Below are 56,329 nucleotides of genomic sequence, written 5' to 3' on the forward strand. Positions count from 1 at the left end.
ACGGCTGACGGCTGACGGCTGACGGCTGACGGCTGACGGCTGACGGCTGACGGCTGACGGCTGACGGCTGACGGCTGACGGCTGACGGCTGACGGGTATCAGACGCCGAGTGACAGATGACGGCTGACAGTCGGCGGGCGGGCAGATTTCAGCTGACGGCCGTCAGCTGGCAGAGAACAGAGAACAGAGAACAGACGACAGATAGCCGATATCAGATGACGGATGACGGATGGCAAACGGACGTATCTGTCAGGTCGGGCGCACCAGCTCCCACGTCGTCACCCCGTAATCCAATGTCATTCCGTGCCGCTCGTACAAGGCCAGTGCCCCGTTGCTGTTGTCCGTGTCGACGCCCAGGCCGATCCGGTCGCGGCCCAGTGCCGCGTAGTGACCGAAGGCGTGGCGCAGGAGGTGGCTGGCCAGGCCGCGGCCGCGGGCCGGGCGCAGGACACCCAGGTTGCCGATCCAGGCCATCGACGCGCGGTCGTTGTTCGTGCGGACGGCGGCCACGTCGCCCAGACCGTCGACGTTGACGATCCAGATCAGGGACCAGTCGACGGTTTCGGCGTCGATGTCGTCGAGCCACTGGGCGTACGTGCGGGGCTGGAAGTCGAAGTGGTCGGCGAAGGACTCCTGGAGGAGGGCGTGGGCGAGGCGGCGGTCCGGTTCGGTGTGGCAGGGGCGGAGGGTGACGCCCGGGGGTGGGGTCGGGAGCGGGTCGGCGGCCGGGGAGAGGGGGCGCTCCATGACGTTGTAGCGGCGTACGGGACGCCAGCCCCGGGCGCGGAGGGCGGCGGGGTCGGTGGTCGGGTTGAGGGTGAGGTGGAGGTGGATGACGGCGCGGTGGGCGCCGTTGGCGCGGGCGCGTTCGGTGGCGCGCGTCTCCATGAGGTCGAAGAGGTGGTGGGCCTCGGGGGTACGGCCGGGGAGGCCGTAGTGGTCCATGTCGACGCGTTCGCCGCCGGAGTCGTCCCAGACCATGCCGTAGCCGATGAGCCGCTCCCCCGCGTACTGGAGCCAGGTGTCGTGTGCGAGGTCGATCTCGGGGTGCTTGAGGTCGGCGCGGACCTGGGCGAGGTCGGTGTCGGGGCGGCCGATCTCGATCTCGTCGATCTCGTTGAGCAGGGCGCACACCCGAGGTGCGTCGTCGAGCGTGGCGGGGCGCACCGTGGTGCCGGGCGGGGCCGGTGCGTGGGCCGGCGCGGGTGCGTGGGCTGGTGTGGGCGCGGGTGCGGGCGTGGCCATGCGTTCCACTGTCCGGGTCCGGGTGCCGCGTGCGCAACGCGGTTTCCGCGCGCACGAGTACTCCGCTCACGGGTACTCCGGGTCGCGGTCCTGTGGGGCGGGGCGGTGCCCGCGTAATCGGGCGCCGGCGAAGCCGAGCGCGCAGGTGCCGGCCACTCCGATCGCGTACGGCCAGACCTTCGTCCAGTGGGCGGCCAGGACGAGGACGAGGACGGCGGCGGCTCCGCCCGCGCCGGCCCGTACCCAGCGGCGTGTCCGGCTCGGGGCGGTGCCCGGCTTTCGTCGTCTTCCCGCGGCGCAGTCCATCACGATCCCCCGATGCGTCGATGTGTCCGTCGTGGTGCGGACTTCCATGGAAGCAGGCGGGGCTGACAATCGGGTGACGATTGGCAACGGATGGTAGTGGGTTGCGGTCGACAGGTCCGGGCACCGCGGGCGGTCAGGCGGGGCGGACCCAGTGCGGGTCGCGGCCGAGGAAGCCCAGGAGCTGGGCGGCGCGGCCTTCGGCGGGGTCGACGGTGCGGGCGGGGGCGAAGACCCGGTAGGCGTCGCGGAGGGTGTCGGCGAGGCGTTCGGCGGCGACCCAGAGGCCTTCGGCGAGTTCTTCGCCGAGCGGGTGGTCCTGGCCGGTGGCGACGGCGATGTCCCAGGCGTGGACGCCTGCGTCGAGGGCGGCGGCGGAGGCCGCGACGCCGGCGGGGAGGGGGCCGAGCGGGGTGCTGACGTCGGCCGTGCCGGCGGGGAGGCCGGCGTAGGCGGCGTGGACGCGGGTGAGTACGTGGCCGAGGCGTGCGGCGTGGTCGGTGGTGAGGGTGTCGGCGGGCCGGAAGGCGTCGGTTTCCGGGGCGTCCTCGCCGGTGAGGGCGTACCCGTATGCCTGCTGGTCGAGGCGGGCGTGGTTGAGGACCTGCCGGACGGTCCACTGGTCGCAGGGGGTGGCGTTGTCCCAGGCGTCGGCGGGTACGGCGGCGGCGGCTTCGCGCAGGTAGGCGTGGGCTATTTCGAGCGTCTTGAGTCCGGCGTCCTGGGTGGCGTACGCGTTCACGGGTGTTCCCCAACTCTCTTTTTTTCCGGGCCTGTTCCCGGTTCCGGCCTTGTTCCCGGTTCCTGATGAGCACGTTACGCGGAGTTGCGGACAGTTGCGGTCCTCGATGCGGTCAGGGGGCGGGCGGGGCCAGGGCGGCGGTGACGGCGGCCTCGGCGTGTAGGCGGGCGGTCGGGAAGAGGGGGACGGGGCTGTCCTCGGGGCGGACCAGGAGTTCGATCTCCGTACAGCCGAGGACGATGCCTTCGGCGCCGTCGGCGACGAGTTGGCGGATGATCTCGCGGTAGGCGGCGCGGGAGTCCTCGCGTACGACGCCGAGGCAGAGTTCGTCGTAGATGACCTGGTGGACGAGGGCGCGGCCGGCGGCGTCGGGGACGCGGACGTCGAGGCCCCCGGAGGCGAGGCGGTCCCGGTAGAAGTCCTGCTCCATGGTGAAGGCGGTGCCGAGGAGCCCGACGCGGCGCAGGCCGGCGGCGCGCACGGCGTCGGCGGTGGTGTCGGCCAGGTGCAGGAGGGGCAGCGGGGTGGCGGCTTCGACCTGGTCGGCGACCTTGTGCATGGTGTTGGTGCAGAGCAGGAGGAGGTCGCAGCCGGCGGCGTGGAGGGCGCGGGCGGCGTCGGCGAGGATCCGGCCCGCTTCGTCCCAGCGGCCCTGGGCCTGGAGTCGTTCGATGTCGGCGAAGTCGACGGAGTAGACGACGCAGCGTGCGGAGTGCAGGCCGCCGAGGCGGCCGCGGGTGAACTCGTTGACGTGCCGGTAGTACTCGGCGGTGGATTCCCAGCTCATTCCGCCGATGAGGCCGATGGTGCGGGTGCCCGTACCCGCGCCTGGGCCGATGCCCGTACCCGTACCCGTGTGCGTGTTCATGCCGTGCTCTCCCGCCGTCCCGCTCTCCGGTTCACCTTTCGAACCATAAGCCATGGGCGATGACGGCCGGCAATCCATAAGTCGCGCTTTGATGTGGCATTCATTCCGCCGAGGCGAGGGTGCTGGCGCCCGCTCCGATCTTGGTCCATTCCGTCCCCCGGCCGGTCCAGCGGGTGACGGTGCGGTGGTCGGTGGAGATGCGGTAGACGGCTCGGCCGTCCACGATGAGTTCGGCGCCGGCCGGCCCGATGGCGGTCCAGGAGCCGGGGGTCCCGTCGTACTTGAAGATCTGGCCGCCGTCGCCGACGGCGAACAGCCCGGCGCCGCCCGCATGGATCCGCTCGGCACCCGCGCCGATGCGTATCCACTCCTCGCCCCGGCCGGTCCACTGCCAGATGCCGGTGCGGTCGGCGTCGAGCGCGTAGGCGTACTGGTCCCCCACGGCCAGGTCGGCCACGGGCGGCCCGATCGTCTCCCAACGACCCGGCTCCCCGAGGTACTTGAGGATGCGTCCGTCGTCGCCGCTCCTGACGAAGAGGCCCGCGCCGCCCGCGCGGATACCGCTGGCGGCGCCGCCGATGCGCTCCCAGCTGTCGCCCCGGCCGCCCCAGCGCAGGACCTCGTTCCCGTCGGCGGAGATGGCGTAGAGGCCGTCGCCCGCGATCGCGTATTGGTGGCCGGGGGCTCCGATGGACGTCCAGAAGTGCGCGGTGCCCTCGTACTTGAAGATCCGGTCGTCGTCGGGCTTGGTGACGAAGAGGCCCGCGCCGCCCGCGTAGACGGCGGCGGCCTCGGGGCCGATGGGCGTCCAGTCGGTGCCCGCGCCGGACCACTGCATGAGCCGGGCGCCGTCGGCGGAGACGGCGTACACCGCCGGGTTCTTGGCCACGTCGCCGGCCATGGACGGGCCCCGCGGCTGCGGGGAGACGACGGCCGTCCCTGGCACGCCACGCACACCGGTCTGGGGCTGGGCGGCCCCGACCCCGGGCGCGGGGGCCTTGGCGAGAGGGGTGGGGCTGGGGGCGGCGGCCTCGGCGGCACCGCCCCCTTCGGTGGCGCCGTCGACCGGCAGGTCGGGGGCGAGCGGCGCGGCCCAGGTCGGGTGGTCGGACTCCAGGTGCTCCTCGGGCAGTTGGCGCGAGGCCGCGTTCGCGGCGAGGAGCGCGGTGGCGGCCGCGGCGGCGAGGGCGAAGCGGCGGGTGTGGACGTTGCGGTGGAGGGGGGTAGGCGTGGGAGTGGGGGCGGGATGGGGAGTGGCGTCGGTGGGGGCCGTGGTGTGCGCCGGTTCGGGATGGGCCTCGTCGACGGCGATGTAGGTGTCGGTGTCGGTGTAGGTGTGGTCGTGCCGATGGCGTTGTACGTGAGGGGCCGACCAGTCCGTCGCCGGGGCGCCGGATATCGCGGCGTCGAAGATGGCCGTGTCGAAGTCGGCGTTCCCGGCGGGAGCCGCGGACCCGAAGGCCGTGGCGCCGTGCGCTTGCGCGTACGGGGAACACGGCTCGGGCTGCCGGGCCGGGCGGACGAGATGGGTGACGTCGACGCGGAGGGCGGCTACGCGTTCGTGGAGCTGGGCGGCGAGCGAGGCCCAGGGGATTTCGCGGGCGGTCGACGACAGCAGCAGGGGCCGGCCGTCGGGGTCGAGGGTGCCCTGGCCGACTCCGGCGAACTCCCGTGCGTCCATGATGAGTTGTCGAGCATGTTGCTTGACCGTGCGGAGGGCGTGGAGCCGGTCGTGGGCGGCGGCGAGGCGGTGGGCCTCCCCGCCCGTCCCCGTAGGTGCGCCCGCGCCCGTGCCCGGCGGGTTGCGGGATTCCAGGCGGGTGATGAGGGCGAGCAGGATCTCGGCGAGGCGGTCGGTCTCGGCGAGTTCGCGTTCGGCCCGCAGGCGGGCGGTGCGGGCGGCGGCCTCCGCGTCCGCGCCGGAGGGGCAGGCGCGGCGGCGGGCGGCGGCCCGCAGTTCGCGTTCGGCCTCCAGCGCGGCCTCGTACAGCTCGGCCGCGCGGGCCAGGGTGAGCGACCGGTCGTGCGGGTCGGGCACGCGGTCCTCGATGACCGCGCGGAGCCGCCCCAGCGGCGCTACGCGCGCGCCGGACCGATACTCCTCCCATGCCCCGCGACTGCTCCCGTAGCGTCCCGCCAGTTCGCGGGCGGACATGCCTGCGGTCAGTTCCCTCAGAAGGGCGGCGAGGAAGTCGGCCTGCGCGGTCACCGCTCCCCCGAAGTCCCGCCGAGGGCTCCCCGTTCTGCCCATCGTCGATCCCCCAGTAGCAACACCGGCCTCGCCGTCGGCGGAGCCGGAGGACTACTCGGAATCCTGCTACGCACCACCAGAAGCCCGCCCCCCGCAAGCGACACAAGTGACCGATTCTTTCGCATAGTTGGCGAGACCCGAGGGTACCAGAGCGTCCCCGGGCGGTTACTGAGGGTTCGGCGGCGGAAGTTGGCCGGGTTTCCGTTGGTTTCGGGGGTTCGGGGTGCGGGGTTCGGGGCTGGAGGGCGGGGCCTGGAGGGGGCAGCGGTTTCGTCTCCGCGAAAGGCTGCCCCCCTGCGGGCTCAGCGGGCGTGCAGGATCCTCAGGGCTTCGGCGAGGGCCGTGTCGCGGGTGTCCTCGCGGACCTCGGTGACGAAGTCACCGGTACGCCGGTGGGGCGGGATGCCCCGGCCGTCGAACGTCTCACCCGTCCGGGTCAGGAACTCCTCGTTCGGCAGGCCGAATTCCCAGCCGCCCGGCAGGGAGCGTTCCATCACGTCGGAGTAGACGCCCTGGGTGGCGCGGCCGATGCGCGTGGTGGGGGCGGGGCGTTCCATGAGGGCCTGGGTGAACGTCTCGCCCGCGCTGTAGGTCTCGCCGCCGGTGAGTACGGCGAGGGGGCCCGCGTAGTGGCCGGGCTCGCGCGGGGAGCCGGGGGCGGGCTTGACGTACAGCGGCTGCGGGCGGGTGAAGCGGGTCGGGTCGTCGGGGTCGTTGCGCGCCCGCTTGGCGTACGCGAAGTACGGCCGGTCGGTGAGGTGTCCCGCGAGGCGCAGGGCGAGGTCGTCGGAGCCGCCGCCGTTGATGCGCAGGTCCAGGACGAGGCCGCGCAGGCCGGGGGTGAGGACTTCGGCGAGGGCGCGGTCGAGTGCGGCGCTGTCGAGGGCGTACGTACGGCCGTCGGGGCTGTAGCCGCCGAACCCGGAGATCCTCAGGTAGCCGATGGAGCCCGGGAGTTCGGCGAACTGGATGCGGCCGTTGGCGTACTGGCGCAGCGTCCTGCCACCGAGCCCGGTCCGCTCGATGTGGCGCTGGGCCTCGGCGTCGAGGTCGGGGCCGGGGATCACGGTGCCGGGGCGGGGCTCGGCGAAGGTGCCGGTGTCCCCGGCGTCGAGGCGGACGTGTGCGTCGTGCAGCGGGGCGAGCATCTCGCGGAACACGGCGAAGAGTTCGGCGTCGGTGGTGTCCGGGTGGATGCGGGGGCGGTAGCGGTCGCGTTGGGCGTGCCAGTCGATGCCCTTGGCGGCGAAGAAGGGGTAGTTCTCCTCGAAGGTCTGCCAGAACACGTCGAAGTCGGCGAGGGGTTCGGTGGGCGGGGTGGTCGGTGGAGTGGTGGGTGGGGTGGTCGGTGGGGTGGTCGGTGGGGTGGTGCGGCAGAGGTCGGGGAGGGCGGCGGTGCGGTGGAGCGTGCGGTCGCCGGCGGAGCCGTCGAGGTGGAGGGTGGCGGTGGGGGGTGTGTTGGTGGGGGTGGGGGTGCGTGTGGGGCGGATGCGGTAGGTCGTGCCCTTGTTCTCGTACGTGTACGTGTACGCGCCGGGGCGTCCGGCGGTGCCGGAGAAGGTGGCCGTGTCGCCGGGCAGGCAACTGATGGCGGTGGTCTGGTACTCGCGGAGGCTGCCGTGGTCGATGGCGATGACGGTTCCGTAGCCGTCGGTGCGCCAGATGCCGTCGGCGCCGTTCGCCGGGGAGTCCTTGGAGGGGGTGGAGCCCTTGGAGGGGGTGGAGGGGGCTGAGGTCGCGGTGGCCGGGGTCGCGGTGAAGGCGGCCGTGCCTGCGGCGAGGGTGAGGAGGAGCGTGAGGGCGGTGGGTGTGTGGCGCACGGGGTCCTCGTCGTCGGTGGTGGGGTCGGGTGGAGTGGGGTCGGGGCGGGTCGTCGTCGTGTGCCTCATACGATCGTCCGCCGCTGCGGCGGGGGACATCCCGCTGGCTGGCGGGGTGTGGCGGGGGCAAGCCCCCGGGGCGGGGTGGGGGTGGGCCTGGGGTGGGGTGGGGGTGAGTGTGCGGGTGGGGTGGTTGTGCGGGCTTTGGGGAGGCCCCTCCCCGCCCCTTCCCGAAAGCCTCCGGCGGTTGGGGCGACAGGTTTCCGGGGCTCCGCCCCGGGTCCCGAGCGGGGCTGCCGGCCCGGAGGCAGCACGACCACGGCGGGCACCCGCCCGCACCTCCTCGGGGCTCCGCCCCGGACCCCGCTCCTCAAACGCCGGAGGGGCTGGAGTGACGCGAGCGCGCCGGGCCTGACCCCCAGGGGCCCGTCGTCCTCGCCCCTGGCGGGTGCGATCCTTGGGGGGTCAGCGTCGTGTTGTCACGCCCGGCCTCCGGCCGAGTTTCCCGTGCGTTCCGGAGGCACCTCCCCTTGAGCACCCTCAGCGCCGAAGTGGTGTCCGCGGTCCTGCTGGTCGCGGTCCTCGCCTTCGCCGTCGTACGTCCCCGCGGCCTTCCCGAGGCCCTCGCCGCCGTGCCCGCCGCCGGGGTCGTCGTCCTGCTCGGGGCGCTCCCGCCCCAGCAGGCCCGCCAGCAGGTCCAGGAGCTGCTGCCGGTCGTGGGGTTCCTCGCCACCGTCCTCGTACTGGCGCAGTTGTGCGCGCGCGACGGGCTGTTCGCCGCTGCCGGGGACGCCGTGGCGCGCTGGTGCCGGGGCAGTGCGACGCGGCTGCTCGGCGGGGTCTTCGCGGTGGCCTCCGCCGTCACCGCCGTACTGAGCCTCGACGCGACCGTCGTGCTGCTGACCCCCGTGGTCTTCGCGACGGCCGCCCGCGCGGGTGCCTCCGCCCGGCCCCACGTGTACGCCACCGCGCACCTGGCGAACTCGGCCTCCCTGCTGCTGCCGGTGTCCAACCTGACCAATCTGCTCGCCTTCACCGCGAGCGGGCTGTCGTTCACCCGGTTCGCCGGGCTGATGGCGCTGCCCTGGCTCGCCGCGATCGCCGTGGAGTACGCCGTCTTCCGCCGGTTCTTCCGTACGGACCTGAAGGCGACGCCGACCCCGCCCGAGCCGGTCGCGCCCACGCCCGTGCCCGTGTTCACGCTGGTGGTGCTCGCGCTGACGCTGGCAGGGTTCGCCGTCGCCTCGTTCGCGGGCGCCAGCCCGGCGTGGGCGGCGCTGGCGGGGGCGGTGCTGCTCGCCGTACGGGCGCTGGCCGGGCGGCGGACGACGGTGCGGGAGGTGGTGCGCTCGGCCGACCTGCCGTTCTGCGTGTTCGTCCTCGCCCTGGGCGTGGTCGTGAAGGCGGTCGTCGACAACGGTCTGGGGGACGCGCTCGCCCGGGTGGTGCCCGACGGGTCGTCGCTGCCCGCGCTGCTCGCCGTCGCCGCGGTGGCCGCGCTGCTCTCCAACGTGATCAACAACCTGCCCGCGGTGCTCGCGCTGCTGCCGATCGCCGCCCCGGCCGGCCCCGGGCCGGTGCTCGCGGTGCTGATCGGCGTCAACGTCGGCCCCAACCTGACGTACGCCGGGTCGCTGGCCACGCTGCTGTGGCGGCGGATCCTGAACTCCCACGGCACCGCGCCCGAGCTGGGCCGCTTCACCCGTCTCGGGCTGCTGACCGTCCCGGTGACGCTGGGCGTGGCCACCGTGTCGCTGTGGCTGGTGCTGCGGGTCGTCGGGACGGGGTGAGCAGCACCCGCCAGGACCCTCGGGGTGAGCCGTCGCGCCGATCCGGCCGACACTACGCGGTGTGATCTTCCCTCAGCCCTCCGTATCCCCGATGCTGGTGCCGATCTTCACGGATTCCGTGGTTTCGCACCGGACAGCGGTCCGGGGGCCACGCACGGCGGACGGAGCGCACCCCACCATGGCGGACAAGGCCGGACTGGACCGACGCGGCTTCCTGACCCATGTGGTCGCGGCCCCCACCCTCACCGTCGCCGTGTCGCTGCTGCCTGCCGGGGAGGCCGTGGCCGCTCCGGGTGCGCAGGAGCGGGCGTCCGGCGCCGCCGGGGGGCTACTGCCCGGGCTGGCGCCCGATCTCGGTGACGTGCTGATCCTCGCGGGGCTCCCGACGTCCCTGCTGCTGACCCTGGAGGTCGGCGAGGACGGCACCGTCGTGTTCGGGCTGCCGCGCACCGAGGTCGGGCAGGGGCTGACCACGTCGGTGGGCATGCTGGTCGCCGAGGAGCTGGACCTGCCGCTGGAGCGGGTGCGGGTGCGGCTGGACGACGCGCGGCCCGAGCTGCTGTTCAACCAGCTCACGGGCAGTTCCAACTCGATCCGTTCGCTGTACGGGCCGGTGCGGGCGGTCGCCGCGGCGGCCCGGTCGCGGCTGGCCGGGGCGGCGGCCCGGCAGTGGGGCGTGCCGGTGGGGCGGCTGGTGACGCGGGACGGTGCGGTCGTGGCGCCGGACGGGCGGTCCGCCGCGTACGGGACGCTGGCCCGGGCGGCGGCGTCCGCGCGCACCGAGGCGGTGGCGGGTACGCCCAAGGCGGTGGCGGAGCAGCGTCTGGTGGGGACGCCGACCTCCCGGGTGGACGCGCGGGCGATGGTGACCGGGCGGCAGCGCTACACCCTGGACCTCGACGTGCCGGGGGCGAAGCCGTGCATGGTGCGGCGTCCGCCGGCGGTGAACGGCACGGTGGAGCTGGTGCAGAACCTGGACGAGGTGCGGGCGATGCCCGGGGTGCTGGCGGTGGCGGTGATCCCCACTGGTGTGGCGGTGGTCGCGGAGACGTTCGGGCAGGCGCTGGCGGGCAAGGAGGCGCTGCGGGTGGTGTGGGGTCCCGGTGGGCTCGACGACGTGTCGGACGGGGACGTGCGCTCGCTGCTGCGGGGGGCGGTGCCGCCGTTCGTGCTGGGGCTGCCGGGGCGTGAGGTGGACGCGGAGTTCGAGTTCGCGCCGGTGAGCCACGCGCCGCTGGAGACGAACTCGGCGGTGGCGGACGTGCGGGCGGACCGGGCGACGGTGTGGACGTCGACGCAGGCGCCGATCGCGGCCCGGTCGGCGGTGGCGCTTGCGGTGGGGCTGCCGTCGTCGCGGGTGGAGCTGAAGGTGGTGCAGGGCGGGGGTTCGTTCGGGCGGCGGCTGTTCTTCGACGCGGCGGTGGAGGCGGCGCGGGTGTCGAAGGCGGCGGGCCGGCCCGTACGGCTGATGTGGTCGCGGATCGACGACATGCGGCACGGGCGGATGCGGCCGCCCACGTTCCACCGGTTGCGGGCGACGCTGCTGGCGGGGGCGGTGGCGCGGTTCGAGCACCGGATGGGGTGCGTGGAGACGGACTTCCGGCACGGTCTGGGTGAGGCGCTGACCGCGGGGGCGACGCACCTGCCGCCGTTGAACGGGGCGTTCGGGCAGACGTTGTTCCACCTGTCGGTCGCGTCGCCGTACGGCTTCCCGGCGGTGCAGTCGCTGAGCGAGCTGCCGCTGCGGCTGCACACGGGGTCCTGGCGCGGGGTGTACTCGGGTCCGGCGCGGGCCGCCGAGGAGGTGTTCGTGGACGAGGTCGCGGGGCGCCTGGGCCGTGACCCGGTGGAGTTCCGGCGGGCGCACCTGCGCGAGGCGCACCAGCGGGCGGTGCTCGACAAGGCGGCTTCGCTGGGGAGTTGGGGGCGGTCGATGCCACGGGGTACGGCGCAGGGCATCGCGTTCCACGAGGAGTACCGCTCGTGCACGGCGTGCCTGGTGGAGCTGGACGCCCGGGATCCGCAGGCGCCGCGCGTGACGCGGGCGGTGGTGGTGGCGGACGTCGGCAGGGCGGTGAACCCGCGCGGGGTGGAGGCGCAGTTGCTGGGCGGTCTGACGGACGGGATCGCGACGGTGCTGCGGGCCGGGCTGCACTTCGACAACGGGCTTCCGCTGGAGGGCAGTTACTCGCAGTTCCACTACGCGCGGCAGAAGGACTCGCCGACGGACGTGCGGGTGCACGTGATGCCGGACCGGGGTGAGCCGGGCGGGGTCGGGGAGCTGGGGGTGCCCGCGGCGTCGGCGGCGGTCGCGAACGCGTTCGCGCGGGCGACGGGTCGGGTGCCGCGTTCGTTCCCGGTGAACTTCGAGGTGGACTTCACGCCGTTCCCCCGCTGACCGCACCGCCCTCGCCCGTCTTGCCCTTCCCCTTTCCGCTCGCGCTTCGAGGAGTACGTCTTGCCCCAGCACACCTTCACCGTGAACGGCCGGTCCGTGTCGGTCGAGGCCCCCGACGACCTGCCCCTGTTGTGGGTGCTGCGCGACCTGCTCGGGATCACCGGGCCGAAGTACGGCTGCGGCATCGACGTCTGCAAGGCGTGCACCAGCCATCTGGACGGGGAGGCGGTGAACCCGTGCGTGGTGCCGGTGAAGGAGGTCGAGGGGCGTGAGGTGACGACGATCGAGGGGCTGGCGGACGGGGAGCGGCTGCACCCGGTGCAGGAGGCGTGGCTGGAGCAGGACGTGGCGCAGTGCGGGTACTGCCAGCCGGGGCAGATCATGGCGGCGGTGGCGCTGCTGAAGCGGACGAGCGAGCCGACGGACGCGGACATCGACGCGATCGCGAACGTGTGCCGGTGCGGTACGTACTTCCGCATCCGGGAGGCGATCAAGTCGGCCGCGGCGCGCATGCGGGTCTGAGGCCCGAGTCCGTGCGGGTCCGGGCCCCCTAGGAGCGGGCGTGTCCGATTTCGACCATTCCCGCTCCCCTTCCGACCTCGTGCGCGGGGGCCGGGATCCCCAGGATGGAAGGCGTACGGAGCAATCGGCTCCGTTTCCTTCCTCGCTCTCTGGGGGCGAAAATGAACGCACGGCCCCTGTCCGCGCCGGACGCAAGCGGCGTCGGCTCCACCACCGGCCCCGCGCCCGGCCCCGCGCCCGGCCCCGCGCCCGGCCCCGCCGGCGCGGGGCACGCGCACGGCGGGTTCCTCGGCGGGCGCGGCGAGCCGGTCTTCGCGGCGCTGGCGGCGGTGACCTTCCTGACCGGTCTGGGCCTGGACCTGTTCACGACGGGTCTGGGCGGGCTCTCGCTGGGCCTGTTCGTCGCCACGTACTTCTTCGGCGGCTTCTTCACCCTGCGCGAGGCGGTGGCCACGGTGCGGGCGCGCCGCTTCGAGGTGGACTTCCTGATGCTGGTCGCCGCCGCGGGCGCGGCGGCGGTCGGCCGCTGGGAGGAGGGCGCGGTCCTGCTGTTCCTGTTCAGCGTGGGCCACGCGCTGGAGTCGTACGCGATGGGCCGGGCGCGGCGCTCGATCGAGGCGCTGGCCTCGCTGACGCCGCGCACGGCGGTGCTCGCCGACGGGCGTGAGGTGGCGGTGGAGGACCTGGGCGTCGGGGACACGGTGCTGGTGCGGCCGCACACCCGGATCCCGGCGGACGGTTTCGTGCGGGCGGGCACCAGTGCGGTGGACCAGGCGCCGGTGACGGGCGAGAGCGTGCCGGTGGACAAGCGGCCGGCCGACGACCCGGTGGCGGCGCTGCGCGCCCCGGAGTCGGTGGGCGGGGACAGCCGGGTCTTCGCGGGGACGGTCAACGGGGCGGGCGCGCTGGAGGTGACCGTGACGAGCCTGGCGGCGGACAACACGCTGGCCCGGGTGGTGGAGCTGGTGCGCTCGGCGCAGGAGCGCCAGTCGCCGACGCAGGTGTTCACCGACCGCTTCCAGCGGGTGTTCGTGCCGGTGGTGCTGGGGGTGGTGGTGCTGCTGCTCGGGGCGGGCCTGGTGGTGGACGAGCCGTTCTCGGCGACGTTCTACCGGGCGATGGCGGTGCTGGTGGCGGCGAGTCCGTGCGCGCTGGCGATCGCGACCCCGGCGGCGGTGCTCTCGGCGATCGCCCGGGCGGCCCGCAGTGGGGTGCTGGTCAAGGGCGGGGGGCCGCTGGAGGCGCTGGGGCGGCTGAGCGCGTTCGCGTTCGACAAGACGGGGACGCTCACCGAGGGGCGGCCGCGGCTGACGGACGTGGTGGCGGCCGAGGGCGTCGGGGAGCGTGAACTCCTGGTGACGGCGGTGGCGGTGGAGCGGCTGAGCGACCACCCGCTGGCGGTGGCGGTGGCGCGGGACGCGGCGGCCCGGCTCGACGGGGGCGACGCGGTGCCGGAGGCGGGCGGGTTGACGGCCCTGGTGGGCCGGGGCGTGCGGGCCGAGGTGGCGGGCGAGCCGGTGTGGGTGGGCAGTGCGGCACTGTTCGACGAGGTGCCGGGGGCCGCCGCGGACGCCGGGTTGCTGCGTACGGTACGGGAGTTGGAGGAGCGGGGCCGTACGGTGATGGTCGTGCGGCGCGGGGAGAGGTACCTGGGCGCGCTGGCGGTGATGGACACGCCGCGCCCGGACGCGGCGGTGGTGGTGGCCCGGCTGCGGGAGCTGGGGGTGCGCCGGACGGTGCTGATCTCCGGTGACAACCAGGCGGTGGCGGGCGCGGTGGGCCGGCAGGTCGGGGTGGACGACGCGCGCGGCGGGCTGCTGCCGGAGGACAAGGTGCGGGCGGTGGCGGAGCTCGACCGGACGGCCGGGCGGGTGGCGATGGTGGGTGACGGCGTGAACGACGCGCCCGCCATGGCGCACGCCACGGTGGGGATCGCGATGGGCGCGGCGGGTTCGGCGGTGGCGCTGGAGACGGCGGACGTGGCGCTGATGGCGGACCGGCTCGACCGGCTGCCGCTGGCGACCGGGCTGAGCCGGAGGGCGTCGCGGGTGATCAGGCAGAACCTGTGGTTCAGCCTCTCCGTGGTGGCCGTGCTGGTCCCGGCGACGGTGCTGGGCCTGGGCATCGGTCCGGCGGTGCTGGTCCACGAGGGCTCGACGCTGGTGGTGGTCGCCAACGCCCTGCGGCTGCTGGGCTACCGCGAGCCGCGCGCGGCCGGGTGAGGGCCGACCCCGTGGCGTACCGTGTCCGCCGCCCTCGCGGGGGTGGCGGACGCGGTGGCGCGTGCGGTCAGGTGGCGGCGCGGGCCCGGCGGTGGGCGGCGACGCGTTCGCGGGTGGCGCAGCGGCGCGAGCAGTAGCGGCGCTCCAGGCCGCGGCTCTGGGCGAGGAAGACGTTGCGGCAGGAGGGCGAGGCGCAGGTGCCGCCGGGCGGGCGCTGCTGGTCCCAGACCAGGACGGTGAGGGCCAGGCAGGAGGAGGCGAGGAAGCGTTCGCCCCAGGGCGCGTCGTCGTGCCGGTCCAGGCGCGGGTGCCAGGGGGTGCCGCCGCCGTGCGAGGTGAGGCGCAGGTGGTGGGCGCTGTCGCGCAGCAGGGTGTTGAGGAGGGCGGCGGCGGTGTCGGCGTCGGGCGCGGCGAGGACGGCGCGCAGCGGGACGGCGGCGGCCCGCAGTTGGGTGATGTCGTCGGGGGTGAGGTCGAGCGGGCCGGGTTCGCCGTGGGCGCGCAGGACGTCGGCGACGGCGGCCGGGTCGGGCCGCTCGGGTGCCAGGGCGTTGACGAGGTCGGCGGTGCGGCGGGCGGTGGCCTGGACGGAGTGGCGGGGGTTCCAGTCGGCGCCGGGGCGGGTGATGTCGGCGGTGCCGGGCGGCCGGGGCGCGGCGGTGAGCCGGGCCGCGGAGGGGCGGGGGACGGGCGGTGGGGGCACGAGGGGTCGGGACACGGGGGCAATGTAATGGATATCGCGGCTTTTCCTGTTACCTCCATGGGTCCTTTCGGGTGAACACGCGTGACGAGGGGTCAGGGGCCGGGAGCGGTCGTGGAGTTGAGGACGGTGGCCAGTTGGGCGCGGGAGCGGACGTCGAGCTTCTGGTAGATCCGGGTGAGCCGGGCCTCGACCGTCTTGACGCTCAGGTACAGGCGGGCCGCGGCCTCCTGGTTGCTGGCGCCCTCGCCGACGAGCCGGGCGAGGCGCAACTCGCCTTCGGTGAGGACCGGTTGGCCGCCGGTGGCGGTCGCCGGTTCGGGGCGGGCGGCGCTCAGGCCGCGGGTCAGGGCGAGCCACGGGGCCGCGCCCGCGCGTTCGAAGAGCGCGGCGGCCTGCCGCAGGGCGCGTTCGGCGGAGGAGCGCCTGCGGCGGCGGCGTTCGACGCGCGAGAGGGCGATCAGGCAGCGGCCGCGTTCCAGGACGAGCCCGTGGTCGGCGAAGCCGTCGGCGGTGTCGGCGAGCAGGACGGCCGCCTCGTCGGCCTTGCCGCCCGCGGCCAGGCACAGCGCGTAGACGCGGTCGTGGGACAGCAGCACGGTGGTGCGGCCGAGGCGGTCGGCGACCGGGCCGACGTCGGCGAGGACGGCCTCGGCCTCCTCGCGGGCGTCGCTCGCCAGGAGCGCCTCGGCCAGTTCCTCGTGCCAGCGCAGCATGGAGGGGTCGACGGCGCTCTGCGCGTTCTCGCCCTCCTGGACGCGGCGCAGGGTGTCCAGGGCCCCGGCGACGTCGCCGGTGACGAGCTGGACGCGGCCCAGGGCGTAGCGGGCGCGGGAGAGGAAGATGCGGTCGCCCTCCTCCTCGGAGGCCTGGACGCTGCGGCGGGCGTAGTCGGCGGCGCGGGCGAAGGTGCCGCCGGCGGTCTCGGCGAGGGCGAGCGCGTACCAGGCGGGGCCCGGGGAGAGCCCGGCCTCCAGGGTGAGGGCGAGGGAGCGGGCGGCGTGGGCACGGGCGGTGGCGCAGTGGCCGCGGCGGGCCTCGACCTCGGCGAGGGTGCGGTGGAGTTCGATGACGTCCTCGGCGGAGCCGCGCCGCTCGACCAGGGGCAGCAGGGCGTGGATGCGGGCGCGGGCGTCGGACAGCCGGTCGTCGAGCAGGGCGTGACGGATCGTCAGGATGCGGGCGGTGTTGCGGGCTCCGGGTGGGCCTTCGGCCTCTTCGAGGGCGAGGGCGCGCTCCAGGGCGCGTTCGGCGCCGGGTGAGCCGAGGGCCCGGTCGACGCGGGCCTGGAGGGTGAGGGCGCCGATGGTGGTGCGGCGGTCGCCGACGGAGTCGGCGAGGGCGGCCGATTCGACGGCGGCGGCGCGCGAGCGGACCGGGTCGCCGTCGGCGAGTACGTACTTGACGGCCAGGCGCAGCAGGACCCCGGCGCGCAGGGCGGGGTGGCCGTCGGAGTCCTCCATGGCGTGCACGTAGTGCTCGTCGAGGTCGGTGAGGCCCTGTCCGGCGGTGTCGAGGACGGCGAGGCGGGCGCGGACCCGGTCGGCGGGCGCGGCGTCGCGGGCCAGCAGGTCGGCGGCGGCGCGCTGGGCGAGGTCGGCGCGGGCGGCGCGGGCGGCCTCCTCGGCGGCCTCCACGAGGCGCTCCTGGCGGCGGGCCTGCTCCGTGACCGGGGTGGACTCGGCGGCGAGCAGGGCGAGTTCGGCGGCAAGGGTGTAATCGCCGCGACGCCGGGCGGTGCGGGCGGCGCCGTCGACCTCGGCGGCGAGGTCCTCGTCGGGGGCGTCGGCGGCGAGGGCGCGGTGGCGCACGGCGGCGACGGGGTCGTCGGCGACCCGGGCGAGCGCGGCGTGCCCGGCGGCGCGCCGGGCCCAGGGCGTGTCGTGGACGAGGGTGGTCGGCAGGAGGCCGGCGGTGAAGGCGACGGTGCCGTCCTCGGTGACGGAGATCAGCCCGGAGCGTTCGGCGGCGGCGAGTTCGGCCTCGGCGTCGGGACGTCCGGCGCGGCGGATCAGCGCGGCGGTGGGGCGGGGTGCGAGGGCGGCGAGCAGCAGGGAGGCGCGTACGGCGGGGGTGGCGGGGGCGAGCATGTGCCGGGCCAGGTCGCGGGCGCGGCCGGAGAGCGGCAGGGCTTCGGCGTGGTGGACGGGCGCGGCGGTGTCGGCGAGGCTGCGGCCGACGGCGAGGGCGAGGCGGGGGTTGCCGCCGCTGGTGCGGTGGATGCGTCCGGCGAGGCGGGCGGGCAGCCGGTGGCGTACCAGGAGGTCGGCGATCTCGTCGGCGTGCAGCGGCGGTACGAGCAGCACGTCGGCCTCGGAGGGCACCCAGAGGGGGAATCCGGCGGCGGCCGGTTCGGGGGCGGTCGCCGCAGGGGCAACGGGTACGGAGGCGGTCGTTTCGGAGGCGGTCGCCTCGGACATGGCCGCTTCGGACATAGCCGCTTCGGAGGTGGTCGCTTCGAGGGGAACGGGTCCGGAGGGTACGGGTTCGGGGGCGCCGACGGCCAGGGCGCGCAGGGTGGGCGGGGCGAGCTGGAGGGCGAAGCGCAGCAGTTCGGCGCTGTCGTCGTCGAGGCGGCGGGCGTCGTCGACGACGAGCAGGGTGGGTGCGGTGTCGGCGAGGGCGCGCAGGGCGCGGGCGAGGCCCAGGCGCAGGGCGACCGGGTCGGCGGCGCCGGGGGCGGCGGCCTCGCGGCTGAGGACGGCGACGGCGGCCCGCTGGGGTGCGGGGAGCGCGTCGAGGGCGCCGGGGGGCAGGGAGGCGACCAGGGCGGCGGCCGCGACGCCGGGCAGGTCGCGGTCGGCGGGCTGCGGGGCCAGGTGGAGGACGGTCTCGCCGCGGGCGGCGGCGCGGTCGGCGACGGCCCGGGCCACTTCGGTCTTGCCGATGCCCGCGGGGCCGGTGAGCAGGGCGCGGCCGCGGGCGTGCAGGACGTGTTCGACGCGGCCGACGAGTTCGGCGCGGCCGACGGGCGCCCCGGTGGCCGCGGGCGCGCCGGTGGCGTGTGCCGCGGTGCGGTTCGGGCTCGGTCTCACGCACCACTCCCCCTCCGTGCCGGTGCGGCGCTCCGGCCGGTCGGTGCCGGGGCCGCGTCCGGCCTCCCCCGGAGCGGGGCGGGCCCGTCCGGCGCGGGTCCCCTGCCCGCGTGAGCTGAGCATACGAACTCGGCCACGCACGTCCAGGCCCCGCGTCCGCGATGTGGGACGGCGGACGCGGCGGGGCGGGCCCTCGGCGGTCGGCCGCGGGCCCGCCCGTGTGCAGGTGGGGGGTGTGGGAGGGGGTGGGTCAGAAGGTCAGGCCCCAGGAGTCGAGGTACCCGGTGTCGCCGGTGGCGACGTCCTGCACCCGCAGCTTCCAGTCACCGTTCGCGGCCTTCGCGGAGGCGTCGACGGTGTAGGTGGCCTGGACGTTGTCCGCGGAGTCGGAGCCGCTGGAGTTCTTCAGGCGGTAGGCGGTGCCGTCGGGGGCGAGCAGGTCGACGACGAGGTCGCCGCGCCAGGTGTGCTTGATGTCGACGCTGACGGCGAGCGCGGCGGGCGCGTTGCCGGTCAGGCCGGTGACGGCGAGGGTGGAGGTGACGGTCGCGTTGTCGGCGATGGTGACGTCCGTGGTGCTGGTGAAGGTCCTGCCGCCGCCGGTGGAGCCGGTCACGGCCGCGACGGTCTTGGCGGCGTCGGCGATGCCGGTGCCGCAGCCGCCGGTGCAGGTGCCGGGCAGCGGACGGGCGTTGGCCTTGATCGCGGACTCGATCTGGGCGGGGGTCAGGGCGGGCTTCGCGGACTTCAGGAGCGCGGCGAGGCCGGCGATGTGCGGGGCGGCCATCGAGGTGCCCTGGTAGGGCTTGTAGGTCTCGGCGGCCTGGGTGGTGGTGCCGGAGTTCAGCGTGGAGAGGATGCCGTTCTCGGGGGTGGTGACGGTGCCGGGGGTGTCGGTGGCGCGGCGGGTCTCGCCGCCGGGGGCCGAGACGTCCACGGTGGCGCCGTAGTTGGAGTAGAAGGCGCGGTTGCCCTCGCGGCTGGTGGCGGCGACCGTGATGACGCCGGGGCAGTTGGCGGGGGTGGACGCGGCGGCGTCGGCGTTGCTGTTGCCGGCCGCGACGACGACGGTGGTGCCGCGCGCGACGGCCGCGTCGATGGCGTTGCGGTAGACGCTGGGGCAGGTCGCGCTGGAGCCGCCCAGGCTCATGTTGATGACCTTGGCCGGGGTGGGGTTGGCCGGGGCGCCGGGCACGCTGCCGCCGGAGGCCCAGGTGATGGCGTCGGCGATGTCGGAGGAGGTGCCGCCGCACTTGCCGAGGACGCGCACGGGCTGGATCTTCGCGCCGTAGGCGATGCCCGCGACGCCCTTGGCGTTGCCGGTGACGCCGGCGATGGTGCCGGCGACGTGGGTGCCGTGCCAGGAGGAGGTGGAGGCCTTGGAACCGGTGCCGCACTCGCCGTCGGTGGCGCTCCAGTCGCCCTCGTCCCTGGAGTCGGCGTCGCGGCCGCCGCCGTCGCGGGCGTCGGCGGCGGAGGAGATGAAGTCGTAGCCGGACACCACGTTGGCGGCCAGGTCGCTGTGGGCGGCGTAGCCGGTGTCGATGACGGCGACGGTGACGCCGCTGCCGTTCGCCTTGTCCCAGGCACCGGGCACGTTCATGCCGCCGGTGGGCTCGAACAGGTCCCACTGCTTGGCGTACTCGGTGTCGTCGGGCGCCACGGCGGTCGGGTAGGCGCGTACGTCGGGCTCGACGGAGGCGACGGCCGGGTCCGCGCGGAAGGCGGCCATGACGTCGGCGACGTCCCGCGTGCTCGTGGCGCCGCCGAGGTCGACGAGCGCGGCGCCGCCCGCGAGGCGGCGCTCGAAGGAGAGTCCCTCGCCGGTGCGCGCGGCCTTCTCGGCGGCGTCGCTCCGGGCGGCCGTGTTCGAAGTGGCTTCGGCAGTACGGGACTTGTAGGTCACGATGACCTTGTCGACCGGCGCGGCGGGCTGCGCGTGCGGCAGCACCTGGGAGGCCGGGGCGGTCGGGCTCGGCGCGGGCGCCGGGGCGGCGAACGCGGCCGAGGAGGCGGCCGCGACGCCGATGAGGGTGGCGCTCGCGGCGACGACGGATATGAGTCTCCGTCCGGAACCGTTCAAGGTGTTCCCTTTCAGGGCACGGCTCGTCCGCAACACGGAGCCGCTGGGTGCGGTGGGGGGTGGCGCGGGCGGCGGGGGGCGCGGAGCCGCGGTGCACCGTGGGGGTGGCACTCCCCGGCTCCGCGGGCCCGGCAGAAGCCGGGGGCCACCCGCGCGACAGCCCGTGCGGGGGCCGCCACCGGCGGCTGGGGTCCTCGTCCCGCCGATCGCGAGGCGTCGGGGAACGGGCACCGCCGGTGCGGCAGACAGTAGGGAAACGGCGGTTGAAGCCGATACGGGGGAAACCCTTGTCGTTGCCCCGGGCGCCCCGGTGAGGGGCGGTGGACCGGCGGGGACAGGGGTGGCGGCGGGGCCCGGGGACAGGTGCCGGCAGGTGTTAGGGCGGGGGCCCGGCGCGGTAACGATGCCGGGGTGATCCCGCACCCTGTTCTCCGTAACGCCCTGTCCGTGGCGGCCCTGTCCGTGTGCGCGGCGCTGTCGGCGTGCGCGGCCCCCGGACCCGTACCGCCGTCCGACGCGCGTCCGGCGGTGCTCCCCTCCGCGTCCGGTCCGCCGTCCGCCCGGGTGGACTGCCGTACGGTGCGCTGCGTGGCGCTGACCTTCGACGCGGGCCCGGGACCGTACACGGCGCGGCTGCTGGACGTGCTCAAGGAGAAGGACGTGCGGGCGACGTTCTTCCTGCTGGGCAGCAGGCACGTGACGGACCGTCCGGAGCTGGTGCGCCGGGAGGCCGCCGAGGGGCACGAACTGGGCAACCACACCTGGTCGCACCCGCGCCTGACGGAGCTGCCGGACCCGGAGGTCGAGCGGCAGCTGGTCCGGGTCCAGGAGCGGGTACGGGAGTTGACGGGCCGGACGCCGACGCTGATGCGGCCGCCCCAGGGCCGTACCGGCAAGCGCGTCGCCGAGGTGTGCCGGCGGCTCGGCCTGGCCCAGGTCCTGTGGTCGGTGACGGCCAAGGACTACAAGGAGCGCGATCCCGAGGTGATCACGCGGCGGGTCCTGGCGGGCGCCCGGCGCGACGGGATCATCCTGCTGCACGACATCTACCCGGGCACGGTCCCCGCGGTGCCCGCGATCGTGGACGGGCTGCGCGCCCGGGGCCTGGAACCGGTCACGGTCTCCGAGCTGTTCGCCCCCGGGGTGCCCGAGCCGGGCCGCGTCTACCGCACGGCTCCACCGAGGGTCGAGCCGGGCTCCAGCGCTTCTCCAGTCGCCGAGGAGTGATTGTCACACCCAGGGCCTAGACTGACGCCCATGTATCCGACACCCATCGACGCCCGCCCCGAGGCGGACCGGCTCAACGAGCTGATCCGTGCCCTGGTGGCGCAGCAGGCGGCGTGGTCGGACAAGGACCGGGCGCTGTACGAGTGGCTGCGGGAGAGGTGGGTGCAGGCGGCCTAGGGCGTGTTGCGAAAGTAGCGCCGTCCGCCCGCCCCCCGGTTCTTCCCCGCACGGTCCCCGGCTGTTCCTCCGCCGGTCCTCGACCGCTCCTCCCGTTCAGGCCGCGACCGCGACCGCGACCTTCTCGCCCTCCCGGGCCTCGCCCATCAGCGGCCGCAGCCTGCGGGCCATCAGGACCAGGACGACGCCCACGGCGATCGTAAAGGCGCCCTGCCAGAGGAAGTTGAGGCTCTGGCCGATCACCGCGTCCAGGCGCGGCAGCTGCCCGCCGATGCCGTCGCCGGTGGCGGCGGCCAGGAACCAGACGCCCATCATCTGGTTGGTGAACGCGCGCGGGGCCAGCTTGGTGGTGACCGAGAGGCCGACCGGGCTCAGGCACAGCTCGCCCATGACCTGGATGACGTACACGCCGACCAGCCACATCAGCGAGACGCGCACGCCGCCCGACGCGAGGGAGGCCGCGCCCGACATCACCACGAAGGAGGCGCCGACCAGGAGCAGGCCCAGGGCGAACTTCAGCGGGGTGCTGAGGCGGCTGCCCCTGCGCACCCAGAAGGCGGCGAACAGCGGGGCGAGGGCGATCACGAACAGCGAGGGGATCGACTGGGTCCAGCTGGCGGGGATGTGCCAGCCCAGGACGCTGAGGTCGGTGTGCTTGGCGGCGAACTCGTTGAGCTCGTTGCCCATCTGGTCGTACACCATCCAGAAGAGGGTGGCGGCGACGAACAGCCAGACGTAGGCGCGCAGCCGGGTCTTCTCGGTCGCGGTGATCTTCGGGCTGCGGTACATGGAGAGCAGTACGCCCGCCGGGACGACGACGGCGATCACGGTGAGCAGGAAGGTGACGTTGTCGACGGTGAAGGCGTGCGCCACGACCAGGGCGATGACCAGGGCGGCGGTGCCGAGCAGGGTGTACGCCGACGAGCGGCGCAGCCTGGTGCGCTCGGCGGGGGTGAGCGCGACCAGGGGCTCCTCGCGCAGGGCCGCCGTCAGGCGCCGGCCGCCGATGACGTACTGGGCGAGGCCGAGGGCCATGCCGACGGCGGCGCAGCCGAAGCCGAGGTGCCAGTTGACCTCTTCGCCGAGGTAGCCGACGACGATCGGGGCGATGACGGCGCCGAGGTTGATGCCCATGTAGAAGAGCGAGTAGCCGGCGTCGCGGCGCTGGTCGTCCTCGGGGGCGTAGAGGCGGCCGACGAGCGCGGAGATGTTGGGCTTGAGCAGGCCGGTGCCGACGACGATGAGGATCAGGCCGGGCCAGACGAAGGCGGCGCTGGGGACGGCCATCGCGAGGTGGCCGAGCATGATGACGACCCCGCCCCACAGGACGGCGCGGCGGGCGCCGAGCACGCGGTCGGCGACCCAGCCGCCGGGCAGGGCGAGCAGCGAGATCATCGCCATGTAGACGCCCTCGACGGCCTCGGAGGTGCCGGTGGCCAGGCCCATGCCGCCGGTCGCCGGGGAGGCGGCCAGGAAGTGGACGAGGATCGCGACCATGCCGTACAGGCTGAAGCGCTCCCACATCTCGGCCAGGACCAGCGTCGCCAGGCCCCGGGGGTGACGTGCACGCGCCCTGTGGCGGGGCGCCTCGGACTGCATACCTATCGAAGTCTTCACATATTCAGCGTGAAGGGTGATTACGGGCGGAACCGACCGTTCACGGTCAAGAATCGGCAATGAGCGGGCCCGGGACCCGGAGGTCCCGGGCCGGAGTACCCGTACGGGCGGGCGCCGGGCGGGCCGTTGGGCCCGGCGCCCCTCCCGGGCCCCTCAGCGGCGGCGCCGCTCCCCCGGCGCGAACGCCACCGTGGCGCGGGCCCGGGCCAGCGCGATCCCCGCCGACGCGCACACCAGGACCGCCACGAACGCGGTCATCCGCAGCGCCCAGGAGTCGGGGGCGGTGTCGTCGTCGAGCATCCCGTTCACCGTGCCGACGAACGAGAGGCCGGCGACGGGAGTGAGCAGTGCCGCCATCCGGTCCGCCGAGCCCGGAGCCCCCTTCAGCAGCGCGAGCCCCGCGCGCGCCACGCCGTACCCGAAGGCGGCGCCGAGCAGGCAGAAGACGATGCCGATGGCGCCTCCCGCACCGCGCGACTGACCGGGTCCCGCGTCCAGCGTCCACAACAGGGTCGCCACCGCGCCGCCCGCTCCGGCCGCCGCCATCGCACCCCCGAAGAGCGTGCCGAGCAGACCGGCGGCCGTGGCCGCGCCCGGGCGCGGTCCCGGTCGAGTCGGGGGCGGCACGGGGCGGCCGTGGGGCGCGTGCGACTGGGTCACCGGACGGGTCCTCTCGGTACGGAACAAGACGGGGTGTGACGGGGTAGAGCGGAGTGCGCCGGAACACGACAGGGCGCGTCCGGACGGGACGCGTCCGGACGGAACACCTCAGGCCGAGGCGCCAACATCCCTGCCGACGCGCCGAGTTCGCCGGTACTATAGAAAACCTAAGTACGGACTATCAAGAGGGAAGGCCGCCCGACGATGCCGCGCAGCTACGACCAGAACTGCCCCGCCGCGCACGCCCTGGACGTCGTCGGCGGACGCTGGACCCTGCTGGTCGTGCGGGAGTTGCTGCTGGGACCCCGGCGCTACACCGACCTCGTCGCCGGGCTGCCGGGCATCGGACCGAACGTGCTGTCCGAGCGGCTGCGCGAGATGCGCGGGGCGGGCCTGCTCGACCAGCGCAGGCTGCCGCCCCCGGCGGCCTCAGTGGTGTACGAACTCACCGCGCTCGGCGAGGGGTTGCGGCCCCTGCTGGACGAACTGACCCGCTGGGGAATGGCGTTGGACACCGGGCACCGTCCCGGCGAGGCGTTCCGGCTGAACTGGATCCTCAACTGCCTGCGCGCCAGCTTCCGCCCGGGCCTCGCCGACGGGGTGCGGGAGACCTACGAGTTCCGGGTTGACGGGGAGGTCTTCCACCTCGCCGTCGACGACGGCGCCCTGGACCTGCGGCACGGCCCGGCCACCGCCGCCTGCTCGCTGACGACGGACCTCGGCACCTTCCTGGCCGTCGGCGCCCGGCTCGTGGACCTGGACACCGCCGTCGCCAAGGGCCTGGCCCGCCTCACGGGCGACCGGGAGGCGGCCGGGCGCGCCGTGGCCATCTTGGGCGCGCACCCGGAGGCGACGGGCGGGCGGCACGGCATCGTCGGGGCCGTCGGCGCGAGCTTCCGCCCGGAGGCGGCGCGCGGGGTGCGGGAGACCTACGAGTTCAGGATCGAGGAGCTGGTCTTCCACGCCCGGGTCGAGGACGGCACGGTGGTCATGGGCGAGGGGCCGGCGCCCGACGCGGCGGCGGGCCTGGCCACCGACCTGGCCACGCTCCTGCAGCTCGGCGCGGGCGCGACGACCCTGGAGGCCGTGTTCACCTCCGGCGCCGCGAAGGCGACGGGAGATCCGGAGGCGGGGCTGCGGATGGCGGCGGCGTTCGGAACGGTGCTCGCCGAGGAGGAGGGCCGGGGCGCGTGAGGAGGGCCCGCGCACGGGGAGCGGGCACCGCTTCGAAGCGCCGGCCGGGGCTGGCGCTCGGCTCGCCCCGGCAGGCAGGAAGATCGTAAGCACAGGTCTGGACCAAATCCACCGGTCGTGCGGGACGTTCGGTCCGCGACCGGGTACTTCCACCGGTCCGAATCGGCGTATTAGCGGACAGTCCAGGCGGTTACCGCAAGTCCACTGGTGACGCGTGTCACCCGCATATTCCGGCCACCGGACGCACCAGGCGCACCCGTGACGCCGCCCCAGGAGACCGGGCTCCACCCGCCCCCGTACCGCCTCTGCGCGGGAACCTTCGGCCCGGAAGCCGGAACCCCGGACGCCGAAATCCCGGACGCCGGGACCCCGGGCATCGAACGCGCGGACATCGAAACCCCGGACGCCGGGCGCCAGGGCTCCGCACCCCCGGCAGGCCGTGCGGACGCCACAGGCGCGGGCGCGGACGCACCGGACGGTTCCCCGTCCCGTACGCCACGCGCCCGCGCGTCCTCCCCCGTACCAGCGACGCCCTCCCGTGCGCCGCTGGAGTCCCCACCGCGCGCCGCCTCCCCTCCGGGCGACGGCGGTGGTGTCGTGGCCCGGGACGGCACCGCGGAGGGTGCCGTCGCCGGGAGCGTGCGGCCGGGGTCCACCGGTACGGACCCGCCCCCGGCGGACCGCGCGTAGGCGGCCGCGGTGGCCCCGGCGGGCGGCTGGACCGCCGGACGGCCGTGCTGGGCGGGTACGGCGGTGGAGCCCCGGCCGCGGTCGGGCGCGGGGAGCACGGAGAGCGGGTGGGAACCGCCCGGGATCCCGGGTCCGGCGTGGTAGCCGGCGCCGCCGAGGGCCTGGACGGACAGCGCGAGCGCTCCGGCCAGCCCCATGGCGGTGGTGAACCCGAGCACCGGGGAGGTGTCGTCCCCGCCCTGGTACCGGCGGTGCCGCCCCGGGGTCCTGCCCATGCGCCGCACCTCCGGACCGTGTCCCCCGGGGGCCGGTCGGCTCCCCGTATGGTCACACCGTTACCCGCAGGCTCACGCCCCGTAAGCGCACCGAAGGGTCCGCACACCTACACGGACACGCCCCCGTTCGGGTGAATGCGGGGGCGGGATGCGGACGGAACGGGACATGTGTCCCGTAATCGCCGCGTCACGGATAGCGATCCGGGTTTCCGGATATCGGACACCAGGGGCGGGCGCCCGTCCGACCGTCTCATAATCGAGGGCAATTTCATCTCAGCTCTTGGACAGGCTCCTCATGACCCGGACTCCGACGCCCACGCCCGCAGTGCGTGCGGCGCAGCCCGAAGCCGACGAAGAACAGCGGCAGGCGCCGCTCTCCAACGGCCTCAAGCAGCGCCACCTCTCGATGATCGCCCTCGGCGGGGTCATCGGCGCCGGGCTCTTCGTGGGCTCCGGCGCGGGCATCGCGGCGGCCGGGCCCTCGATCGTGCTGGCCTACGCCGTCTCCGGGCTGCTGGTGATGTGCGTGATGCGGATGCTCGGCGAGATGTCGGCGGCGAACCCCGCCTCCGGCTCGTTCTCCGTGCACGCCGACCGCACGATCGGCCGCTGGGCCGGCTTCACGGCGGGCTGGATGTTCTGGACGCTGCTCGTGGTGGGCGTCGCCGTCGAGGCGATCGGGGCGGCACACATCGTGCAGGGCTGGTTCCCCGGCACCCCGTCCTGGCTGTGGGTGCTGGTCTTCATGGCCGTGTTCTGCGCGACCAACCTGGGCGCGGTCTCCCGGTTCGGCGAGTTCGAGTTCTGGTTCGCCGCGCTGAAGATCACCGCGATCGCGCTCTTCCTGACCGTGTGCACCCTGGCGATCCTCGGCCTGCTGCCCGGCACCGCCTCCCCCGGCACCGCGCACCTCGCGCACGACGGCGGGCTGCTGCCCAACGGCGTGAGCGGCCTGCTGGTCGGCCTGCTGGCCTCGGTCGTCGCCTACGCCGGGCTGGAGACGGTGACCATCGCCGCCGCCGAGTCCGCGGACCCGGTGCGCGGCGTGGCGAAGGCGGTGCGCACCACGATGTGGCGGATCGCCGTCGTGTACGTCGGCTCGATGCTGGTGATCGTCATGCTGATCCCGTGGCACGACCCGGCCGTGGTGGACCAGGGGCCGTACGCCGCCGTCCTGGACCGGCTCGGCGTGCCCGCGGGCGGCGAGATCATGAACGTGGTCATCCTGATCGCCCTGCTGTCCGCGATGAACGCCAACATCTACGGCTCCTCGCGCATGGCGTACTCGCTGGTCACCCGGGGGCAGGGGCCGAAGTTCCTGGGGAAGGTCTCCGGCCGGGTGCCGCGCCGCGCGGTCCTCGCCTCCAGCGCCTTCGGCTTCGTGGCGGTGCTGCTGTCCTACTGGTGGCCGACGACCGTCTTCGCCTGGCTGCTGAACATGGTCGGCGGGGCCACCCTGATCGTGTGGGGCCTGATCGCCGTCTCCCAGCTGGTGCTGCGCCGCAGGCTGGAGCGCGAGGCGCCGGGCAAGCTGGTCGTGCGCATGTGGCTCTTCCCGTACCTGACCTGGGTGGCGCTGGCGGGCGTGGTCGCGGTGCTGTTCCTGATGGCGGTCGAGCCGGACACGCGCCTGCAGCTGTACTTCACGGGCGGGCTCGCGGTGTTCCTCGCGGCGGTGGGGTACGCGCGGCAGCGGAAGGCCGAAGCGCGCTAGCCACGGTGGGCCGGGGGCCGGTTCCGTACGGGTACGGGACCGGCCCCCGGCACGTGCGCGGGACGCCTGGGCCGGAGGCGGGAGTGACTCAGACCGCCACCGTCCGCTCCCCCGCCGCCTCCCCGGCCGCCTGGGCGAACGCCCGGACCGCGCCCGAGTGGTCGGCGGCCCGCCAGACCAGGCCGTACCCGATCGGCTCCGCGGCCTCGAAGGGCACGTACGTCACCCCCGGCCGCGCGAAGTACGTCGCGCTGTGCCCGGCGCACAGCAGCGCCCCCTTGCCCGCGGCCACCAGCATCAGCGCCTCCTGCATGCTGGTCACCGACGGGCCCCGGCCGACCGGGCGGCCCGCGGGCGTGCTCGGCGGCACGTGTTCCTCCAGCCAGTACGCGGGCACCTCGCCGCCGACCCGCAGCAGCGGCAGCTCCGCCAGGTCCTCGGGGGTCACCGAAGCGCGGGAGGCCAGCGGGTGGCCCGAGGCGACCGCGAGGACGCGGCCGTCGGTGACCAGGGGCGGGCCGCCGCCGAGGTCGGCCTCGCGGACCGGCAGTTCGACCAGCTGCACGTCGAACTCGCCGTTGCGCAGCTGCCCGTAGCGGTCGGTGAGGGGCACCTCGCAGATCTCCACGTCCAGTTCGGGGTGCCGGGCGCGCAGGGACTCGGCGGCGGCGAGGACGACCTCGCCCGCCAGCGGGGTGGAGAAGCCGACGTGCAGGGTGCCGGTCACGCCCCGGGCCGCGTCCTGCGCCCGGGCCAGCGCGTCCTGGATGCCCCGGTGGTGGGGGGCCAGGTCGTCGCGCAGGCTCCGGCCCAGTGCGGTGAGGGTGACGCGGCGGCTGGTGCGCAGGAACAGGGGCGCGCCCACCCGCCGTTCGACGCGCTGCACCAGCTGGCTGACCCGGGCGCGGGACAGCCGCATGCGTTCGGCGGTGCGGCCGAAGTGGAGCTCCTCGGCGAGGACGAGGAAGCATTCGAGCTCATCGCGCTCCACGGCGGCCTCCTGCGGGGGCTCCGGGCGCGGTCGCGTTCTGATCGGTAAGCACGACTGAACGAACGTAGCGTTCTTCGGCGTTGTTCCGGTGCGGGCGCGGGACGAGGGTGGTCGTACGCACTTCAACCAACGGTCCCGCGCTCGCGGGGCCCCTTCCCCTTGCCGAGGTATGCCATGAGCACTCGTACGTCCGCGCCCGCCGACGGGGCGCTGCGCCCCCGCGACTGGGGCGTCCTGCTCGTCCTGTGCGGGGCCATCTTCCTGGAGGGCATCGACGTGGCGATGCTCAACGTCGCGCTGCCGTCGATCCGGCAGGACCTGGGCCTGTCCACCGGTCAGCTCCAGTGGGTGATGAGCGCCTACGTCCTGGGCTACGGCGGGTTCATGCTGCTCGGCGGGCGGGCCGCCGACCTGTTCGGGCGGCGGCGGATGTTCCTGCTGTGGCTGACGGTCTTCCTGCTCTTCTCCGGCCTGGGCGGGTTCGCCACCGAGGGGTGGACGCTGATCGCGGCGCGGTTCGTGACCGGAGTCGCGGCCGCCTTCATGACCCCCGCCGGGCTCTCGGTGATCACCACGTCGTTCCCCGAGGGGCCGCGGCGCACCAAGGCGCTGCTGCTGTACTCGGGGACGGCGGCGGCCGGGTTCTCGATCGGCCTGGTCGCGGGCGGGCTGCTGACCGCGCTGGGCTGGCGCTGGGTGTTCTTCGCGCCGGTCGCGCTGTCCGCCGTGATCCTGCTCGCCGCCACGGTCCTGGTGCCCAAGTCGCCGCGCCCCGCGCGGGACGGGCAGGGCGTGGACCTGGCGGGCGCGCTGTCGGTGACCGCCGCGCTGGTGCTGCTGGTGCTGGGCGTGGAGCGGGCCGCGCACGCGCCGCTCGCGCAGACCGTCGGCACGCTGGGGGCGGGGGCGCTGGCGCTGGCCGTGTTCGTGGCCGTGGAGCGCCGGGCGGCGGCGCCGCTGGTGCGCCTGGGCATCCTGCGGTCGGGGGCGCTGGTGCGCGCCAACGTCGCCGGGCTGCTGTTCGCCGCCGGGTTCTTCGGCTTCCAGTTCCTGGTGGTGCTGTACCTGCAGGAGCTGCGCGGCTGGTCCACGCTGGAGACGAGCTTCGCGATGCTCGTGATCGGGGCGGACGCGGTGCTGGCCCCGACGCTCACCCCGCGCCTGGTGGCCCGGTTCGGCAACGCCCGGGTGATCTTCGGCGGTCTGCTGCTCGCCTCGCTGGCGTACGCGCTGTTCCTGCCCGTCGGCGCGGACTGGACGTACGCGGCGATGTTCCCGAGCCTCATCGTGCTGGGCCTGGCGTTCGCCCTGGCCTACGGGCCGCTGACGATCGTGGCCACCGAGGGCGTCGCCGACGAGGAGCAGGGCCTCGCGGGCGGGCTGCTCTACACCTCCTTCCAGTTCGGCGCGGCGCTCGGCCTGTCGGTGGTGACGGCGGTCAACGTGGCGACCACGGCGTCGGGTTCGCCCGCCGACCGGCTGGACGGCTTCCACGCGGCCCTGGCCGTGCCGCTGGCGGCCGCGCTGCTCGCCGCCGTCGTCTCCGCCTTCGGGCTGCGCCGCCGCGCGGGCCGCTCGGTCGCCTCCGGAGAGGCCGCGTCCGACGCGGTGGTGGCCGAGCCCGCCGCCCGCTGACCGCCCGCCGCCCCGCGCGTACGCCACCTCGAGGAGGGATCCCGATGACCCGCAGGACCAAGGAGTTCGCCGACGTCCAGGACGCGTTCCTGACGTACGTGAGCGACATCAAGTACGCCACGATGGTCACCGTCGACCGGCGCGACCGGCCGCGCGCCCGGGTGCTCTTCCCTGTGTGGGAGGTCGTGGACGGCCGGCCGGTGGGCTGGCTCGCCGCCTACAAGACCCCGGTGAAGGCCGCCCACTTGGCGAACAACCCGCACACCACGTTCGCGTACTGGAGCCCCCGCCAGAACGCCGCCTTCGTCGACGCGGTCTCGTCCTGGGCCGAGGACGACGCCTCGCGGCGGCACGCCTGGCGGCTGTACGAGGAGGGCAGTCCACCGGGCCTGGGGTACGACCCGGCGCGCTACTGGCCCGGTGGCGTGGACGACCCCGGCTACCACGTGATCCGGATCGAGCCCTGGCGGGTGCAAGTGGTCAGGGGCTCCGACCTGGGCAGCGTCATCTGGCAGCCGGAGGACTGACCGCCCGGCCCGTCGCCCTCGTGCCCGTCTCCCCCGCCCGGGGGCGCCGGGCGCGGGGGCGGCGGGCGTTCGCGCGCCGTCAGCCCGGGCAGATCACGAAGTCCGGGTAGGAGTAGTGGCCCGGGGGCACCTCGCCCGCGTGCGCCGCGTCGAGTTCCAGGACGGCCGCGCGCAGGTCGTGGAGCTGATCGACCGTCATCTCCAGTACCGGCTCGTCGGGTTGGTAGGTGGTGCGGACCGGGTAGTCGACGCCGGGCCGGTTCGTCATCTCGATGTGGCAGCCCACGACGTGGGTGACGCGATGGTCGCGCGGCGCTGGGCTGCGACAATGGCGGGCGGCCGGCGGAGACCGGCGGCGGCCGGTCCGGAACGGGACGCGACGGGAAGAGGGGGAACTCCGTGCTGGTCACGCTGGTGCTGTGCGTGGTGGTCGTGGTGGCGCTCGGCGGGTGCGCCTGTGTGGTGTGGGCGTCGCGCGGCGGTCCGCGCTGGGCCCGCGCGGTCGGGGCGGTGACCCTGGCGCTGGGCGAGGTGGTGCGCCGCGGTGCGCGGTCGCGCGGCCGGTCGGGCCGGGGGTCGAACGACAGCGGTTCCTCGGACTGACCGGGCGGGTGGGCCTCCGCGGCCGTCCGCCGCTCGGCCCGCCACGGCCCGGGCCGTCGCCCGGGAGCCGGGTTCGGGCCCGGGACGCGGCGCTCCGGCGGTTCAGCGCGCGACGCGGACGGCCGGGGGCGTGCGCCGTCGAGGGGGCGTCGGCTCCGCTCGCTCGGGTCCCCGCCGACGAACGGGCTGCTCCATCGGTGCGGTTCTCGGGCTCCGGGGCCGGGCGGGGTGCGCACCGCACCGGCCCCGGCGGGCACGGCACGCGGACGTGCCGTGCCCATGGGAGCGCCTCCCGGCCGGGGGCGGCCGGGAGACGCCGCCACGGGCGTCGCGCCTACGTCGGTACCGGTGCCGGTGCTACGAGTTCCGGCGGTACCGGTGCCGGTCTCAGACGGGGCAGTTGACGTGGGTGTTGCCGGAGTTGGAGATGCCGTCCTTGGTGGCGGTGCCGCCGGCGTACTCGTAGTAGAGGTACGAGTAGAAGCTGATGTCCATGCCGCCGCCGCAGTTGCTGTTCTCCTCGACCTTGTAGGTCAGGGTGAAGGTGCGGGCCTGGCCCGGCGCTATGGGGGCGGTGTAGCCCGGCGCGCTGCCGTTCGCGGTACAGCTTGCGCCGGTGTCGGTGGTGCAGCCGGTCCAGGTGTACTTGAGGTTGCTCAGGCTGACGGCGTTGCTGGTGCCGTAGCTGGGCTGGAACGACTGCCAGACGAACTGGACCGCCGTGGTCTCGTTGTTGGTGAACTTCACGGCGACGTTGACCGTGTCGCCCGGGACGGCCGTGGCCTTGTCCGGGGTGATCTGGAGGAACGGCGCGTCGGCGGCCGAGGCGGGAGTGGCGAGGCTGAGGGAGGCGAGGGCCAGGGCGGCCGAGGCGGCCAGTCCGGTGACCCGCTTCTTGGTGATGGACATGACGCTGGACAGTAGGGGGTGATCCACGCGGCGTCTCCACCGTCTTCACGGCGTTGGCCGGATGTCGATTCCTCGTGAACGTCACCTTCACGCCACGCCCACGAGCACCGCGAGCGCCTTCACATTCCATTCATGATTGTCCGGCGTCAGGGTCCGGCCACGGGGGTCCCGGCGGAGCGCGGAGGTCCGTTCCGATCAAGTCGGCCGGATCGCGGTGCCCCACCCGCCACAGAAAGCGCGTTCACTCTCCGCTTCCCCTCGGGTGCGCAGGGCGATGCGCTGGGGTGAGGTCGACGTCCGGGCGCCGCGAGCGGATCGAGGCGGTTCGTACGTGTTACGACGCCCCGTCCCGCAGGGTCCAGCCGATGTCCCGCAGGACCCCGCGCACGACCGGCCCGATGGTGCGCGCGTACCGCCCGGGACGCAGTACGGGGCGCATCAGTTCCGGCTCGTCCGCCGACCACCACGCGGACAGGGCCTGGGCGCCGGGCGCCAGGTCCATCCAGGTGTGACTGGCGCTGCTGCCCTCCACGAAGGAGGGCGGCGCGAACATCCGCACCGGCTGCCCGCCGGCCGCGAGCCGCCCCCAGAAGCCGTCCCAGTAGAGGGAGTCGGAGGTGAGCGCCCGGGCGAGCTCGGGCGAGCCGTCGGGGAAGGTGTGCAGCGGCCGGTACGCGCCGTCCGGCAGGCGCACCGCGAGGTGGTCGCCGAACGGGGTGCGGCCCAGCTGGCACCCCGCGTCCGGCGCGCCGCACCGCATCGGCCCGGTCACGTGCAGCCCCGCGAACCCAAGCCCGTGGCCCAGCTCGTGCAGGACGGTGCTGCGGAAGTCACTCTGCCCGGGGCCGGGGTGCCCGTCGGCGCCCAGGTACCAGGCGGCGGCCGGGTTGAACCACGCCTGGACGTCCGGCAGGAGGTCGTCCTGCTGGCGGCCCGTCAGCGCGTTGGCCAGGGCCTCGGGGTACAGCAGGTCGTCGGGGCGCCCGGGGACGGAGTGCCAGGAGCCCGCCTGCGCGCCGCCGAGGACCGGGGTGCCAGGCAGCGGAAGGGCCCGTACGTCCACCGTGACCGGGACCGGGGACACCAGGACGTCGGCCCACTGGCGGGCGGCGGCCTCGAAGGTGCGCTCGGCCTCGGGGACCAGGTCGAAGGCGGGGTCGAAGGCGATGACGAAACTGCTGCCCGCACCGCGCACGACCCTGAGAGAGCGCGGCGCCCGGTCCGCCTGGCCCGTTCCCTGGTCCGCCTGCCGGGAGGTCCGCGGACCGGCCGCGGGGACCTCCGCGCCCGCGGCGACCGCCGGGGCCGTCGCGCCGCACACGACCGCGAGGCAGAGGGGGGCGGCGAGGCGGTGGAGCAGGGACACGGGTACCTCCGGTGGTGCGGGCGGCCGGCCCCCGGACTGGACGCTAGGTCCAGTCCGGGGCGGCCACAACCGGGGGACCCCGCGTGAACGGGTCCCGCGGCGGGGGCGCAGGATGCCGGGATGAACGAGAAGCTGACGGCGACACGCCTCGACACCTACACGCGGGCCGACCAGGCCGGGATCCTGGGCGACGGCCCCGACCCGTTCGGCGTCGACGACGCCGGGCTCACCTGGCGGTCCAAGGACGTCCACTTCGGCGTGCGCCTGGACGGGCGGCTCGTCGCCCACACGGGCCTGCTGCGGATGCCGGTCCGGGTGGACGGGCGCGAGGCGGAGGTGGTGGGCGTCGGCGGCGTCGCGGTAGCCCCGGAGGTACGGGGGCGGGGCCTGGCCCGTCTGGTGGTGGGCGCGGCGCTCGTGCACGCCCGGACGCTCGGCCCGGAGCACGCGCTGCTGTTCTGCCGGGCGCCGCTGACCGGGCTGTACGGGCGCCTGGGCTGGCGGGAGCTGGGCGAGGACGCCGACGTACACGTGGAGCAGCCCGGGGAGCGGGTCGTACGGATGCCGCTGCGCACGATGGTGACGCCGCTGCGCGAGGGCGCGTCGTGGCCGGCGGGACCGGTGCGGCTGCTGTCCCTGCCCATGTGAGCCACCGGGAGCGTGATACGCACTAGTGCGTATCACGTTTGACGCTAGTGCAAGCACGCACCTAGGGTCACGCCAAGATCAGCCCGTCCGACCGAAGGCGAACCCATGGCCGTCACCGTCACCCCCGTACGCCCCGAGGACCACGCCCGGTGGCGCGAGCTCTTCGCCGGGTACGCCGTCTTCTACGAGAACCCGCTCACCGACGCGGAGCTCGACCGCGCGTGGTCCTGGATCAACGACCCGTCGCGCGCGCCGCGCTGCCTGATCGCGCGCACCGAGGACGGGACCCCGGTGGGCCTGGCGCACTACCGCGCGGAGGAGTCGCCGTTCACCGGGGAGCGCGGCTTCCTCGACGACCTGTACGTGGACCCGGAGCACCGCGGCTCCGGCGTGGTCGACGCGCTCTTCGAGGAGCTGCGCCGGATCACGGTGGCCCACGGCTGGTCCTCGATGCGCTGGCGCACCGCGCACGACAACTACCGGGCCCGCGCCGCCTACGACCGGCACGCGAGCCCGATCCCCTTCCTCACGTACGCCCTGCACGACATCACGCCCCGGACCTGAACGCCCGGCTCTCCGCCGGCTCCGCACCGACTCCCCGAGGGAACGACCATGAGCGACGACCCCAGGACCGGCCCGCCCCTGCTCGGCGACGAGCGCGAGACGCTGCGCGCCTTCCTCGACTACCACCGGGCCACCCTGGCGATGAAGTGCGCGGGACTGACGGACGAGCAGCTGAAGGAGCGCTCGATGCCGCCGTCCACGCTGACCCTGCTCGGTCTCGTACGGCACCTGGCCGAGGTCGAACGGGCCTGGTTCCGGCGGGTGTTCGAGGACGGCGACGCGCCCATGGTGTGGTCGGAGGAGGTCGACTTCCAGGCGGCGTACGACGCGAGCGGCTCCTCGCGGGCCGAGGCGTTCGCCGCCTGGGAGGCCGAGGTGGAGGTCTCGCGGCGGATCGAACGCGCCGCGGGCTCACTGGAACTGACGGGTCGTCAGCCGCGCTGGGGCGAGGACGTCTCGCTGCGCATGGTGATGGTGCACGTGTTGCTGGAGTACGGACGGCACAACGGGCACGCGGACTTCCTGCGGGAGGGCGTGGACGGCGCCACGGGGGCCTGACTGGCGCGAAGTTACCACTTGGTATGCCGTGACTTGACAAGCAATCGGCAGTAGAACTCGTTCCCATTCCCCCTAGAGTGAGGAACATCACATGAGTGGTACTGCCAGATGTGATGGGGGATCCGGCGGCGTCTCACGCCGTGGATTCCTCGCAGGAACAGGTTCTATTCTCGGGGCCGCCGTCCTCTCCGGTCCCGCCATCGCGGCCCAGCCGCGCGCGGCGGTACGGGCGACGGCGGCCCCCATCGGCGACGGCGCCCGCGTCCCCGTCCTGGTCATCGGGACCGGCTACGGCGGCTCGGTCGCCGCGCTGCGCATGGCGCAGGCGGGCGTCGACGTGCACATGGTCGAGATGGGCATGGCCTGGGACACCCCCGGCGCGGACGGCAAGATCTTCGCCAACACCACCAAGCCGGACAACCGCTCGTTCTGGCTGCGCACCAAGACCAAACAGCCGCTGAGCAACTTCCTCGGCTTCCCGATCGACAAGGACGTCCCGAAGTACACCGGCATCCTCGACGCCGAGGAGATGGGCGGGATCATCGTCTACCAGGGCCGCGGTGTCGGCGGCGGCTCCCTGGTCAACGGCGGCATGGCGGTCACGCCCAAGCGCGCGAACTTCGGCGCGGTGCTGCCCTCGGTCAACCCGGACGAGATGTACGGCACCTACTACCCGCGCGCCAACGCGGGCCTCGGGGTGGGCCTCGTCAACCCGGACTGGTTCGAGACCGCGCCGTGCTACCAGTACGCACGGGTGGGCCGCAAGCACGCCCAGCGCTCCGGCTTCCCGTTCGTCTTCGTGCCCGACGTCTACGACTGGGCGTACATGGAGCAGGAACAGGCCGGGACGGTGCCCAAGTCGGCGCTGGACGGCGAGATCCTGTACGGCAACAACTACGGCAAGAAGTCCCTGCAGAAGACCTACATCGCGCAGGCCAAGGCCACCGGCCGCGTGTCGATCACCCCGCTGCACCGCGTCACCTCGGTCGCCCCGGCGTCCGGCGGCACCTACTCCGTCACCATCGAGCAGCTGAACACCGACGGCAGCGTCGCCGCCACCAAGGGCGTCACGGCCGACCGGGTGTTCTTCGCGGCGGGCAGCGTCGGCACCAGCAAGCTCCTGGTCAAGCTGAAGGCCACCGGGGTCCTGCCCAACCTCAACGGCGAGATCGGCCAGGGCTGGGGCGACAACGGCAACGTGATGTGCGGCCGCGCCAACCACCTGTGGGACCCCACCGGCAAGGTGCAGGCGTCCATCCCCTGCGGCGGAATCGACAACTGGGACGCCGGCGGTGCCTTCGCCGAGGTCGCGCCGCTGCCGACCGGCATCGAGACGTACGCGTCCTTCTACCTGTCGATCACCAAGAACCCCCACCGCGCCCAGTTCTCCTGGAACGCGGCGGCGAACCGGGTCGACCTGAACTGGCAGACCGCCTGGAAGCAGCCTTCGATCGACATGGCGAAGTCCATCTTCGACAAGATCAACGCGAAGGAGGGCACGATCTACCGCACCGACCTGTTCGGTACGTACAAGATCTGGGGCGACCACCTCACGTACCACCCGCTGGGCGGTGCGATCCTCAACAAGGCGACCGACAACTACGGCCGCCTGTACGGCTATCCGGGCCTGTACGTGATCGACGGCGCGCTGATACCGGGCAACACCAGCGTGAACCCGTTCGTCACCATCACGGCGCTCGCGGAGCGCAACATCGAGAACATCATCGCCCGCGACCTGTGACGGGCGGCGCGTGACGGACGGTGCGGGGCAGGAGGCATCGGGGGCGAGTCTTCTGCCGGGCCCGAAGGGGCCGCACCGCTGAGACCGGCACGGGAGAGGGGCCGTCGGGAGATCCTCCCGGCGGCCCCTCGACCCGTTTCCTCGTGGCTAGGGCTTGGGCAGGACGCAGACCGTGTCCAGGCCCAGGACGTGGTTGAGCCGGCCGAACGCCAGCCACGAGCCGATGTCCATGCTCAGCTCCACGATCTCCCGCTGGCTGAAGTGCGCGCCCATCCGCTCCCAGAAGTCCTCGTCCAGGTTGTGGTGGTCCACCGCGTACCGCTCGGCGTACTCCGCCGCCAGGCGCGTGCGGTCGTCGAAGGCGTCCGTCGTGCGCCAGTCGGTGACCGCCTGCGCGAACTCCGGCTCGACCTTCTCGCCGTCCCGCTCGGTGCGCCAGTCCAGGCAGAACTGGCACCCGTTGATCTGGGCGATCCGCAGCCGCGCGGCCTCGAACTCCCGCAGCCCCAGCTTGGTGTGGGCGTACACGGACAGCGAGAAGTTGGACGCCGCCATCCCGATCTCGGGCACCATGTCGCCCCAGACGTACGGGATCGGGTCCTCCCCCTGGGGGATGTCGATGCGCATGGGTCACTTCCTTCCGAGTCGGCCGACTGCGGGGCGCAGCGGTACGTCGAGTGCGTCGTACAGTCCAGGACCGGCCTCCACGAGCCAGTCGATGGCGCCCACCAGGCGGCCCACGGCGGTGGCGTTGCCGCCCGCCGAGCGGTTCTCGCCCTCGTCGGTCGCTTCCACGGACACCTCGATGCGCGGACGGCCCTCGATGACCACCCGGTGCGCGCCGTCGCCGGTGGGCGGCACCGGCCAGTCCGGGGCGCAGGAGGCGTGGATGCGGGTGACGTGCTCGATGACGATGCGCGGCTCGCCGTCGACGACGCCCTGGACCTCGAAGCGGATCGCGCCCTGGGTGCCCTTCTCGAAGGTGCCCATGGTGCGGGTGGTGACGGTCTCGTCCAGCGGCCGGCGTTCGAGCGTCTCGCGGATCTCGTCGAGTTCGACGCCCAGCGCGCGGGCCATCAGGCGGACCTGCCCGCCCCAGACCATGGTGGGGACGGTCTCGATGAGCATCGGCGCCTGGTAGTCCATCGGCTGGCCCATGCCGATCAAGTACCGTACGGATTCCTCCTGTTCGTACGTGGAGTAGTCGAAGATCTCCTGGCAGCGGATGGCGTCCACGGTGGTGCCGAGGCCGCTCACCAGCAGCGGCAGCACGTCGTTGCCCCAGCCGGGGTCGACGCCGGAGACGAACAGGGCGCCGCCGCCCTCCGCGATGGCCTCGACCATCGGGTCGCGGAACTCGGGCGGCGCGTTGCGCTGGTCGTAGAGGGGGTAGAGGGCGGGCGTGACGACCACGGCGCCCGCGCGCAGGGCGCGCGCGATGTCGGCCAGGGCCTCGTCGGGGCGTACGTCGCCGGAGGCGGCGTACACCACGGCCCGGGGCCCGGCCGCCAGCACCGAGTCGATGTCGTCGGTGGCGGCGACGCCCAACTCGCTTCCCGCGTCGGCGAGTTCACCGGCGTCGCGGCCGACCTTGGCTGGATTGTGGACGATCACGGCGGAGAGTTTCAGAGCCGGGTGGGCGTGGACGGCACGTATGGCCGCACGGCCGACGTTGCCGGTGCCCCAGACAACCGTGGGAATCATGCGCGGAGGGTAACGCCGGGGCGTGACGGTTCCCATAGGCGTGCGGGCCGAATATGAACGAGTGGGCAAACAGTTCGTTCACAATATTTCGTTGACAGTGGAGTGTGTGTGGCAGCACACTCGGGGCATGGACATGGAGCAGACACAGCCGGGGACGCCGGACGCCGACCCGTCGACCGACCCTTCGGCCGGCCCGTCGAAGGCGTCCTTCACGCCGCCCAGCGCCGAGGACGCCCGCGCGCGGCGCGTCTACCCGTCCCTGTTCCGGATCGCCGAGCGGCACGCGGCCACCGAGGAGCAGCGGCGCCGTCAGACGAACCCGGCCCTCCTCGGCCCGCACGAGGCCGTGCGGCTGGTGTCGTTCCTGCTCAGCGGCGCCGCGCTGGTCGAGGACGGCGAGCCCGGGGTGGACCGGGACGACATCACGGCGGCGCTCACCCTGATGCCGCTGGTGCGCGGCGAGCTGGACGAGCTGGAGGCGGGGCTGCTGCGGATGGCCCGGGGGCGCGGCATGACCTGGCCGGACCTGGCGTTCGGCCTGGGCCTCGGCACCCCGCAGGCGGCGCGCCAGCGGTACGAGAGGCTGCTGGCCCGCACCCACGAGGCGGCGCCGGAGGACTGAGGCGGGGCCCCGGGGAGGGCGGGATCGCACCACCCCTCCCCCGTTCAGAGGCCACCGCTCAGAAACGCGCTCCGCCGGGCAGCCCCACCTCGAACCAGACGACCTTGCCGGTGGAGAGCCGGGTGGCACCCCAGCGCCGGGCCAGCCGGTTGACCAGGAACAGCCCCCGGCCGCCCTCGTCGGTCTCCCGCGCCCTGCGCTGGCGCGGCAGCTGCGGGGAGTCGTCACCCACCTCACAGCGCAGCACGTCCGTACGCAACAGCCGCAGCGTCACCGGCCGCTCCGCGTACCGCACCGCGTTGGTCACCACCTCGCTCACCAGCAGCTCCACCGAGTCCGAGAGCTCCTCCAGGTCCCAGCGCGCCAGCGCCCGCCGCGCCAGGCGCCGGGCCCGGCCCGGCGCCGCGTCCTCCGGCTCCAGGAACCAGTACGCCACGTCACTGGGCGCGATCCCGTCGAACCGGGCCGCCAGCAGCGCGATGTCGTCGTCCCGGTCCCCCGGCCCCAGCATGTCCAGCACGTCGTCACACAACGCCTCAAGAGGCGGCGAATGGTCCGGCCCGGTCAGCTGCGCCGTCGCCGCCAGCCGCTCCCGCAGTTGCTCTATGCCCGTCCACACGTCCCGCAGCCGCGACTCCACCAGACCGTCGGTGTACAGCAGCAGCGTCGCCCCGGCCGGCGCGTCCAGCTCCACGGCCTCGAAGTCCACCCCGCCCACCCCGATCGGCGCGCCCGGCGGCACCCGCAGCACCTCCGCACGCCCGCCCAGGTGCAGCAGTATCGGCGGCGGATGCCCCGCGTTGGCGATCGTGATCCGGTGCGACACCGGGTCGTACACCGCGTACAAGCACGTCGCCATGCCGTCGGAGCCCAGGTCGAGGGCGAGCTCCTGGGTGTGTCGCAGGACCTCGGCCGGGTCCAGGCCCACCTTGCTCAACGCACGGATCGCGGTGCGCAGTTGCCCCATGATGGCGGCCGAGGTCATGGAGTGGCCCATCACGTCGCCCACCACCAGCGCCACCCGGCTGCCCGGCAGCGGGATCGCGTCGTACCAGTCCCCGCCCACCCGGGCCGTCTCGGCGGCCGGCAGGTAGCGCGAGGCCAGCCGGATGCCGGTGGGGCGGGGCAGTGAGTCGGGCAGCATGGTGCGCTGGAGCTCGTCGGCGATGTAGACCTCGCGGCCGTACAGCACCGCCTTGTCGATGCCCAGCGCGGTGTGCGTCGCCAACTGGGCGGCCACCAGCAGGTCGTCGGCCTCGAAGCCGGAGGTGTCGGCGCGCCGGAAGAACACGGCCGCACCGATCACCCGGCGCCGCCCCCGCACCGGCGCGAGGATCACCCGGCGCTCGCCCGGCACCGGGAAGTCCTCGCCCAGGAGTTCGGGCAGGGCCGCGGCGGTGGAGGGGGTGTCGGCGAAGACCGGGCGCACCCCGCGCAGCACCTCGGCCAGCGGGCCGCCGTAGCGCACGTCGGCCAGTTCGGCGGCGGGCGTCAGCTCCCCCGGGGCGAGCGCCGGCACCCGGGCCAGGCGGTGGGTGCCGAAGCCCTCGTCGGTGGAGCGGCGCAGCCGCAGCACGAAGCGGTCGGCGGGCCGCTCGTCACCGACGGGGAGCGGGTCGCGCAGGTAGACCAGGATCGCGTCCGAGAAGGTCGGGACGGCCGCCCGGCACAGCCCGAGCACGATCTCGTCCAGGTCGAGGCCCCGGGCGATGCGTCTGGTGGCGGCGCCCACGAACCGCAGCCGGTCGCCCTCGCGCGGCGCGAGGCCCATCGCGTCGGCGGCGGACTGCGGCGGGGTCAGGGTGGGCCCGCCGTCCCCGAGGCCGGCCGCGGGGGCGGCCCCTTCCGGGTCGCTGCCCGGGAACTGCCAGATGGAATCGGCGAGTTCGGTGGGGGGTTCAGCCATTCCCCTCTCCCTCCTCATCGGTCACGGCGCCCGGTGGACGCGGCCGGGCACGCCGCGCCGAGGTACGCCACCCCGGCCGGGCGTAGCCGTCATTGTGCTGCGTCTGACGCCTTCCCGCCGTGGGATCGACAATGCCGGTCCCGCGGCACCCGGCAGCGGGTGGAGGGTCAGACTACGGCCGCGGGGCGGTCCGGGCACGCGTCGGGGCCGAGTCCGTGCGCACCGCGTCGCGACGGAGGGCTTTCGGCCAATCGGGGTTCGCGCGCACGGACTTGCACTGGATCATGCGTTCCAGGGGTGGCCGGGGCCGGGGGCCGGGCTCAGGGCCGCCCGCCACGGGCCGCCAGGAGCTCCGGCGGCAGGACCGGCGGCTCGCCCTGGGTCCAGGAGACGTGCAGGTCGGCGCGGACGAGCCGCCAGCCCGCGTCGGTCCGCACCAGCTCGTTCTCGGTGCGGCCGCCCGAGAGGAAGAGGCCGCCGCCACCGGCCAGGACGTGCGTGCTGAGCTGGTTGCCGCGCAGGGTGGCGCGGTCGCCGTCGATGTCGATCACGTAGTTCGAGCCGAAGTGGACGGTCCGGTCGAACAGCGCGAGGGCCGTGCGCACGTTCGCGAGCACCGCGTCGCGCCCGTGCACGTCCCCGGCCGGTGTGCGGGTGCGCGCGTCGGGAGTGAAGTGGCGCGCGGCCCAGGCCTCGTCGAACTCCCGGTCGTCCAGGGACCGCAGGTAGCCGTCGAAGAGGTCGGTGATCTCGGCGCGGTCGAGGAGGTGGCGGACGTCGTGGACGAGGGAGGCGTCCTGGCGCGTGCTCCGGGGCGCCGTCGCGTTCACGTACGTGGTGTCGTTCGCAGCCGAGTTCATCGTCGTGTTCCTCGTGTCGTTCGTCGTCTTGCTCGTGTCGTTCGTCGTCTTGCTCGTCGTCTTGCTCATGGACCCGAGCCTGGTCCCTCAAGCGGACTTGAGGTCAAGGCCGGGATTCTCCCCGCGCTCCCGTTCCGTGCGGTGGGCGAAGTACGGCAGGAAGAACTGGGCGACCGGGCCCACCGCCACCGCGTACAGCACCGTGCCCACGCCCACGCTGCCGCCCAGCAGCCAGCCCGCGCCGAGCACCGCCAGTTCGATCAGGGTGCGCACCAGCCGCAGCGAGCGGCCGGTCAGTGCGGCGGCGCCGGTCATCAGGCCGTCGCGCGGACCGGGGCCCAGGCGCGCGCCGACGTACACCGCGACGGAGAAGCCGTTCAGCACGATCCCCCCGACGAGCAGGCAGCACCGGGCGGGCAGGGAGAGGTCCGTCGGCAGCAGCCACAGGCCCAGGTCGGAGGCGAAGGCCAGGACGACGACGTTGGCGGCCGTGCCCAGCGTCGGGCGCTGGCGCAGCGGGATCCACAGCAGCAGCACGGCGGCGCCCACCACGGCGGTCGCGGCGCCGAAGCTGAGCGGGGTGCGCAGCATCAGGCCCTCGTTGAGCACGCTCCAGGAGCTGAGCCCGAGGGAGGAGCGGACCAGGAGCGAGAGGCTGAAGCCGTAGAGCGCGAGGCCCGCGAAGAGCTGCGGCAGCCGCCGCAGCGGCCGTTCCCGCAGGGGTACGTAGTGCAGGGGCGGCGCGCTCCGGGCGGGTCGGTGGCCCGGCCGCGCGTGGTCGTGGGTCCGGTCGTGGTCCTGGATGGTCCCGGGCATGCGTGGTCGTCCTCCGTGCTGCCCGTCGGCCTGTGGGTCCGGCCCGTGGACGGGCTCACCCCGGGCGGTCACGGGCCACTCTGTAGAGTGACCGGCCTCGATCACAGGGCCAATCCCGGGAGAATGGCATGGCCGACACCCACCCCTCCCCCACCGGGGACGGCGCCGCCCGCGGCGACCGGACCCTGGGCAGCCGCCGCCTCGCCGCGCTGCTGCCCGACCTGTCGGGCCGCCGCCCCGCCTACCGGCACCTGGCCCAGGCGGTCGGCGAACTGGTCCTGGACGGGCGGATCGCCCTGCACGTCCGGCTGCCCGCCGAGCGCGAGCTCGCCGCCGCCCTGCACACCAGCCGCACCACCGTCACCGCCGCGTACGACCTGCTGCGCGAGGGCGGGTACGCGTACAGCCGCCAGGGCGCCGGGACCTGGACCGCGCTGCCGGAGGGCCGGGCCCCGCACGGGGTGCGGCGGCTCCTCGCCTCCGCCGACACCGCCATCGACCTGGCCCGCGCGGCCCCGGGCCTGCCCGCCGACGTGCTCGCCCGGTCCCTGGAGCGGATCGGGCCGCTGCTCGCCGCGCACGCGGGGACCCCGGGCTACCACCCGTACGGGCTGCCGGAGCTGAGGGCCGCCGTGGCCGAGCGGTTCTCCCGGCGGGGCCTGCCCACCACGGCGGAGCAGGTCCTGGTGACGGCGGGCGCGCAGCACGCCCTGACGCTGACCCTGGGGCTGCTGTGCCGGCCGGGCGACCGGGTGGTCGTGGAGAACCCGTCGTACCCCAACGCGCTGGAGGCGATGCGCCGTTCGGGGCTGCGCACGGTGCCGGTGCCGGTCACGGAGGCGGGCTGGGACGTGGAGGTGGTCGAGGCGGCGCTGCGCCAGTCGGTGCCCCAGCTCGCCTATCTGATCCCGGACTTCCACAACCCGACCGGCGCCCTGATGCCTCCGGAGGTGCGGGGCAGGGTCCTGGCGGCGGCGGCCCGCACCGGGACCTGGCTGGTGGTCGACGAGACCCTCGCCGAACTGGCCCTGGATGTCCCGGCGCCGCGCCCGTTCGCCTCGTACGCGCCGCCCGGCGGGGCCGCGCAGGTCGTCACGGTCGGCTCGATGAGCAAGACGCACTGGGCGGGCCTGCGGATCGGCTGGCTGCGCGCCCCGGCCCGGCTGGTCACCGAGCTGGCCGGGCAGCGGGTCGCCACCGACATGGGCGGCTCGGTGATGGACCAGCTGCTCGCCCTGGACCTGCTCACCGGCGCGGAGCCGGACCCGGTGGCGCGCCTGGCCGGGCTGCGCGAGCGGCGCGCGGTGCTGGCCGACGCGCTCACCTCGTACTTCCCGCACTGGAGCTGGCGGCTGCCGCCCGGCGGACTCTCGCTCTGGGTGGACCTGGGCGAGCCCGTCGGCTCGGCGCTCGCGGAGCGGGCGAGGGAGCACGGGGTGCGGATCGAGAGCGGCGCCCACTTCGCCACCGACCCGGGCGTCTTCGAGCAGCGGCTGCGCATCCCGTACACCACGGGCCCGGAGGAGCTGCGCGAGGCGGTGCAGCGGATGGCGCGGGCGGTGGAGGCGGGGCTCCCCGCGTCACCGGGGGCGCGGGGGCCGCACTGGGTGGCGTGAGGCGGCGGGGCGGGACGTGGGCGCCGGCGGCGCGGGAGGATTGCCGGCGCCCACCCTTACCCGCACCATCCTGGGCCCTCGGCGCCCCGGACCACACCCTTCCGGCACGGGACGGCATATGACCGCTCCCCCGGGCGGCCGTCCGGCGTGGTCCAGGGGATCAGGCGGCGGCGCGGGTGGGCAGCGGGGCGAGCGGGCGCCAGTGCACCGGGACGTTCCGCATGACGAGCACCGAGTCCAGGTGGGCGCTGCCGGGCGGGAAGCGGTCGGGGTCGTCGAAGTAGCTGGAGTACGCGGACAGGACGCGGCCGGGCTCGATGCGCCACTGGTCGGTGTGGAGTTCCATGCCGTCGACGTGGGTGCCCGAGGCGGTGGCCGAGTAGCCCTTGCTCCCCGTGCGGAAGAAGGCGGACGCCTCGTCGAGGCCGGCGAACAGCTCGCTGCCCTCCAGGCGTTCGGCGATCTCGGCGGTGACGTCGACGCGGGTGTCGCCGTCCCGGGTGGCGAAGGCGACCCGCAGCGCGTCGGGCCCCTCGTCCACCGTGAAGTCGGCGTGCCCGTGCTCGCCGGGGAAGACCCGGCCGCCCGCCCAGCGGTTGACGCGCGAGGCGGTGTCGCGGCGCGGGATGTAGACCCCGCTCTCCACGCCGTCCGGGCCGTCCCACTCGACGGCGACGCGGTGGGCGGCGTTCTCGCTGCGCAGTCCGAGGGCGGCGGGGGCCCAGGCGGGGCGGACCGCGCCCAGGCGCAGCAGGCAGATCCCGGCGACGGCGTGCCCGCGCACCAGCTGGGGGCGGAGCGGACCGGGCAGCAGCGGGGCCACGGCGTCGGGGTCGACGCGGTAGTTGACGAGCATGCGCCGCTCCACGACGGAGGCGAGGCGCGGGGGTCTGACGATCACGGGGAGTGGGCCCTCTCGGTCGGTGGTGACCACACCCTAGAGGACCGTCCGCGGCCCCTTTCACCTGCCCTGATCCCGCGCCCGAGCCCCCTGCCAGCTGGCCGGATCCCCCGCCCGGGTGCGCGCGCGATCCGGTACCACGGGCTACCGCGGCCGTACGCCTCCGTAGTCCCCAAGTCTGATGCGCGCGGCCCGGGTTGGCACCGTCGTCGGATCCGCCGGCCGCCGTCCCGCGACTAGCTTCGGAGCATGATCAGACTTCCTGCCGCGGTCGCTTCGGCCGCCACGATCGTGCTCGCCCTGACCCTCGCCGCACCCGCCGCGGTCGCCGCACCCGCGCCGATCGCCACCGCCGCCACCGACGGCCCGCGCTCCCAGGCGCCGCTGCGCATCCCCGCCCCCACCGGCGCCCGCCCGGTGGGCGCCGCCGTCCTGCACCTGGTGGACCGCTCCCGCCAGGACCCGTGGGTGCCGACCGCCGACGGGCGGGAGCTGATGGTGACCCTGCACTACCCGGCGGCGCGCCCCGGCGACGGGCGCCCGCTGCCGTACGCGACCCGGGCCGAGGCGGACCTGCTCGCGTCGGGCATCGACCCGAGCGGGCAGATGCGGGGCGAGGAGCTCAGCCAGGCCGTCACGCACGCCCGGCTCGGCGCGCGGCCCGCGCACGGGCGGTACCCGCTCGTCGTCCTGTCGCCCGGGTTCAGCGTGTCCCGCTGGACGCTCACCGGGCTCGCCGAGGACCTGGCGAGCCGGGGGTACGTGGTGGCGTCGGTGGACCACGCCTACGAGTCGTTCGGGATCTCGGTGCCGGGCGGGCGCACGCTCACCTGCGTCGCCTGCGAGGAGGTGGAGTCGGGCCGGGTGTCGATGGAGGTCGTCGCCCGGACCCGGGCGAAGGACGTCTCGTACCTGCTCGACCAGTTGACGGGCCGTCACCCCGCTTGGAAGGACGCGGGGATGATCGACGCGCGGCGCGTCGGGATGGCGGGCCACTCCATCGGCGGGGCGAGCGCGGCCACCGCGATGGCGGGTGACGCGCGGGTGCGCGCGGGCGTCAACATGGACGGCGCGTTCTGGGGGGCGCTTCCCCAAGGAGGCCTGGGCGGGCGGCCGTTCCTGATGCTCGGCGCCGAGGACACCCATCTGCCCGGCGGCATCGACGCCTCGTGGGGCCGGACCTGGCCGGAGCTCGGCGGCTGGAAGCGCTGGGTGACGGTGGCCGGGGCCGAACACTTCACCTTCACCGACGGGCCGGTGATCAAGGACTACTTCGGCGTGCCCAAGTCGCCGCTGTCCGCGGTCCGTTCGACGCGGATCACCCGCTCGTACGTGGCGGCCTTCTTCGACCGGCACCTGCGCGGCGTCCCGCAGCCGCTGCTGGACGGGCCGACGGCGGCCAACCCCGAGGTCAGCTTCCACGCCCCCTGACACGCCCCCTGACCCGTACCCTGCTGGGCCCGTGAAAGGGCGCGGGCCGAGGGGCCCGGAGAGTGCTCCGGGGCCCCTCGGCCCGCCACGGGTCACCAGATGCGGACGCGGTCCGCCGGGTCAAGCCAGAGGCCGTCGCCCGCCGTGGTGGCGAACGCGTCGTGGAACTCGTCTAGGTTGCGCACGATGTTCGCGCGGAACTCCGGCGGCGAGTGCGGGTCGATCGTCAGGTACTGGCGCTCCTGCTCCTTGCGGCGCTTGGTGCGCCAGCAGTAGGCCCAGTTGAGGAAGACCCGCTGGGAGCCGGTGGTGCCGTCGGCGGCCTCCGCCGCCGGGGCCTCCTCCATGGCGATCTTGTAGGCCTTGTGGCCGATGGTGAGGCCGCCCAGGTCGCCGATGTTCTCGCCGACGGTCAGCGAGCCGTTGACGAACTCGCCGGGCAGCGCCCGCGGCGAGAAGCCGTCGTACTGCTTGACCAGGGCCTTCGACTTGGTCTCGAAGGCGCTCTTGTCGGCCGCCGTCCACCAGTCGTTGAGGTTGCCCGCGCCGTCGTACTGCGCGCCCTGGTCGTCGAAGCCGTGGCCGATCTCGTGGCCGATGACCGAGCCGATGCCGCCGTAGTTCTCCGCCGGGTCCGCGTCCGGCGAGAAGAACGGCTTCTGCAGGATGCCCGCGGGGAAGCAGATCTCGTTGGTGCCGGGGTTGTAGTACGCGTTCACGGTCTGCGGGAGCATGAACCACTCGTCGCGGTCCACCGGACCGCCGATCTTGGCGAGCTGGCGGTCCGACTCGAAGGCCGCCGCCGCGTGCGCGTGGGCGAGCAGGTCGCCGCCGTCCACCCGGAGCGCGGAGTAGTCGCGGAACTCGTCCGGGTAGCCGATCTTCGGACGGAAGGTGGCGAGCTTCTCGTACGCCCGCTCCTTCGTCTCGTCGGTCATCCAGTCCAGGTCCGCGATCGAACGGCGGTACGCCTCCAGGAGGTTGGCGACCAGCTCGTCCATCATCGCCTTGGAGGTCGGCGGGAAGTGGCGCGCCACGTACTCCTTGCCGACCGCCTCGCCCATCGCGCCCTCGACGAACGCCACGCCGCGCTTCCAGCGGGCGCGCAGCTCCGGGGTGCCGTTGAGGGTGCGGCCGTAGAAGTCGAAGTTGTTGCGGACGAACGCGCCCGGCAGGTACGGCGCGCTGGAGCGCAGCACCCGGGAGGCCGCCCAGTCGCGCCACTGCTCGATGGGCACCTCGGTGAGGACCTCGGACAGGTGCGCGAGGTAGGAGGGCTGGCGCACGCAGGTCTCGGCGATGGTCGCGTCCGAGCCGCCGAGCCCGGCCGCGTAGGCCCGCCAGTCGAAGGCGGGTGCCAGCTCGGTCAGCGCGTCCAGCGAGGTCAGGTTGTACGTCTTCTGCACGTCGCGGGTCTCGGCGCGCTCCCAGTGACCGGCGGCGAGGCGGGTCTCCAGGCCGACGACGGTGCGCGCGGCGCCCGCCGCGTCGGCGTGCCCGGCGAGCGTGAACAGTTCGACGAGGTACGCCTCGTACTTCTCGCGGGTCTCGGCGAACTTCTCGTCGCGGTAGTACGACTCGTCGGGGAGCCCGAGCCCGCCCTGGAGGACGTTGAACAGGTAGCGGTCGGAGTTCTTGTCGTCCGAGTCGATGTACGTGCCGAACAGTCCGGAGCCGCCCAGGCGCTCGAAGCGCCCGAGGAACCCGGCCAGCTCGCGCACGTCGGCGAGGCCGGCGACCTCGTCGAGCAGCGGGCGCAGCGGCTCCAGGCCGCGCGCCTCGATGGCGTCCTCGTCCATGAAGGAGGCGTAGAGCGCCGCGATCTTGCGGGCGTCCTCGCCGCCGGCCTCCCCGGCGGCCCCGGCCGCCAGGTCCTGGATGATCGCCTTGACCTGCTCCTCGGCGGTGTCGGCGAGCTGTACGAAGGGGCCCCAGCTGGAGCGGTCCTCGGGGATCTCCTCGGTGTCCAGCCAGACTCCGTTGACGTGGCCGAACAGGTCGTCCTGCGGCCGGATGTCGGGGTTCATGCCCGGGCGGGCGTCGTCCAGAATGCTCATTCCCGCAGCCTATGTGAGGTAAGGGCGGTCCAGCACGGGGTTACGCCCGGGGCGTGAAACCGGCGCTGGACGGCGCCTGCGCGGCCACCGTCAGGTGAGCGGCGGCAACGCCGCGTACACCGCCGCGAGCTCCGGCGGGGTGGCGGTGCCGTCGTCCACGGCCGTGTGCCCGTCGTGGACGAGGACCCGGGTCAGCCCGTCGGCGACGGGCGGTCCGGTGGGGCGGCCGGGCAGCCGGGAGAAGTCCAGGCGGGCGAGGCTCGCGCGGAGCCGGGCGAGGCCGTCGTCGGACATCCGGCCGGGCCGGTGCCTGGTGCGGGGGCTGGAGCGCAGGTAGCGGCCGTCGCCGTAGACCACGACGGAGTCGTTCCGCCCGGCGAAGCCGCCGCGCTCGGTGAGGGTGACCAGGACCTGGCGGCTGTCGCCGGGCCCGGTGGGCGGCGGCGCGGTGGGGCCCGCCGTGGCCGAGGTGCTGGGGGACGTGCTGGGCGGGGCGGTGGGCGCGGCCGTGGACGGGGTGGCCGGGGCGCCGCTCGGGCTCCCCGTCGCGGTGGCGGACGGGCTGTCGGACCCGGTCCGGCCGGACGCGGTGCCGCCGGTGCCGGAGCAGCCCGTGACCGACACCGCCAGCGTAAGGAGCAGGGCCGAAGCCGTCCCGTACGCCTTCCTCCTCATGTGCGCCTCCCATCCTGCGGGGCCGCCGGCCGTCGGCGCCCCATGAACCGTGCTGCGTCGGCGGGTTGGTGCCGGTCGTGGCCCGTGGGGAGCGAGTGACCGTGCCGCCGGGGGTTGGACGGGCGGGGCGGGCGCGGGGTTCCGTCGGGTGCGCGTTCGCCGGGGCAAGGGTGGTCACCGCCTAGGGTGGACCCGTGTTCACCAGTGACGGCCCCACGTTCCGGGAACTGACGGTGCAGGCGCTCTCCTCCGTGGAGCGCGGCTACGACCTGCTCGCCCCGAAGTTCGACCGCACCCCGTTCCGTACCCCCGAGCCGTTCGTCGAGGCGGTCGGGGGCGCGCTGCGCGGGCTCGGCCCGTTCGGGGACGGGCTCGACGTGTGCTGCGGCACGGGGGCGGGCACCGCGATGCTGCGGGAGCTGTGCCGTGACGGCGTGACCGGTGTCGACTTCAGCGAGGGCATGCTCGACGCGGCGCGGCGCTCACTGCCGCGTACCGGCGCGGGCGCGGGTGCTCCCACCGTGCGGTGGGTGCGCGAGGACGTGCGGCGGCTGGGCTTCGACGGGGAGTTCGACCTGGCGGTGAGCTTCGGGGCGTTCGGCCACTTCCTGCCGTCGGAGCGGCCCGCGCTGTTCTCGGGCGTGCACCGGGCGCTGCGGCCGGGCGGGGTGTTCGCGTTCCCCGTCGGGGCGCCGCCCCGGGTGCGGTCGAAGCCGTACTGGGCGCTGCTCGGGTTCGACGCGGTGATGCGGGTGCGCAACGCCGTGTGGCGTCCGCCGTTCGTCATGTACTACCGCACGTTCCCGCTGGGCCCGGTGCGCGAGGACCTGGCGCGGGCCGGGTTCGGGGTGGAGCTGCTGTCGCTGGAGGAGTTCGGGCGGCGCGAGGACGGCAGCCCGCGCTGGCGGCTGGTGGTGGCGCGGCGCGGCTGAACCCCCCTGGTCGAAGCCCCCGGCAGAACCCCCGGCCCGGTCAGCCGATGCTCCACGACCAGGTCTGGTCGGCGGTGACCAGGACCGCGAGGACGACGAGGTCGGCGACGCCCAGGCCGAGCCCGAGCAGGGCGCGGCCGCGGCGTGCGGTGCCCCGGCGCAGGGCGAGCAGCGCGAGGCCGATCGCGACCGGGCCGAGCAGGACGTTCATGACGAGCAGCCCGACCAGGCCGAGCACGAACGCGGCGACGGCCATGCCGTCGGCGTCGCGGGTGGGCCTGCGGACGCCGTCGGGAGCGGCGGTGGTGCGGGGGGTGCGGGTGATGAGCGCGGTGAGTTCCATGGCAGGACTACTCCTCGGGTCCGTGGTCGGACGGGTCAGTGCTGCTGCCGCCTGCGCGCCAGCCGTTCGCGCGCGGCGAAGACGACGAGCCAGGCGCCGATCAGCGCGGTGGCGGCGAGGCTGACGGGGACCGGGACGTGGGCCACGGCTCCGAGGACCATGCCCAGGACGAGCAGGGCGGCGACGATGAAGAGCATCGGGATACCTCCCTCACGAAGGAACGAACTCTGCGGTACGGACTCTTGTGCTGCGGTACGGGCTCTTGTGCTGCGGATCGCCCGGCGGCGAACCCTTCAGGTAACAAGTGTTCACTGACTCATGAGTCTAAACGGTCACAGGGGTGGAACGTTCTGGAGAACGACTGTTTACTGAATGGCATGAGTCACACCGCCGGAATCCGTAGCGCCCAGAAGCGGAAGACGCGCCAATCCCTGCTCGACGCGGCCCTGTTGCTGCTGGAGGAGCAGAGCCTGAGCAGCCTGGGCCTGCGCGAGGTGACCCGTGCCGTCGGCATCGCGCCCACCGCGTTCTACCGGCACTTCCGCGACACCGCCGACCTGGGCGTGGCCCTGGTCGAGGAGGCGTTGGGCAGCCTCCACGGCACGCTGCGCACGACGCTCGCGGCCACCGGGGACAGCGAGCGCCGGATCGCGGGCGCGGTCGACCTGATCGCCGAGCTGGTACGGGACTTCCCGGCGCACGTCCGCTTCATCGCGCGCGAGCGGCACGGCGGGGTGCAGCCCGTCCGCGAGGCGATCGCGGACCAGCTGGAGCGGTTCGCGGAGGAGGTCGCCGACGAGCTGACCGGTCAGAGCGAGGTCGCGGGCTGGACCCGGCAGGACCTGCTGATGCTGGCCGGGCTGCACGTGGACCACATGGTGATGACCGCCTCCGCGTTCCTGGACGCCGCGCGGGACCCGGACGCGCTGGAGCGGGCGGCAGGGACCGCGCGGCGCAGGATGCGCCTGGTGACCCTGGGCAGCCGCCACTGGCTGGACTGACGTCCGGCGGCGGCCGCCCGGCCCGCCCTCACACCGGGGGCACCAGGGCGAAGTACCGCTCGGCCTCCTTCGCGCCGCCCCGCGCGAGCACCCGCTCGACGGGGACCCGGCGCCAGAGGAAGAGCGCGAGATCGGACGCGGAACCGGCGAACTCCACTTCACAGGCGGCCAGTTCCCGGTCGCCCGCCCCCTCCTCCAGTCGTACGCGATCGCCGTCGAAGGACACCGCCCAGGCCCCGTCGCCGTCGGTCCTGCGGAACCCGAACCGCTCCCCCGCCCCCGGTGGCGCCCCGGCCCGCGCGCGCCGGAACGGCGCCATCACGGTGAAGGTGTGCGTGACGACGTCCGCCGCGAACTCCGCGTCCAGGGGCTCTGGTCGGCCCACCACGTCCTGCGCGTCCCAGCGGTGCACGGCGGCCTCCACGGACTGGATGCGCCGCCAGAACCCCACCGTCCGGTCCGGCGCCCACGACCACACCTCCTCGGCCGGGTCCCGGGTGCGCAGCAGCTCCGCGAGGCGGGCCGCCCCGTCGGAGAACCAGTCGATCAGGCCCGCGGGCATCGGCCCGTGGTTCGGGGCGTCGTCCGGGTGCGGCCAGCCCGCCACGTCGTCGGGGAGCCGGAGGAAGGCGGGGGTGGAGGTGTCGGCGGCCCCGGTCAGCCGGTCCTCGACCACGCGGATGACGAAGCGGTGGACCTGGCCGAGGTGGAGCACCAGGTCGTTCACCGTCCAGCCGGGGCAGGACGGCACCAGGGGCACGTCCGGGGCGTTCCCGACCCGGCGTGCGGCGGCCTCGAAGGCCCGGACCTCGCGGACGAACCGGTCGACGTAGTCCATGGGGCCACTGTCGCACGGGACGCGGCGCGGCGGTGGGTCACCCGGCGGGCGGTCCCGGGCGGCTCCCGCACCGCCCCCGTCGTGTCCGCAACCGCCCCCGGGATGCGGGATGATGGCGCCATGCTCCCCGTTCCCCCCTCGGCCACGCCCGGCGCTCCCGTCCCCCCGCCCCCCACGACCGCGCGGGTCGCCGAGCTCCTCGCCGGGGCCGCCGGAGGAGGGCAAGGCGCGCTGTGGCGCCTCTCCCCCGAGGAGCGTCAGCTGGACTCCAACGTCATCAGGCTCGCCGCCGGTTCGGCGATCGACGCGCACGTCGAGCCGCTCCTGGACGTCCTGCTGTACGTGTGCGAGGGCACCGGGAGCCTCGCGCTGGACGACGTGCGCCTGGAGCTGGAGCCGGGCCGGGTCGTCTGGATGCCGGCGGGCGCGCGGCGCGCGGTGCACGCGGGGCCCGGGGGGCTGGTCCACCTGACCGTGCACCGCCGCCGTCCGGCGCTCTCCATCGGGGGCGCGGAGGGCGGTGAGCCGGCGTGCCTGCTCGACCGGGTGTGTCCGGAGTGCGGCCGGCTGTCCGGCGACCGAGACGCCCGCTACTGCGGCCGCTGCGGCACGGCCCTGCGGGACTGAGCCGGCCACCGGGTCCCGGGGGCCGCGCGCCTCACGCCGTCGCCGCCTCCACGTTCGCGACCATCCTGCGCAGCACCTTCAGCGCGGCCGCGTACTCCTCGTCTCCGACGCCCTCGTGGACGACGGCCCGCAGGTCCGTCATGTGGGCGCGCAGCCCGGCCCGGGCGCGCTCGCCCGCGTCGGTGAGGGACAGCCGTCCTTCGCCGTCCTGCGCCAGCCAGCCCCGGTACAGCAGTTGGTCGACGACACGGGCCATGTCGTGCGGACCGTCGGCGAGCGGGGTCAGCTGGGCGACCACGTCCTCGCGCGACGGCGTCCCGGGGTCGCCGTGCAGGCGGTTGAGCACCCAGTACTGCGGCTGGGTCACGTCCCGACGGGCGAGGGAGTCGCGCAGGTGGCGGGTGACGGCCTCGTGGACGAGCCCGCTCCAGTAGCCGATCGGCTGCGTGGCGAGCGCGTCGTCGGCGGCGGCCGGATCGGCGGGCGCCTGGTCGGTGGCGACGGGTGCGTGTTCCATGATCACGACCCTATCGGGGTGCCGGGCGCGGCCCGGCGGCCGTCCGCCCCGTACCCGCGCGGTCGCGTGCCCGATCAGCCGCGTACCCCCTCAGCCGCCCGAGGGGCTCGGCTTCGCCGCGTCCGGGCGGGTGCCCACCGGGTAGGCGTTGCCGCCGCCGTCGCACCGCACGTCCCAGGTTCCCGCCTCCCCGGGCTCCTGGAAGCGCACGAGCACCTCGGTGGGGGACTTGCCGCCGGGGATGCCGGCCGCGTTGGCCGCCGTACAGGCGAGCTGGCTGACCGCGACGTTCTCCAGCTGGGCGATCCTCACGGGCAGCGAGATGTCCACCGCCCCCCGGCTTGGCACCGCGTTGACCTGGCCCTTCATCGGGGGGACCAGCGAGATCAGGCCGCGCTCGCGCTCCTCGCGGTCCGGCCCCTCCAGGAGCAGGTCGATGGCCGCCTGGGGTCCGACCGGGGCGTCGGAGGGGCGCAGGACGCGCCAGAGGCCGTACGGGGAGAAGAAGTACAGGGCAGCGGCGTAGCTGTCGGCGCCCGGCGAGTGGGCCCCGGCGGCGGCCGGTCCGACGCGCAGGGGGCCGGTGGTGGAGACGCCGCAGCCGGTGAGGGCGAGCAGCAGGGCGACGGCGGGGACGTACCGGCGGGGCCGGGGCCCGGGCCGGGCCGTGGATCGGAGGGTGGATCGGTTCACGCCGTCTCCTCGGGGCGTTCCTGGGGCAGTCGTACGGTGAACACCGCGCCGCCGCCGGGTGCGTTGGCGGCCGTCAGGCTCCCGCCGTGCAGCCGGGCGTTCTCCTGGGCGATGGCCAGGCCCAGGCCGCTGCCCTCGGAGCGCTTGCGGGCGGCGTCGGCCTTGTAGAAGCGGTCGAAGACGTGCGGCAGGACGTCGTCGGGGATGCCGGGGCCGCTGTCGCGCACCTCGACGACCAGGTCCTCGCCCTCGGTGCGGGCGGTGACGCGCACCGGGGTGCCGCCGTGGCGCAGGGCGTTGCCGACGAGGTTGGCGAGGACGACGTCGACGCGGCGCGGGTCGACGACGGCCCGCAGTCCCGGGGGGACGTCGGCGTCGACCCGGTCCTGCCAGGCGCGCAGCTGGAGGGTCTTGCGGACGGCCTCGGCGAGGTCGACCTCGTCGGTGTGCAGGGCGGCGGCCCCGGCGTCGAAGCGGGAGATCTCCATCAGGTCCTCGACCATGCGGGCGAGCTTGCGGGTCTCGTCGCTGATCAACCGTACGGCGTCGGCGGTCTCGGGCTCCAGCCGGCCCGATCCGGCGTCCTCGTCGAGGACTTCGGTGACGGCGGTCATGGCGGCGAGCGGGGTGCGCAGTTCGTGGGAGACGTCGGCGGCGAACCGCCGGGCGTTGGCCTCCAGGCGGCGCAGTTCCGCGTCGTCCTCCTGCAGGGCTCCGGCCATGGTGTTGAACGTCCGTCCCAGGTCGGCCAGTTCGTCGTGGCCCTTGACGTCGAGGCGGGTGTCGAGGGCGCCGCCGCTGACCTGTTCGGCGGCGGCGCGCAGCTTGCGCACCGGGCGCAGCACGCGCTGGGCGGCGAACAGCGCGGGCACCAGCGCGAAGGCCAGGGCCGGGATCGCCCCCGTCTGCGCGGCGGTGACCAGGGCGGCGATGTCGGCCTTCTCGTTGGCGAGGGAGAAGTCGGCGTAGGCGGTGAGTCCGGAGTCCCCGGCCGGGTTGCCCTGGGCGTCGCCGAACGCCAGGGGGACGCCGAGGACGAGCCGCGGCTCGCCCTGGACGTCGGTGCGCTGCAGGACCGTGCCGTCCTTCTCGCGGGCGGCGGCACTCAGGGCGTCGGGGACGTCGGGGGCGATGCCCGCGGAGACGAGGGGCCCGTCGCGGTAGGCGGCTGCGGTGCGCCAGCCGCGCGAGCTGCCGGCCCGCTCCAGCTGGAGGGCGAGGTTGCGCAGGTCCTGTTCGCCGGGCGGGAAGGGGATGTCGGGGGCGAGGGACTGCACCTGGGCGCGCAGGTCGTGCACGGCGGTGTCCTGGGCGCGGTCCAGGATGGCGGCGCGGGCCTGGCGGAAGGTGACGGCGGCGGTGAGCAGGGCGCTGATCGCGGAGACGACCAGGAAGGCGACGACCAGGCGGGCCCGCAGTCCGCCGGGCAGCCTCGGGCGGCGGGGCCGCTCGGCGGTGCGGGTGTCCTGCGCGGCGCGGCGGTGCCGGGGGGCCGGACGGTCCGGGCCGGGACCGGCGGGATCCTGACCGGCGGGGACCGTTCCGACGGGGTCCCGGCCCGTCACAGGGGCCCGAACCGGTAGCCGAAGCCGCGCACCGTCTGGACGTACGCGGGGTGGCGCGGGTCGTCCTCGATCTTTCCGCGCAGCCGCATCACGCACGCGTCGACCAGCCGGGCGTCGCCGTAGTAGCTGTGCTCCCAGACCTGTTCGAGG

Annotated in this window: 51 protein-coding genes (1 of these 51 cut by a window edge); 21 read left to right on the forward strand and 30 right to left on the reverse strand. The window is 74.5% G+C overall.

The annotated features are described in order from the left end of the window. Positions 1-249: 249 nt before the first annotated feature. The 6 genes from ABT160_RS16600 to ABT160_RS16625 all read right to left on the reverse strand — a co-directional run bounded on the left by ABT160_RS16600 (position 250) and on the right by ABT160_RS16625 (position 7,298). Positions 250-1,245: a GNAT family N-acetyltransferase gene (locus tag ABT160_RS16600; protein ID WP_351648123.1), complete on the reverse strand. Its 996-nt coding sequence runs from the start codon at positions 1,243-1,245 to the stop codon at positions 250-252. A 66-nt stretch (positions 1,246-1,311) separates the two neighbouring features. Further along, complete coding sequence (locus ABT160_RS16605) at positions 1,312-1,599, reverse strand: hypothetical protein (RefSeq protein ID WP_351648125.1); 288 nt, start codon at positions 1,597-1,599, stop codon at positions 1,312-1,314. Positions 1,600-1,684: 85 nt separating this feature from the next. After that, positions 1,685-2,290, reverse strand: coding sequence for a TIGR03086 family metal-binding protein (locus tag ABT160_RS16610; protein WP_351648127.1), 606 nt, complete (start codon positions 2,288-2,290; stop codon positions 1,685-1,687). Positions 2,291-2,402: 112 nt separating this feature from the next. After that, a complete protein-coding gene (locus ABT160_RS16615) occupies positions 2,403-3,158 on the reverse strand; it encodes an aspartate/glutamate racemase family protein (RefSeq protein ID WP_351648129.1) in 756 nt (251 codons plus the stop codon). Positions 3,159-3,258: 100 nt separating this feature from the next. After that, positions 3,259-5,367, reverse strand: a complete 2,109-nt coding sequence (locus tag ABT160_RS16620; RefSeq protein WP_351648131.1) for a hypothetical protein — start codon at positions 5,365-5,367, stop codon at positions 3,259-3,261. 344 nt (positions 5,368-5,711) lie between these two features. Next, a complete protein-coding gene (locus tag ABT160_RS16625; protein ID WP_351648132.1) occupies positions 5,712-7,298 on the reverse strand; it encodes a S41 family peptidase in 1,587 nt (528 codons plus the stop codon). 461 nt (positions 7,299-7,759) lie between these two features. Here ABT160_RS16625 and ABT160_RS16630 point away from each other — a divergent pair, with 461 nt between their 5' ends. The 4 genes from ABT160_RS16630 (at position 7,760) to ABT160_RS16645 (ending at position 14,161) form a co-directional block, all read left to right on the forward strand. Beyond that, a complete protein-coding gene (locus ABT160_RS16630) occupies positions 7,760-9,019 on the forward strand; it encodes an SLC13 family permease (RefSeq protein ID WP_351648134.1) in 1,260 nt (419 codons plus the stop codon). Between the two features lie 178 nt (positions 9,020-9,197). Then, positions 9,198-11,417 (forward strand): xanthine dehydrogenase family protein molybdopterin-binding subunit, encoded by a 2,220-nt coding sequence (locus ABT160_RS16635; RefSeq protein ID WP_351648136.1) that lies wholly within the window; start codon positions 9,198-9,200, stop codon positions 11,415-11,417. Between the two features lie 60 nt (positions 11,418-11,477). Further along, positions 11,478-11,939: a (2Fe-2S)-binding protein gene (locus ABT160_RS16640; protein WP_351648137.1), complete on the forward strand. Its 462-nt coding sequence runs from the start codon at positions 11,478-11,480 to the stop codon at positions 11,937-11,939. Between the two features lie 161 nt (positions 11,940-12,100). After that, on the forward strand, positions 12,101-14,161 hold the full coding sequence (locus ABT160_RS16645) for a heavy metal translocating P-type ATPase (RefSeq protein ID WP_351648139.1): 2,061 nt from the start codon (positions 12,101-12,103) through the stop codon (positions 14,159-14,161). Positions 14,162-14,228: 67 nt separating this feature from the next. Here ABT160_RS16645 and ABT160_RS16650 read toward each other — a convergent pair whose 3' ends face one another. The 3 genes from ABT160_RS16650 to ABT160_RS16660 all read right to left on the reverse strand — a co-directional run bounded on the left by ABT160_RS16650 (position 14,229) and on the right by ABT160_RS16660 (position 19,979). Then, positions 14,229-14,789: a CGNR zinc finger domain-containing protein gene (locus tag ABT160_RS16650; protein ID WP_351648268.1), complete on the reverse strand. Its 561-nt coding sequence runs from the start codon at positions 14,787-14,789 to the stop codon at positions 14,229-14,231. Positions 14,790-14,956: 167 nt separating this feature from the next. Then, the gene (locus ABT160_RS16655; protein WP_351648141.1) at positions 14,957-17,896 is read right to left on the reverse strand and encodes an AAA family ATPase; all 2,940 of its coding nucleotides are present in this window, start codon (positions 17,894-17,896) and stop codon (positions 14,957-14,959) included. A 250-nt stretch (positions 17,897-18,146) separates the two neighbouring features. Continuing rightward, positions 18,147-19,979 (reverse strand): S8 family serine peptidase, encoded by a 1,833-nt coding sequence (locus tag ABT160_RS16660; RefSeq protein ID WP_351648144.1) that lies wholly within the window; start codon positions 19,977-19,979, stop codon positions 18,147-18,149. Positions 19,980-20,390: 411 nt separating this feature from the next. Here ABT160_RS16660 and ABT160_RS16665 point away from each other — a divergent pair, with 411 nt between their 5' ends. Continuing rightward, positions 20,391-21,206, forward strand: a complete 816-nt coding sequence (locus tag ABT160_RS16665; protein ID WP_351648146.1) for a polysaccharide deacetylase family protein — start codon at positions 20,391-20,393, stop codon at positions 21,204-21,206. Positions 21,207-21,236: 30 nt separating this feature from the next. After that, complete coding sequence (locus ABT160_RS16670; RefSeq protein WP_351648147.1) at positions 21,237-21,383, forward strand: hypothetical protein; 147 nt, start codon at positions 21,237-21,239, stop codon at positions 21,381-21,383. 96 nt (positions 21,384-21,479) lie between these two features. Here ABT160_RS16670 and ABT160_RS16675 read toward each other — a convergent pair whose 3' ends face one another. Beyond that, positions 21,480-23,000, reverse strand: coding sequence for a peptide MFS transporter (locus ABT160_RS16675; protein ID WP_351648149.1), 1,521 nt, complete (start codon positions 22,998-23,000; stop codon positions 21,480-21,482). Positions 23,001-23,153: 153 nt separating this feature from the next. After that, positions 23,154-23,660, reverse strand: a complete 507-nt coding sequence (locus tag ABT160_RS16680; RefSeq protein WP_351648151.1) for a hypothetical protein — start codon at positions 23,658-23,660, stop codon at positions 23,154-23,156. 204 nt (positions 23,661-23,864) lie between these two features. On the opposite strand from ABT160_RS16680, the gene ABT160_RS16685 reads away from it, so the two are divergent. Beyond that, positions 23,865-24,854 (forward strand): winged helix-turn-helix transcriptional regulator, encoded by a 990-nt coding sequence (locus ABT160_RS16685; protein WP_351648153.1) that lies wholly within the window; start codon positions 23,865-23,867, stop codon positions 24,852-24,854. A gap of 1,260 nt (positions 24,855-26,114) precedes the next feature. Next, positions 26,115-27,533, forward strand: a complete 1,419-nt coding sequence (locus tag ABT160_RS16690) for an amino acid permease (protein WP_351648155.1) — start codon at positions 26,115-26,117, stop codon at positions 27,531-27,533. A gap of 88 nt (positions 27,534-27,621) precedes the next feature. Here the strand turns inward: ABT160_RS16690 and ABT160_RS16695 are convergent, their stop codons facing one another. Then, a complete protein-coding gene (locus ABT160_RS16695; protein ID WP_351648157.1) occupies positions 27,622-28,524 on the reverse strand; it encodes a LysR family transcriptional regulator in 903 nt (300 codons plus the stop codon). 174 nt (positions 28,525-28,698) lie between these two features. Here ABT160_RS16695 and ABT160_RS16700 point away from each other — a divergent pair, with 174 nt between their 5' ends. Together ABT160_RS16700 and ABT160_RS16705 are read left to right on the forward strand one after the other, a co-directional pair. After that, positions 28,699-30,159 carry an MFS transporter gene (locus ABT160_RS16700; protein WP_351648158.1) on the forward strand — a complete coding sequence of 487 codons (1,461 nt, stop codon included), beginning with the start codon at positions 28,699-28,701 and terminating at the stop codon, positions 30,157-30,159. 44 nt (positions 30,160-30,203) lie between these two features. Then, positions 30,204-30,686, forward strand: coding sequence for a pyridoxamine 5'-phosphate oxidase family protein (locus ABT160_RS16705; RefSeq protein ID WP_351648160.1), 483 nt, complete (start codon positions 30,204-30,206; stop codon positions 30,684-30,686). A gap of 79 nt (positions 30,687-30,765) precedes the next feature. On the opposite strand, the gene ABT160_RS16710 is transcribed toward ABT160_RS16705, so the two are convergent. Next, a complete protein-coding gene (locus ABT160_RS16710; RefSeq protein WP_351648161.1) occupies positions 30,766-30,954 on the reverse strand; it encodes a hypothetical protein in 189 nt (62 codons plus the stop codon). Positions 30,955-31,085: 131 nt separating this feature from the next. On the opposite strand from ABT160_RS16710, the gene ABT160_RS16715 reads away from it, so the two are divergent. After that, positions 31,086-31,289, forward strand: coding sequence for a hypothetical protein (locus ABT160_RS16715; protein WP_351648163.1), 204 nt, complete (start codon positions 31,086-31,088; stop codon positions 31,287-31,289). A gap of 387 nt (positions 31,290-31,676) precedes the next feature. Here ABT160_RS16715 and ABT160_RS16720 read toward each other — a convergent pair whose 3' ends face one another. Together ABT160_RS16720 and ABT160_RS16725 are read right to left on the reverse strand one after the other, a co-directional pair. After that, positions 31,677-32,198: a hypothetical protein gene (locus ABT160_RS16720; RefSeq protein ID WP_351648164.1), complete on the reverse strand. Its 522-nt coding sequence runs from the start codon at positions 32,196-32,198 to the stop codon at positions 31,677-31,679. Between the two features lie 334 nt (positions 32,199-32,532). Continuing rightward, on the reverse strand, positions 32,533-33,564 hold the full coding sequence (locus tag ABT160_RS16725; protein ID WP_351648166.1) for a hypothetical protein: 1,032 nt from the start codon (positions 33,562-33,564) through the stop codon (positions 32,533-32,535). Positions 33,565-33,684: 120 nt separating this feature from the next. On the opposite strand from ABT160_RS16725, the gene ABT160_RS16730 reads away from it, so the two are divergent. The 4 genes from ABT160_RS16730 (at position 33,685) to ABT160_RS16745 (ending at position 37,075) form a co-directional block, all read left to right on the forward strand. After that, entirely contained in the window at positions 33,685-34,212 is a 528-nt protein-coding gene (locus tag ABT160_RS16730) for a GNAT family N-acetyltransferase (RefSeq protein ID WP_351648167.1), read from the forward strand. 105 nt (positions 34,213-34,317) lie between these two features. After that, a complete protein-coding gene (locus ABT160_RS16735) occupies positions 34,318-34,776 on the forward strand; it encodes a GNAT family N-acetyltransferase (RefSeq protein ID WP_351648169.1) in 459 nt (152 codons plus the stop codon). Between the two features lie 48 nt (positions 34,777-34,824). Beyond that, positions 34,825-35,334 carry a DinB family protein gene (locus ABT160_RS16740; RefSeq protein ID WP_351648171.1) on the forward strand — a complete coding sequence of 170 codons (510 nt, stop codon included), beginning with the start codon at positions 34,825-34,827 and terminating at the stop codon, positions 35,332-35,334. A 91-nt stretch (positions 35,335-35,425) separates the two neighbouring features. Continuing rightward, complete coding sequence (locus ABT160_RS16745; RefSeq protein ID WP_351648173.1) at positions 35,426-37,075, forward strand: GMC oxidoreductase; 1,650 nt, start codon at positions 35,426-35,428, stop codon at positions 37,073-37,075. Positions 37,076-37,222: 147 nt separating this feature from the next. On the opposite strand, the gene ABT160_RS16750 is transcribed toward ABT160_RS16745, so the two are convergent. Together ABT160_RS16750 and ABT160_RS16755 are read right to left on the reverse strand one after the other, a co-directional pair. After that, positions 37,223-37,702, reverse strand: a complete 480-nt coding sequence (locus ABT160_RS16750; RefSeq protein ID WP_351648175.1) for a carboxymuconolactone decarboxylase family protein — start codon at positions 37,700-37,702, stop codon at positions 37,223-37,225. Positions 37,703-37,705: 3 nt separating this feature from the next. After that, positions 37,706-38,779, reverse strand: a complete 1,074-nt coding sequence (locus ABT160_RS16755) for an NAD(P)H-dependent amine dehydrogenase family protein (protein WP_351648177.1) — start codon at positions 38,777-38,779, stop codon at positions 37,706-37,708. Positions 38,780-38,912: 133 nt separating this feature from the next. Between ABT160_RS16755 and ABT160_RS16760 the strand changes: the two genes are divergently transcribed. Then, entirely contained in the window at positions 38,913-39,401 is a 489-nt protein-coding gene (locus ABT160_RS16760; RefSeq protein ID WP_502984241.1) for a DNA-binding protein, read from the forward strand. Between the two features lie 58 nt (positions 39,402-39,459). On the opposite strand, the gene ABT160_RS16765 is transcribed toward ABT160_RS16760, so the two are convergent. The 3 genes from ABT160_RS16765 to yczE form a co-directional block, all read right to left on the reverse strand. Next, positions 39,460-41,307 carry a SpoIIE family protein phosphatase gene (locus ABT160_RS16765; protein WP_351648181.1) on the reverse strand — a complete coding sequence of 616 codons (1,848 nt, stop codon included), beginning with the start codon at positions 41,305-41,307 and terminating at the stop codon, positions 39,460-39,462. A gap of 320 nt (positions 41,308-41,627) precedes the next feature. Continuing rightward, a complete protein-coding gene (locus ABT160_RS16770) occupies positions 41,628-42,236 on the reverse strand; it encodes a nuclear transport factor 2 family protein (protein ID WP_351648182.1) in 609 nt (202 codons plus the stop codon). Between the two features lie 18 nt (positions 42,237-42,254). Next, complete coding sequence (yczE, locus tag ABT160_RS16775) at positions 42,255-42,983, reverse strand: membrane protein YczE (RefSeq protein WP_351648184.1); 729 nt, start codon at positions 42,981-42,983, stop codon at positions 42,255-42,257. A 128-nt stretch (positions 42,984-43,111) separates the two neighbouring features. Between yczE and yczR the strand changes: the two genes are divergently transcribed. Then, on the forward strand, positions 43,112-44,599 hold the full coding sequence (gene yczR, locus ABT160_RS16780) for a MocR-like transcription factor YczR (RefSeq protein ID WP_351648186.1): 1,488 nt from the start codon (positions 43,112-43,114) through the stop codon (positions 44,597-44,599). 160 nt (positions 44,600-44,759) lie between these two features. On the opposite strand, the gene ABT160_RS16785 is transcribed toward yczR, so the two are convergent. Further along, positions 44,760-45,455 carry a DUF2071 domain-containing protein gene (locus ABT160_RS16785; RefSeq protein WP_502984242.1) on the reverse strand — a complete coding sequence of 232 codons (696 nt, stop codon included), beginning with the start codon at positions 45,453-45,455 and terminating at the stop codon, positions 44,760-44,762. A gap of 294 nt (positions 45,456-45,749) precedes the next feature. Between ABT160_RS16785 and ABT160_RS16790 the strand changes: the two genes are divergently transcribed. Continuing rightward, positions 45,750-46,931 (forward strand): alpha/beta hydrolase family protein, encoded by a 1,182-nt coding sequence (locus ABT160_RS16790; protein ID WP_351648188.1) that lies wholly within the window; start codon positions 45,750-45,752, stop codon positions 46,929-46,931. Between the two features lie 92 nt (positions 46,932-47,023). Here the strand turns inward: ABT160_RS16790 and ABT160_RS16795 are convergent, their stop codons facing one another. After that, a complete protein-coding gene (locus ABT160_RS16795) occupies positions 47,024-48,988 on the reverse strand; it encodes a M13 family metallopeptidase (protein ID WP_351648190.1) in 1,965 nt (654 codons plus the stop codon). 90 nt (positions 48,989-49,078) lie between these two features. Further along, on the reverse strand, positions 49,079-49,663 hold the full coding sequence (locus ABT160_RS16800; protein ID WP_351648192.1) for an RAD23 family protein: 585 nt from the start codon (positions 49,661-49,663) through the stop codon (positions 49,079-49,081). Between the two features lie 194 nt (positions 49,664-49,857). Between ABT160_RS16800 and ABT160_RS16805 the strand changes: the two genes are divergently transcribed. Then, the gene (locus tag ABT160_RS16805; RefSeq protein ID WP_351648194.1) at positions 49,858-50,595 is read left to right on the forward strand and encodes a class I SAM-dependent methyltransferase; all 738 of its coding nucleotides are present in this window, start codon (positions 49,858-49,860) and stop codon (positions 50,593-50,595) included. A gap of 40 nt (positions 50,596-50,635) precedes the next feature. On the opposite strand, the gene ABT160_RS16810 is transcribed toward ABT160_RS16805, so the two are convergent. Continuing rightward, positions 50,636-50,938, reverse strand: coding sequence for a DUF4190 domain-containing protein (locus ABT160_RS16810; protein WP_351648196.1), 303 nt, complete (start codon positions 50,936-50,938; stop codon positions 50,636-50,638). 35 nt (positions 50,939-50,973) lie between these two features. Next, complete coding sequence (locus ABT160_RS16815; protein ID WP_351648198.1) at positions 50,974-51,135, reverse strand: hypothetical protein; 162 nt, start codon at positions 51,133-51,135, stop codon at positions 50,974-50,976. A gap of 180 nt (positions 51,136-51,315) precedes the next feature. On the opposite strand from ABT160_RS16815, the gene ABT160_RS16820 reads away from it, so the two are divergent. After that, the gene (locus tag ABT160_RS16820; RefSeq protein WP_351648200.1) at positions 51,316-51,939 is read left to right on the forward strand and encodes a TetR family transcriptional regulator; all 624 of its coding nucleotides are present in this window, start codon (positions 51,316-51,318) and stop codon (positions 51,937-51,939) included. Positions 51,940-51,967: 28 nt separating this feature from the next. Here ABT160_RS16820 and ABT160_RS16825 read toward each other — a convergent pair whose 3' ends face one another. Next, complete coding sequence (locus tag ABT160_RS16825; protein WP_351648201.1) at positions 51,968-52,777, reverse strand: maleylpyruvate isomerase family mycothiol-dependent enzyme; 810 nt, start codon at positions 52,775-52,777, stop codon at positions 51,968-51,970. Between the two features lie 120 nt (positions 52,778-52,897). On the opposite strand from ABT160_RS16825, the gene ABT160_RS16830 reads away from it, so the two are divergent. Then, positions 52,898-53,404, forward strand: coding sequence for a hypothetical protein (locus ABT160_RS16830; protein WP_351648202.1), 507 nt, complete (start codon positions 52,898-52,900; stop codon positions 53,402-53,404). Positions 53,405-53,435: 31 nt separating this feature from the next. Here the strand turns inward: ABT160_RS16830 and ABT160_RS16835 are convergent, their stop codons facing one another. The 4 genes from ABT160_RS16835 to ABT160_RS16850 form a co-directional block, all read right to left on the reverse strand. Further along, positions 53,436-53,921: a MarR family winged helix-turn-helix transcriptional regulator gene (locus tag ABT160_RS16835; protein ID WP_351648204.1), complete on the reverse strand. Its 486-nt coding sequence runs from the start codon at positions 53,919-53,921 to the stop codon at positions 53,436-53,438. A 90-nt stretch (positions 53,922-54,011) separates the two neighbouring features. Beyond that, complete coding sequence (locus ABT160_RS16840; protein ID WP_351648205.1) at positions 54,012-54,614, reverse strand: hypothetical protein; 603 nt, start codon at positions 54,612-54,614, stop codon at positions 54,012-54,014. Beyond that, a complete protein-coding gene (locus ABT160_RS16845; RefSeq protein ID WP_502984238.1) occupies positions 54,611-56,179 on the reverse strand; it encodes an ATP-binding protein in 1,569 nt (522 codons plus the stop codon). Before ABT160_RS16845 ends, ABT160_RS16840 begins: the two co-directional genes overlap by 4 nt. Further along, positions 56,176-56,329 carry the end of a response regulator gene (locus tag ABT160_RS16850; RefSeq protein ID WP_351648206.1) on the reverse strand. It continues 545 nt past the right edge of the window, so only the last 154 of its 699 coding nucleotides appear in the window; its start codon lies beyond the right edge, outside the window; it ends in the stop codon at positions 56,176-56,178. The genes ABT160_RS16845 and ABT160_RS16850 overlap by 4 nt, the downstream gene beginning before the upstream one ends.

Origin of the sequence: Streptomyces sp. NPDC001941 (assembly GCF_040296945.1) — a bacterium.
Taxonomy (GTDB): Bacteria; Actinomycetota; Actinomycetes; order Streptomycetales; family Streptomycetaceae; genus Streptomyces.

Bases quoted from the DNA above. Each gene is read 5' to 3' on its own strand.
- ABT160_RS16795 (WP_351648190.1), bottom strand. From the start codon at position 48,988: ATGAGCATTCTGGACGACGCCCGCCCGGGCATGAACCCCGACATCCGG.
- ABT160_RS16710 (WP_351648161.1), bottom strand. From the start codon at position 30,954: ATGACGAACCGGCCCGGCGTCGACTACCCGGTCCGCACCACCTACCAA.
- ABT160_RS16765 (WP_351648181.1), bottom strand. From the start codon at position 41,307: ATGGCTGAACCCCCCACCGAACTCGCCGATTCCATCTGGCAGTTCCCG.
- ABT160_RS16815 (WP_351648198.1), bottom strand. From the start codon at position 51,135: ATGCTCTTCATCGTCGCCGCCCTGCTCGTCCTGGGCATGGTCCTCGGA.
- ABT160_RS16720 (WP_351648164.1), bottom strand. From the start codon at position 32,198: ATGTCCATCACCAAGAAGCGGGTCACCGGACTGGCCGCCTCGGCCGCC.
- yczE (WP_351648184.1), bottom strand. From the start codon at position 42,983: ATGCCCGGGACCATCCAGGACCACGACCGGACCCACGACCACGCGCGG.
- ABT160_RS16605 (WP_351648125.1), bottom strand. From the start codon at position 1,599: ATGGAAGTCCGCACCACGACGGACACATCGACGCATCGGGGGATCGTG.
- ABT160_RS16825 (WP_351648201.1), bottom strand. From the start codon at position 52,777: ATGGACTACGTCGACCGGTTCGTCCGCGAGGTCCGGGCCTTCGAGGCC.
- ABT160_RS16625 (WP_351648132.1), bottom strand. From the start codon at position 7,298: ATGAGGCACACGACGACGACCCGCCCCGACCCCACTCCACCCGACCCC.
- ABT160_RS16745 (WP_351648173.1), top strand. From the start codon at position 35,426: ATGAGTGGTACTGCCAGATGTGATGGGGGATCCGGCGGCGTCTCACGC.
- ABT160_RS16760 (WP_502984241.1), top strand. From the start codon at position 38,913: ATGGAGCAGACACAGCCGGGGACGCCGGACGCCGACCCGTCGACCGAC.
- ABT160_RS16790 (WP_351648188.1), top strand. From the start codon at position 45,750: ATGATCAGACTTCCTGCCGCGGTCGCTTCGGCCGCCACGATCGTGCTC.
- ABT160_RS16820 (WP_351648200.1), top strand. From the start codon at position 51,316: ATGAGTCACACCGCCGGAATCCGTAGCGCCCAGAAGCGGAAGACGCGC.
- yczR (WP_351648186.1), top strand. From the start codon at position 43,112: ATGGCCGACACCCACCCCTCCCCCACCGGGGACGGCGCCGCCCGCGGC.
- ABT160_RS16685 (WP_351648153.1), top strand. From the start codon at position 23,865: ATGCCGCGCAGCTACGACCAGAACTGCCCCGCCGCGCACGCCCTGGAC.
- ABT160_RS16740 (WP_351648171.1), top strand. From the start codon at position 34,825: ATGAGCGACGACCCCAGGACCGGCCCGCCCCTGCTCGGCGACGAGCGC.
- ABT160_RS16730 (WP_351648167.1), top strand. From the start codon at position 33,685: ATGAACGAGAAGCTGACGGCGACACGCCTCGACACCTACACGCGGGCC.
- ABT160_RS16600 (WP_351648123.1), bottom strand. From the start codon at position 1,245: ATGGCCACGCCCGCACCCGCGCCCACACCAGCCCACGCACCCGCGCCG.
- ABT160_RS16690 (WP_351648155.1), top strand. From the start codon at position 26,115: ATGACCCGGACTCCGACGCCCACGCCCGCAGTGCGTGCGGCGCAGCCC.
- ABT160_RS16750 (WP_351648175.1), bottom strand. From the start codon at position 37,702: ATGCGCATCGACATCCCCCAGGGGGAGGACCCGATCCCGTACGTCTGG.
- ABT160_RS16705 (WP_351648160.1), top strand. From the start codon at position 30,204: ATGACCCGCAGGACCAAGGAGTTCGCCGACGTCCAGGACGCGTTCCTG.
- ABT160_RS16700 (WP_351648158.1), top strand. From the start codon at position 28,699: ATGAGCACTCGTACGTCCGCGCCCGCCGACGGGGCGCTGCGCCCCCGC.
- ABT160_RS16645 (WP_351648139.1), top strand. From the start codon at position 12,101: ATGAACGCACGGCCCCTGTCCGCGCCGGACGCAAGCGGCGTCGGCTCC.
- ABT160_RS16785 (WP_502984242.1), bottom strand. From the start codon at position 45,455: ATGCTCGTCAACTACCGCGTCGACCCCGACGCCGTGGCCCCGCTGCTG.
- ABT160_RS16755 (WP_351648177.1), bottom strand. From the start codon at position 38,779: ATGATTCCCACGGTTGTCTGGGGCACCGGCAACGTCGGCCGTGCGGCC.
- ABT160_RS16835 (WP_351648204.1), bottom strand. From the start codon at position 53,921: ATGGAACACGCACCCGTCGCCACCGACCAGGCGCCCGCCGATCCGGCC.
- ABT160_RS16800 (WP_351648192.1), bottom strand. From the start codon at position 49,663: ATGAGGAGGAAGGCGTACGGGACGGCTTCGGCCCTGCTCCTTACGCTG.
- ABT160_RS16670 (WP_351648147.1), top strand. From the start codon at position 21,237: ATGTATCCGACACCCATCGACGCCCGCCCCGAGGCGGACCGGCTCAAC.
- ABT160_RS16810 (WP_351648196.1), bottom strand. From the start codon at position 50,938: ATGGAACTCACCGCGCTCATCACCCGCACCCCCCGCACCACCGCCGCT.
- ABT160_RS16770 (WP_351648182.1), bottom strand. From the start codon at position 42,236: ATGAGCAAGACGACGAGCAAGACGACGAACGACACGAGCAAGACGACG.
- ABT160_RS16735 (WP_351648169.1), top strand. From the start codon at position 34,318: ATGGCCGTCACCGTCACCCCCGTACGCCCCGAGGACCACGCCCGGTGG.
- ABT160_RS16635 (WP_351648136.1), top strand. From the start codon at position 9,198: ATGGCGGACAAGGCCGGACTGGACCGACGCGGCTTCCTGACCCATGTG.
- ABT160_RS16615 (WP_351648129.1), bottom strand. From the start codon at position 3,158: ATGAACACGCACACGGGTACGGGTACGGGCATCGGCCCAGGCGCGGGT.
- ABT160_RS16830 (WP_351648202.1), top strand. From the start codon at position 52,898: ATGCTCCCCGTTCCCCCCTCGGCCACGCCCGGCGCTCCCGTCCCCCCG.